This is a genomic window from Hymenobacter actinosclerus, assembly GCF_900111515.1.
In the GTDB taxonomy this organism is placed as follows: Bacteria; Bacteroidota; Bacteroidia; order Cytophagales; family Hymenobacteraceae; genus Hymenobacter; species Hymenobacter actinosclerus.
Map to the genome: position 1 here is coordinate 307,674 of NZ_FOHS01000001.1, position 57,671 is coordinate 365,344.

The 57,671-nt window shown below is 64.0% G+C and carries 48 protein-coding genes (2 of these 48 cut by a window edge); 29 read left to right on the top strand and 19 right to left on the bottom strand.

The annotated features are described in order from the left end of the window. Positions 1-745 carry the 3' portion of a histone deacetylase family protein gene (locus BMY67_RS01315; protein ID WP_092767560.1) on the top strand. It extends 167 nt beyond the left edge of the window, so 745 of the gene's 912 nt are visible here — the last part of the coding sequence; its start codon lies off the left edge, out of view; the stop codon is at positions 743-745. A 141-nt stretch (positions 746-886) separates the two neighbouring features. Here BMY67_RS01315 and BMY67_RS01320 read toward each other — a convergent pair whose 3' ends face one another. The 3 genes from BMY67_RS01320 to BMY67_RS01330 all read right to left on the bottom strand — a co-directional run bounded on the left by BMY67_RS01320 (position 887) and on the right by BMY67_RS01330 (position 4,038). Further along, complete coding sequence (locus BMY67_RS01320) at positions 887-1,597, bottom strand: methyltransferase domain-containing protein (RefSeq protein WP_092767562.1); 711 nt, start codon at positions 1,595-1,597, stop codon at positions 887-889. 64 nt (positions 1,598-1,661) lie between these two features. Beyond that, complete coding sequence (locus BMY67_RS01325) at positions 1,662-2,858, bottom strand: type III polyketide synthase (protein ID WP_177189638.1); 1,197 nt, start codon at positions 2,856-2,858, stop codon at positions 1,662-1,664. 64 nt (positions 2,859-2,922) lie between these two features. Continuing rightward, positions 2,923-4,038, bottom strand: a complete 1,116-nt coding sequence (locus BMY67_RS01330) for an NAD(P)/FAD-dependent oxidoreductase (RefSeq protein ID WP_092767566.1) — start codon at positions 4,036-4,038, stop codon at positions 2,923-2,925. A gap of 179 nt (positions 4,039-4,217) precedes the next feature. Between BMY67_RS01330 and BMY67_RS01335 the strand changes: the two genes are divergently transcribed. After that, positions 4,218-4,580, top strand: a complete 363-nt coding sequence (locus BMY67_RS01335) for a T9SS type A sorting domain-containing protein (RefSeq protein WP_092767568.1) — start codon at positions 4,218-4,220, stop codon at positions 4,578-4,580. 94 nt (positions 4,581-4,674) lie between these two features. Here the strand turns inward: BMY67_RS01335 and BMY67_RS19690 are convergent, their stop codons facing one another. From BMY67_RS19690 to BMY67_RS01345, 3 genes are all read right to left on the bottom strand, one after another. Further along, positions 4,675-4,797 carry a hypothetical protein gene (locus tag BMY67_RS19690; protein WP_262489203.1) on the bottom strand — a complete coding sequence of 41 codons (123 nt, stop codon included), beginning with the start codon at positions 4,795-4,797 and terminating at the stop codon, positions 4,675-4,677. Between the two features lie 169 nt (positions 4,798-4,966). Beyond that, the gene (locus BMY67_RS01340) at positions 4,967-7,465 is read right to left on the bottom strand and encodes a PAS domain-containing hybrid sensor histidine kinase/response regulator (RefSeq protein ID WP_092767570.1); all 2,499 of its coding nucleotides are present in this window, start codon (positions 7,463-7,465) and stop codon (positions 4,967-4,969) included. 107 nt (positions 7,466-7,572) lie between these two features. Further along, positions 7,573-8,943: a sigma-54-dependent transcriptional regulator gene (locus tag BMY67_RS01345; RefSeq protein WP_092767572.1), complete on the bottom strand. Its 1,371-nt coding sequence runs from the start codon at positions 8,941-8,943 to the stop codon at positions 7,573-7,575. Positions 8,944-9,812: 869 nt separating this feature from the next. Here BMY67_RS01345 and BMY67_RS01350 point away from each other — a divergent pair. Next, a complete protein-coding gene (locus tag BMY67_RS01350) occupies positions 9,813-11,453 on the top strand; it encodes a T9SS type A sorting domain-containing protein (protein WP_092767574.1) in 1,641 nt (546 codons plus the stop codon). A gap of 233 nt (positions 11,454-11,686) precedes the next feature. After that, the gene (locus BMY67_RS01355; protein WP_092767576.1) at positions 11,687-12,574 is read left to right on the top strand and encodes a DNA/RNA non-specific endonuclease; all 888 of its coding nucleotides are present in this window, start codon (positions 11,687-11,689) and stop codon (positions 12,572-12,574) included. Between the two features lie 138 nt (positions 12,575-12,712). On the opposite strand, the gene BMY67_RS01360 is transcribed toward BMY67_RS01355, so the two are convergent. Then, entirely contained in the window at positions 12,713-13,285 is a 573-nt protein-coding gene (locus BMY67_RS01360) for a DUF4468 domain-containing protein (protein WP_092767578.1), read from the bottom strand. Positions 13,286-14,129: 844 nt separating this feature from the next. Between BMY67_RS01360 and BMY67_RS18745 the strand changes: the two genes are divergently transcribed. The 13 genes from BMY67_RS18745 to BMY67_RS01420 all read left to right on the top strand — a co-directional run bounded on the left by BMY67_RS18745 (position 14,130) and on the right by BMY67_RS01420 (position 28,195). Beyond that, a complete protein-coding gene (locus tag BMY67_RS18745) occupies positions 14,130-14,423 on the top strand; it encodes a hypothetical protein (protein ID WP_143069657.1) in 294 nt (97 codons plus the stop codon). Positions 14,424-14,547: 124 nt separating this feature from the next. Further along, a complete protein-coding gene (locus tag BMY67_RS01365; RefSeq protein ID WP_143069658.1) occupies positions 14,548-15,393 on the top strand; it encodes a dihydroorotate dehydrogenase in 846 nt (281 codons plus the stop codon). 115 nt (positions 15,394-15,508) lie between these two features. Further along, positions 15,509-16,270 carry an orotidine-5'-phosphate decarboxylase gene (gene pyrF, locus BMY67_RS01370; RefSeq protein WP_177189639.1) on the top strand — a complete coding sequence of 254 codons (762 nt, stop codon included), beginning with the start codon at positions 15,509-15,511 and terminating at the stop codon, positions 16,268-16,270. 24 nt (positions 16,271-16,294) lie between these two features. Next, complete coding sequence (locus BMY67_RS01375; protein WP_092767584.1) at positions 16,295-16,609, top strand: hypothetical protein; 315 nt, start codon at positions 16,295-16,297, stop codon at positions 16,607-16,609. Positions 16,610-16,616: 7 nt separating this feature from the next. Beyond that, positions 16,617-17,237, top strand: a complete 621-nt coding sequence (gene pyrE / locus BMY67_RS01380; RefSeq protein WP_092767586.1) for an orotate phosphoribosyltransferase — start codon at positions 16,617-16,619, stop codon at positions 17,235-17,237. 127 nt (positions 17,238-17,364) lie between these two features. After that, positions 17,365-20,394 carry a phosphoribosylformylglycinamidine synthase subunit PurL gene (locus BMY67_RS01385; protein WP_092767588.1) on the top strand — a complete coding sequence of 1,010 codons (3,030 nt, stop codon included), beginning with the start codon at positions 17,365-17,367 and terminating at the stop codon, positions 20,392-20,394. Continuing rightward, positions 20,394-21,926: a phosphoribosylformylglycinamidine synthase subunit PurQ gene (locus BMY67_RS01390; RefSeq protein ID WP_092767590.1), complete on the top strand. Its 1,533-nt coding sequence runs from the start codon at positions 20,394-20,396 to the stop codon at positions 21,924-21,926. The genes BMY67_RS01385 and BMY67_RS01390 overlap by 1 nt, the downstream gene beginning before the upstream one ends. 82 nt (positions 21,927-22,008) lie before the next feature. Continuing rightward, on the top strand, positions 22,009-22,950 hold the full coding sequence (locus BMY67_RS01395) for a phosphoribosylaminoimidazolesuccinocarboxamide synthase (protein ID WP_092767592.1): 942 nt from the start codon (positions 22,009-22,011) through the stop codon (positions 22,948-22,950). Between the two features lie 2 nt (positions 22,951-22,952). Continuing rightward, positions 22,953-23,288: an antibiotic biosynthesis monooxygenase family protein gene (locus BMY67_RS01400; RefSeq protein ID WP_092767594.1), complete on the top strand. Its 336-nt coding sequence runs from the start codon at positions 22,953-22,955 to the stop codon at positions 23,286-23,288. Beyond that, positions 23,288-24,568 carry a phosphoribosylamine--glycine ligase gene (purD, locus tag BMY67_RS01405; RefSeq protein WP_262490338.1) on the top strand — a complete coding sequence of 427 codons (1,281 nt, stop codon included), beginning with the start codon at positions 23,288-23,290 and terminating at the stop codon, positions 24,566-24,568. Before BMY67_RS01400 ends, purD begins: the two co-directional genes overlap by 1 nt. Before the next feature lie 47 nt (positions 24,569-24,615). After that, positions 24,616-25,233: a phosphoribosylglycinamide formyltransferase gene (gene purN, locus BMY67_RS01410; RefSeq protein WP_245744830.1), complete on the top strand. Its 618-nt coding sequence runs from the start codon at positions 24,616-24,618 to the stop codon at positions 25,231-25,233. A gap of 78 nt (positions 25,234-25,311) precedes the next feature. Further along, positions 25,312-26,823, top strand: coding sequence for an amidophosphoribosyltransferase (gene purF / locus BMY67_RS01415; RefSeq protein WP_092767596.1), 1,512 nt, complete (start codon positions 25,312-25,314; stop codon positions 26,821-26,823). A 199-nt stretch (positions 26,824-27,022) separates the two neighbouring features. After that, on the top strand, positions 27,023-28,195 hold the full coding sequence (locus BMY67_RS01420) for an AIR synthase-related protein (protein WP_092767598.1): 1,173 nt from the start codon (positions 27,023-27,025) through the stop codon (positions 28,193-28,195). A gap of 92 nt (positions 28,196-28,287) precedes the next feature. Here BMY67_RS01420 and BMY67_RS01425 read toward each other — a convergent pair whose 3' ends face one another. Then, positions 28,288-28,749, bottom strand: coding sequence for an META domain-containing protein (locus BMY67_RS01425; RefSeq protein WP_092767599.1), 462 nt, complete (start codon positions 28,747-28,749; stop codon positions 28,288-28,290). 74 nt (positions 28,750-28,823) lie between these two features. Continuing rightward, complete coding sequence (locus tag BMY67_RS01430; RefSeq protein ID WP_092767601.1) at positions 28,824-29,426, bottom strand: DUF4136 domain-containing protein; 603 nt, start codon at positions 29,424-29,426, stop codon at positions 28,824-28,826. A 194-nt stretch (positions 29,427-29,620) separates the two neighbouring features. Here BMY67_RS01430 and BMY67_RS01435 point away from each other — a divergent pair, with 194 nt between their 5' ends. Then, positions 29,621-30,334: a hypothetical protein gene (locus BMY67_RS01435; protein WP_092767602.1), complete on the top strand. Its 714-nt coding sequence runs from the start codon at positions 29,621-29,623 to the stop codon at positions 30,332-30,334. Positions 30,335-30,466: 132 nt separating this feature from the next. On the opposite strand, the gene BMY67_RS01440 is transcribed toward BMY67_RS01435, so the two are convergent. From BMY67_RS01440 to BMY67_RS01450, 3 genes are all read right to left on the bottom strand, one after another. Beyond that, the gene (locus tag BMY67_RS01440; RefSeq protein WP_092767604.1) at positions 30,467-31,168 is read right to left on the bottom strand and encodes a DsbA family oxidoreductase; all 702 of its coding nucleotides are present in this window, start codon (positions 31,166-31,168) and stop codon (positions 30,467-30,469) included. A gap of 101 nt (positions 31,169-31,269) precedes the next feature. Beyond that, positions 31,270-31,761: a DUF2141 domain-containing protein gene (locus BMY67_RS01445; protein WP_092767606.1), complete on the bottom strand. Its 492-nt coding sequence runs from the start codon at positions 31,759-31,761 to the stop codon at positions 31,270-31,272. Positions 31,762-31,842: 81 nt separating this feature from the next. After that, positions 31,843-34,419, bottom strand: coding sequence for a TonB-dependent receptor plug domain-containing protein (locus BMY67_RS01450; protein ID WP_177189640.1), 2,577 nt, complete (start codon positions 34,417-34,419; stop codon positions 31,843-31,845). A gap of 185 nt (positions 34,420-34,604) precedes the next feature. Between BMY67_RS01450 and BMY67_RS01455 the strand changes: the two genes are divergently transcribed. Further along, entirely contained in the window at positions 34,605-35,006 is a 402-nt protein-coding gene (locus BMY67_RS01455; protein ID WP_177189641.1) for an META domain-containing protein, read from the top strand. A gap of 128 nt (positions 35,007-35,134) precedes the next feature. Here the strand turns inward: BMY67_RS01455 and BMY67_RS01460 are convergent, their stop codons facing one another. Continuing rightward, a complete protein-coding gene (locus BMY67_RS01460) occupies positions 35,135-38,008 on the bottom strand; it encodes a TolB-like translocation protein (protein WP_092767611.1) in 2,874 nt (957 codons plus the stop codon). A gap of 195 nt (positions 38,009-38,203) precedes the next feature. On the opposite strand from BMY67_RS01460, the gene msrA reads away from it, so the two are divergent. The 3 genes from msrA (at position 38,204) to BMY67_RS01475 (ending at position 41,316) form a co-directional block, all read left to right on the top strand. Then, entirely contained in the window at positions 38,204-38,899 is a 696-nt protein-coding gene (gene msrA / locus BMY67_RS01465) for a peptide-methionine (S)-S-oxide reductase MsrA (RefSeq protein WP_092767613.1), read from the top strand. A 396-nt stretch (positions 38,900-39,295) separates the two neighbouring features. Continuing rightward, the gene (locus BMY67_RS01470; RefSeq protein WP_092767615.1) at positions 39,296-40,465 is read left to right on the top strand and encodes a methionine aminotransferase; all 1,170 of its coding nucleotides are present in this window, start codon (positions 39,296-39,298) and stop codon (positions 40,463-40,465) included. Between the two features lie 68 nt (positions 40,466-40,533). Continuing rightward, on the top strand, positions 40,534-41,316 hold the full coding sequence (locus BMY67_RS01475; RefSeq protein ID WP_092767617.1) for an amidohydrolase: 783 nt from the start codon (positions 40,534-40,536) through the stop codon (positions 41,314-41,316). A 99-nt stretch (positions 41,317-41,415) separates the two neighbouring features. On the opposite strand, the gene BMY67_RS01480 is transcribed toward BMY67_RS01475, so the two are convergent. Beyond that, entirely contained in the window at positions 41,416-43,755 is a 2,340-nt protein-coding gene (locus tag BMY67_RS01480; protein ID WP_092767619.1) for a T9SS type A sorting domain-containing protein, read from the bottom strand. Positions 43,756-43,797: 42 nt separating this feature from the next. Here BMY67_RS01480 and BMY67_RS01485 point away from each other — a divergent pair, with 42 nt between their 5' ends. Further along, positions 43,798-45,099, top strand: a complete 1,302-nt coding sequence (locus BMY67_RS01485; RefSeq protein WP_092767621.1) for a UDP-N-acetylmuramoyl-tripeptide--D-alanyl-D-alanine ligase — start codon at positions 43,798-43,800, stop codon at positions 45,097-45,099. A 172-nt stretch (positions 45,100-45,271) separates the two neighbouring features. Here BMY67_RS01485 and rfbC read toward each other — a convergent pair whose 3' ends face one another. Continuing rightward, positions 45,272-45,814, bottom strand: coding sequence for a dTDP-4-dehydrorhamnose 3,5-epimerase (gene rfbC, locus BMY67_RS01490; protein ID WP_092767624.1), 543 nt, complete (start codon positions 45,812-45,814; stop codon positions 45,272-45,274). 53 nt (positions 45,815-45,867) lie between these two features. Continuing rightward, positions 45,868-46,998 (bottom strand): glycosyltransferase family 4 protein, encoded by a 1,131-nt coding sequence (locus BMY67_RS01495; RefSeq protein WP_092767626.1) that lies wholly within the window; start codon positions 46,996-46,998, stop codon positions 45,868-45,870. Between the two features lie 180 nt (positions 46,999-47,178). On the opposite strand from BMY67_RS01495, the gene BMY67_RS01500 reads away from it, so the two are divergent. From BMY67_RS01500 to ppk1, 6 genes are all read left to right on the top strand, one after another. Then, positions 47,179-48,474 (top strand): erythromycin esterase family protein, encoded by a 1,296-nt coding sequence (locus BMY67_RS01500; protein WP_092767628.1) that lies wholly within the window; start codon positions 47,179-47,181, stop codon positions 48,472-48,474. A 118-nt stretch (positions 48,475-48,592) separates the two neighbouring features. Next, a complete protein-coding gene (locus BMY67_RS01505) occupies positions 48,593-49,003 on the top strand; it encodes a c-type cytochrome (protein WP_177189642.1) in 411 nt (136 codons plus the stop codon). Positions 49,004-49,102: 99 nt separating this feature from the next. Continuing rightward, positions 49,103-50,452: a GTPase HflX gene (gene hflX, locus BMY67_RS01510; protein WP_092767632.1), complete on the top strand. Its 1,350-nt coding sequence runs from the start codon at positions 49,103-49,105 to the stop codon at positions 50,450-50,452. Between the two features lie 238 nt (positions 50,453-50,690). After that, positions 50,691-52,433, top strand: a complete 1,743-nt coding sequence (locus BMY67_RS19235; RefSeq protein ID WP_177189643.1) for a GEVED domain-containing protein — start codon at positions 50,691-50,693, stop codon at positions 52,431-52,433. A 178-nt stretch (positions 52,434-52,611) separates the two neighbouring features. Further along, positions 52,612-53,103 carry a SixA phosphatase family protein gene (locus BMY67_RS01520; RefSeq protein ID WP_092767634.1) on the top strand — a complete coding sequence of 164 codons (492 nt, stop codon included), beginning with the start codon at positions 52,612-52,614 and terminating at the stop codon, positions 53,101-53,103. Positions 53,104-53,212: 109 nt separating this feature from the next. Beyond that, a complete protein-coding gene (gene ppk1 / locus BMY67_RS01525) occupies positions 53,213-55,342 on the top strand; it encodes a polyphosphate kinase 1 (RefSeq protein ID WP_092767636.1) in 2,130 nt (709 codons plus the stop codon). 78 nt (positions 55,343-55,420) lie between these two features. Here the strand turns inward: ppk1 and BMY67_RS01530 are convergent, their stop codons facing one another. The 3 genes from BMY67_RS01530 to BMY67_RS01540 form a co-directional block, all read right to left on the bottom strand. Next, positions 55,421-55,846: a hypothetical protein gene (locus BMY67_RS01530; RefSeq protein WP_092767638.1), complete on the bottom strand. Its 426-nt coding sequence runs from the start codon at positions 55,844-55,846 to the stop codon at positions 55,421-55,423. Positions 55,847-56,101: 255 nt separating this feature from the next. Further along, positions 56,102-57,208: a DUF6268 family outer membrane beta-barrel protein gene (locus BMY67_RS01535; protein WP_092767640.1), complete on the bottom strand. Its 1,107-nt coding sequence runs from the start codon at positions 57,206-57,208 to the stop codon at positions 56,102-56,104. A gap of 215 nt (positions 57,209-57,423) precedes the next feature. Beyond that, positions 57,424-57,671 carry the 3' end of a metallophosphoesterase gene (locus BMY67_RS01540; RefSeq protein ID WP_245744831.1) on the bottom strand. 3,673 nt of this gene lie beyond the right edge of the window, so the window shows 248 of its 3,921 coding nt (coding positions 3,674-3,921); its start codon lies beyond the right edge, outside the window; its stop codon occupies positions 57,424-57,426.

Genomic DNA, 57,671 nt, shown 5'->3' on the forward strand with positions numbered 1-57,671 from the left:
CGTGCACGACACCGATTATTTCCGCCGCCTGCAGGCCGGCGAGCTAACCCGCCAGGAGGAGCGGGCCACTGGCTTTCCGTGGAGCCCCGAGTTGATCAACCGCGACACCACCATTCTGGGCGGCACGCTGGAGTGCGCCCGGCGGGCCCTGGCCAGCGGCGGGGTGGCCCTCAATATTGCCGGCGGCACCCACCACGCCTTCCGCGACCGGGGCGAAGGCTTCTGCTTGCTCAACGACCAGGCCGCGGCCGCCGCCTACCTGCTGGCCCGGCCCGAACTGGGCGTGCGCCGGGTGCTCATCATCGACCTCGATGTGCATCAGGGTAACGGCACGGCCGCCATTTTTGCTCCCGAGCCGCGCGTGTTCACGCTCAGCGTGCACGGCGCCCGCAACTACCCCCACCGCAAGGAGCAGTCCGACCTCGACCTGCCCCTGCCCGACGGCACCGACGACGCTGCGTACCTGGCGCTGCTGCACGACACGCTGCCCCACCTGCTCGATGAGCAGCAGCCCGATTTTGTGTTCTATCTGGCCGGCGTTGATGTGCTGGCCACCGATAAGCTGGGCCACTTAGGCCTGAGCCGCGAAGGCTGCCGCCAGCGCGACGCCTACGTGCTCGGCCTCTGCCACCAGCACGGCCGGCCCGTGGTGGTTTGCATGGGCGGCGGCTACTCGCCCAACATCATCGACATTGTGGAAGCCCACGCCAACACGTTTCGGGTAGCCGCTGATTTGTGGAGCTAGGGGTGAGATGGTAATAGAGTAAAAGAACGTGTCATTCTGAGCGCAGCGGAGAATCTCGCGTGCCACAGTAATTCCCTGTTATTAGGTCTACCACTGCACGCGAGATTCTTCGCTGCGCTCAGAATGACAGTTTCTGTTCGCTCATTCACCACTCACTACCAACTGCCATCGAAAAGCCCAGCGCCAGCGCAGGGTATAGTTGGTAATACCGGCGGCGGCGAGCAGGGCTTTCAGCTCGGAGCGGGTGAAAGCGCGGGCTACTGACAGCGGTGCATCGTGGCGGACGAGGCGCGAGCCGCCCAGCAGCCGGGTAAGCCAGCGGATGCTGTGGTAGGCCAGCGGGTGGCGATGCAGGTCGTTGACGATGACGGCCAGCCCGGCCTGCCGCTGCCACCGGGCCAGCATCTGCACCAGCTGCGCATCGGAGAAGTGGTGGCAGAACAGGCTGGCTGTGAGGATGTCGAAAGGCTGCCGGGCGAAGTCGGGCGAGAAAATATCGGCCTGCTGGAAGCTGATTTCGGGGTAGGCGCGGGCTTTGGCGGCGGCGTAGTCGAGCATGAAGGCATTGGCATCGATGCCCACCAGCTCGACGGGCACTAGGCGGCGGCGGGCCCAGCGGGCCAGCTGGCGAAGCGTGTCGCCGCCGCCGCTGCCCAGGTCGGCCACGCGTAGGGGCCGCTCGGCCGGGAAGCGGGGCCGCAGCTGCTCCAGCGCATCGAGCACCGGCGCGTAGCCGCCCAGCCAGGTGTTCACGGTTTCCAGCTCGTCGAGGTTCTGTCGCAGCTCGTCGGAGGCCAGCGTCAGGTCGTCCATCAGCTCCTCCTGCTCCGAGCGGGCACGCAAGTCGGCCATGCTTTATTACTGTGGTGAATGAGGTAAATGGGGATGCATGCGGAATATGGGCCGTGGTTTTCGGCTACGAGGCTTCGCTCAACACGCCAAGTTTGCTCTCCACATTTGCCTCATTCTCCATACTTCCTACGTTTACCTCATTCTTCACATTTTCCGCGGCCACCGTCAGCAGCATGGCTTCCAGCGTGAGGCCGGGACCGAAGGCGAAACTGAGCACCGGCGCGCCATTATCGGCCGCCGTGAGCTCGCGCATCAGCTGGGCCAGCACAAACAGCACCGTCGCCGACGACATGTTGCCGTACTCGCGCAGCACCCCGTAGGCGTAGCGGTTGTCGTGGGCGCTCAGGCCCAACGCCTGCTCAATCGACTCCAGAATTTTGCGGCCGCCAGGATGAATGGCAAAGGCCCTGATATCGGCCAGCTCGACCGGCAAATCGGCCAGCAGGCGCTGGGTGAGCTGCCCGATGCCGTCCTGAATCATGCGCGGCACGTACGAGGAGAGCGTCATCTCGAAGCCAAAGTCGTTGATGTGCCAGGCCATATCGGCGTGGCCATCGGGCTCCAGGTCGCAGTGGAAGGCCGTGAGGGCCAGGCTGGGCTGGTGCGCGGCCGACGTTGCCTTAACCAGCACGGCCGCGGCCCCGTCGCCAAACAGCGCGTTGGACACCAGGTGGTCGTCTTCGCGGCTTTTCTGAAAGTGCAGCGTGCACAGCTCCACGCATACCACCAGCACCCGCGCCTGGGGATTGGCCCTGCAGAAAGCGTCGGCCAGTTTCAGGCCATTTACGGCCGCGTAGCAACCCATAAAATTCACGCAGGTGCGCTGCACGTGGCCCGGCAGGCCCAGCGCGCCCACCAGTTCAATATCGAGTCCCGGCGCGTACATGCCGGTGCAGCTCACCGTAATCAGATGGGTAACTGAGTGCAGCTCCACTTCCGGCAGCTGTTCCATACATGCTTGCACGGCCTCCACGGCCAGCGGCAGCGCAAAGCGGCGGTACTCGGCCATACGCCGCCCCACGGCCGGGAAGGGCTCCAGGCCGGGCGTATTCGGGAAAAACTCAAAGTCCCCGTTCACCCGCGCATAATCGGGCAGCACCGAGTAGCGGTGGCCTATGCCCGACACGCGGTACAGGGCCCGCAGCTTGCGGGTGTCACGCTCGTCGAGCTCCAGGGCGGCGGCCATGAAGTCGGCAATCTGCGGTTGCGGGATACGGTGGGGCGGGTTGGCGGTGCCAATAGCACACAAATAACTACTCATCGGGACAGTTTACGTAAAAATCGGGCCGCTTGGGTTACACATTTATGGTAGTTGACTTTAACGCCTAAAATTCCGTGCCGTGGGTGCGCCGCATCAGGGCCCGCACGGCGGCCGGCCAGCGGCGTAACCCGCGCACCGTCAGCTCGCTAAGCAAGGGCTGGCCGAACAGGCGCTGCACGGCCCGCCCCACCTGCAGCCGCTGGCCAAAGTGCGTTTGCCAGTCGGCCGAGTAGGCGGCTTCCAGCTGCGGGCGGCTCAGGCGGCCGCGCAGGAAGCCGTGAGCGTGGGTGGCAGCCAGGCTGGCCCCATGAATAGCCATGGCCATGCCGTTGCCGCAGAGCGGCGTAATCAGGCCGGCTGCGTCGCCGGCCAGCAGGGCGTGGCGCTCCAGGCAGGTTTTGGGGGCGAAGGAAATTTCGTTGATGACTTCGGGCTGCGGGTAGAGCACCTCGGCCGTTTCCAGAATGTGGCGCAGGCGCGGGTTGCGGGCCAGCACGTTGGCTTCGAGCTGCGGAATGGTGCCGTGCGCCTTCAGGTTGCGGCGGGTAGTGAGGTAGCAGAAGCAGAACTTGTCCTCCTCGATGGCCGAAATGCCCGCGTAGCCGTCGGCGAAGTTGTGGAGCGCAATCAGGTCGCGCGGCATAGCGGGATAACGCAGATGGTACTTCACACCCAGATAGGGTGAGCGTTGCGTGAAAAAGGGCCGCGCCAGTTGCCGGTCGAGGGCGCTGCGCTTGCCGTAGGTGCCGATAACCACCCGCGCCGGCAGCCGTTGGCCGTCGGAAAGCACTACGGCGTGGGCGTTGATGGCCGGGTCGAACTCCACGTCGGCCACCGTGGCGTGCAGCACCGTAACGCCGGCGGCCAGCACCCGGTGGTACAGAAACTCATCGAGCACGTAACGGCTGATACCGAAGCCGCCCAGATCGAGCGGGGCATCCAGCAGCTCGCCGGCCGGCGAGCTGACCTGAAACCGGCTGATGCGGGCGGGGCCCAGCGCGGCCGGATCGGCCCCCAGCCGGCGCAGGTAGGGCAGCACCTCGTTCGACACGTACTCGCCGCATACCCGGTGGAAGGGGTACTGCCGCCGCTCCACCAGCGTCACGGCATGGCCGCGCCGCCCCAGGTCGAGGGCCGCGCACAAGCCGCCCAGCCCGCCGCCAATAATGATAACGTCCAACTTATTTCGGAATCTAAAGGCGTGAGGGGAAACGCATAACAAATCTATTCATCGACGATGCGTGCTATTTTATGGCTTTACGGGAATGAGCTGGTATTTTTGTTAACCTAAATTTCCTGCTGGTCGTTTAGTACTAGTCTGCCCGAAGCGGTTTCGGGTTCACTCCATCATGGCGCTATATGCTTGCACTCCTACGTATTTTTCTGCTGACCCTGCTTACTACGGTGGCTTTGGCGGGCCCCTTGGCACCGGCCCAGGCTCAGCCACCCGGCAAAACCGTCGCCGCCGATGAAAAGGCGCTGACCGTATTCCCGAATCCCAGCACGGGCATCGTGCACATCAATATTAACGGTTTTGAGGGCCGCAAGCTCGAACTGCGCGTGCTCAACGTCATCGGCACCGTGATGTACCGCGAGTCGCTCACCGAGCTACGCGACCGGTACACCCGCACGCTCGACCTGAGCAAGTTCGCCAACGGCCTCTACTATGTGAAGCTGGAGGCCGACAACACCAGCGAGATGCGTAAGCTCGTGATTCGCTGAACCGCGTTTTTACCGGCCTGGCGCCAGAGTATCGGATAGAAAAAAGGCCTCTGCGGTAGCAGAGGCCTTTTCTGTTGGTAACCCGGGGCAACAACTATTCGCCGGTGCGTACGGGTACGGTTTGCGGCTGGAACATGGCTTTGAGGTTATCAATCGTATCGAAGGCCAACAGAGCCGTAGCGAGGGCGATGCCCAGGAAAATCAGAAAGGCAGTCATAAAAAAAGGGAAATGAAGGAATAATCCGGCTTGCTGCCCGGGCCGGCCCCGAAAGGCAGCCCGGTGGCGTTGCCGCGCACTTACCTAACCCCAAACAGGCTCTCTTGGTTGCAGTATAATTATGTGCTTGGCCCTGAGCGGCACCGCCGCGGCCGCCGGGCGGCCCCGCTTACGCCGGAAATTCCTCGCGCAGCTGCTGCACCACCTCCGCAACCGTAACGCTCACCTGCCCGACCAGCCGGCCCAGCTGGGGCCAGTCAGGTGGGGTGGGGGTGGCGGCGGCGGCCTCCAGGGCCAGCAGCACGGGGCGCAGGCTGGCCAGCTGCAGCCCTTCGGCCGAGCTTTTCAGGAAGTGGGCCGCCGCGGCCAGCTCGGGCGGTTGGCGCCGCCGCAGGTGCTGCTCCAGCCGCTCTACGGCGGGCGGAGTGGTTTCCACGAACAGATGCACCAGCCGCCGCACGAATACCTCATCGTTGCCCGAGAGGCGGCGCAGCTGCGTCAGGCTGTAAAGGGCCGGGCGCTCAGCGGGCGCGGGTGTGGGCGCGGGCGGTGAGGCCGCCGGGCCGGGCCCGGCCGCCGGCAGCTCGGGAGGCGTGGGCTGCGCCGGGCGGGCCGCCGGGGCGGGGCGCAGCAGGTCGGTGAGCAGCTCAAACAGGGCTTCTTCGCGGAAGGGCTTGGCCAGGTAGGCATCGAGGCCGGCGGCGCGGTAGTGCTCGGCGTCGCCGGGCATGGCGTGGGCCGTGAGGGCCACTACGGGCGTGGCAGCCCGGGCCGGGTGGGGGTGCTGGCGCAGCAGCTGCGTGGTGGCCACGCCATCGAGGCCGGGCATCTGAATATCCATGAGCACCACCGCATAGGCGTGCTGGCGAAACAGCGCCAGCGCCTCGCGCCCCGACGAAGCCGTGTCTACTTCCACGCCCCAGCCGCGCAGCATGGTTTGCACCAGCAGCTGGTTGACGGCGTTGTCTTCGGCCAGCAGCACCCGGTAGCCGCGCAGCCGCCGGAAATCGGGGGCCGGCGCGGGTGGCGCGGGCGGGGCGGCGGGCGCCGGGGCCAGCGCGAGCGTGAAGCGAAAGGCGCTGCCCTTGTTTGGCTCGCTGTCGGCCGTTAGCTGGCCGCCCAGCAGCGCTACCAGCCCCTGCGCAATGCTTAGCCCCAGCCCCGAGCCGCCAAACTCGCGGGCCGTGCTGGCCGAAGCCTGGGTGAAGGGCTCGAACAGTTCGCGCAGCTGCGCGGGCGCAATGCCAATGCCCGTATCGAGCACCGAAAACCGGTACTGCGGGGTGGCTGCGGCGGGGTCGAGGCACTCGTAGGTGAGCAATACCTGGCCTTTGGGCGTAAACTTCACGGCGTTGCCCAGCAGGTTGAGCAGTACCTGCCGGAGCCGGTACGGGTCGCCGAGCACGCGGGCCGGGCCGGCCGCGGCGGGCGGCGGCAGCTGCAGGCGCAGCCCAATGCCCTTGGCCGTAGCCGTGGCCAGCAAAGCCTGGCAGCAGGCCCGCAGCACCTGGTCGAGCTCGAAGGGCACGCACTCGAGCCGCATGCGCCCGGCGCCCAGCTGGGCCATATCGAGCACATCGTTGATGAGCACCAGCAGGTTGTCGGCCGAATCCTGCACGTGGGCCAGCAGCTGCTGCTGTTCGGCGGCGAGCGGGGTTTTGGCCAGCAGTCCGGTCAGGCCCATAATGCCGTTGAGCGGGGTCCGGATTTCGTGGCTCATGTTGGTGAGGAAGTTCTGGCGGGCCTGCGCGTTCTGCTCGGCCGCTTCCTTGGCCCGCTCCAGTGCCTGCTGGGTGCACTTGAGCTCGGTGATGTCATTATCGACCCCCAATACCTGCACGGTGCCGTCGGTGAGTACGAAGGGGCGCTTCACGGTGCGAAACCAGCGCTGCCCGCCCTGGCCATCGGTGAGGGTGGCTTCCTCATCAATCTCCTGGCCCGAGCGCAGCACCTGCTCGTCCTGCCGGCGGTACTGGGCCATGCTCGGGAAGCGGGCTTCCAGCTCGGGCAGCGCGGCCCGCAGCAGCTCCTCGTGCGAAAGGTCGTAGAACCGGGCCGTAGCCTCGTTGGCCAGCACGTAGTTGCCCGCGCGGTCTTTCAGGTAAATCAGGTTGGGTACCGTATCAATCACCTGCCGGAACAGGCGGTTCTGCTCGGCCAGCCGGCGGTTGGCCGAGCGGCGCTGCTCGTCGGTTATCTTCCAGCGCGTGATATCCTCGGCGTTGCTCAGCACCTGCGTTACGCCGCCCTGCGCATCGCGGGCAAAGGGCGCGCTGGTCAGCCGCAGCCAGCGCGTGGCGCCGCTGCGGTGGTGCATGTTGTATTCGAAAGACAGCAGCTCGCCATCGGGCAGCGCGGCTACCTTGGCGTAGTGGTGGCGCAGGGTGTCGGCCTCGGCGGCGGGCATCAGCACTTCGAGCACGCGCGGGCCCATGGCCCGCAGCTCGGCTGCCGGGTAGCCCAGCCGGGCTTCAGCAAAACGGTTGCAGTAGTGCAGGCTGCCCGAGGGCAGGTCGAATACGAATATGAAGCTCGGCAGCGCGTCGTAGAGACGGGTGGCGGCCGCCGCCTGTTCGGTGGCGGCCGCCAGCTGCTGCCGCAGCACGGCCAGCTGTTGCCGGGCCTGCCGCAACTGCCGGGCCTGCTGCCGGAACCGGATAGAGTCCATGAGGAAGAGAAACTAAGGCCAGCGCCGGGCCGGCGACGGGCGCGAAAGCCCGCCGCCAGCCCGGGCGATACGCCGGTAGAATACAGAAGCAGAAGATTCCGGTCCGCTTAACGAACCTGCACTTCCTGGTTCTGAATCATACGGTAAATGGTGGACTTGCCGATTTGCAGCTTGGCCGCTACCTCCAGAATATTGCCTTCGTAACGGTCGAGGTAGTGCTGCACAATGGCCGTCGTCTGGGCCCGCAGCGACTCGTCGGCGGGCAGCGTGCCGTCGAGGCCGCTGGGGGCGGGGTGAGGGCTGCGCAGGGGCAGGTCGGTGGCGGTGATGGTGCCGTTTTCGGCCAGCACGGCGGCCAGCTCCACCAGCGCCTTCAGCTCGCGCACATTGCCCGGAAACGAGTAGCGCAGCAGCTTCTGCCGGGCGTCCTCCGAGAGGGTGCAGGCCGCCAGGCTGTTTTGCTGGCAGAACTCGTGCAGAAATCCTTCGGCCAGCAGCAGCACATCGTCGCCCCGGTCGCGCAGCGGCGGCAGCTCGATGGGCAAGCCTAACAGGCGATAATACAAATCTTCCCGAAACCGTCCCTCGCGTACTTCGCTGGCCAGGTCGCGGTGGGTGGCCACCATCAGGCGGGCATCAAAGGGGATGGCCCCGGTGCCGCCCACCCGGCATACCTCGCGCTCCTGCAGCACCCGCAGCAGCTTGGCCTGCAGGCTGAAATCCAGCTCGGCCACCTCGTCCAAAAACAGGGTGCCGCGGTGCGCTTCCTCGAACCGGCCCACGCGGCGGGCAATGGCGCCGGTAAAGGCCCCCTTCTCGTGGCCGAACAGCTCGCTCTCCAGCAGCTCGCGCGGAATAGCTGCCACGTTTACGGCCACAAAAGCCGCCTCGCGCCGGTCGGATCCGTAATGAATGGCCTTGGCCACCAGCTCCTTGCCAGTGCCCGTTTCGCCCACAATAGACACCGTGATGTTGGTGCGGGCCGCTTTATCGATGAGCGTAAACAGCTGGGCCATGGCCGGACTATGGCCCCGGATGGCCCGCTTGGCGTCGTACTTCTGGCCGATTTGCTTGCGCAGCCGGGTATTCTCGCGGCGCAGGGCCAGCTGCTGCACAATGTTGCCCACCGTGTACCAGAGCCGGTCGGCGGTTTCCTCATCTTTCACCAGGTAATCGTAGGCGCCCTGCTGCAGCAGCCCCACGGCCGTGCGAATGTCTTCCTGGGCCGAAATAACAATTACCGCCACGTCGGGCAGGCGTTCCTTTAACCGGCGCAGCACTTCGTCGCCCCGGCCGTCGGGCAGGGTATAGTCGAGCGTGATAATGTCGGGCGGCTCGCTGAGGCTATCGAGGCAGGCCTGGGCAGTAGCGAAGCGGCGAACGGCGTAATCAGGGTTTTGGGTCAGCTTGTACTCCAGTAATTCGGCGTACCAGGTGTTGTCTTCGACAATAAAAATCGAAATAGGAGCAGGAGTCATGTGGAGGGGTAAAGGATAGAATTTCCGTGAGCCACCCGGTATTGAAACGCGGTGGGGCTATTGGAAAAATTCTATTCTTGAGAAAGTTGTTTTCAGGAAGGCGCGGAAGCAGAGCGATTATACTTGCGAGTATAAGCGGGAATCCGCGGCTTACCAAAAAATCCACATTACGGACAGATATTCCCACAGTGGGACAATAAGTAAAACTTACAATATTCTTAATATATTGATAGTCAAGGCTCAAGATCAGCTATAAGGAGCTGGCCGGGTAGTTGGCAATAGAGAGCAGGCCTGCATACGCATGGCTGTCAACTTATTACTACCCGTCTATGTCTGCTCTCTACTCTTTTTGCACCCGGCGCGGCAGTCGTCCGCTGGTGTTGCTGGCCGCCCTGCTGCTCGCGGCCCAAACTCTTCTGGCAGCTAGTGAGCCCATTTATTCGGCTGGGGGGGCTGGCGGTACCAGCACGAGTACTTTCGGGTTTTGTGTACTTTGTTCTGGAGGGGTACTTAATAAAGCGCTGGCTGCTGATGGAAATTTTAATACGGCAGCTACCATTCAGATACCGTTTTCGGTATTAGGCGGAGGTATCAGGTTGCGGATGGATTTAGCTAAGGAAGCACCTAAGAACTACCGCGCTGGCGTAGTAGTGAGGCGTAACGGCGCACTAATAGGGTTATTAGGTGCAGATATAGCAGGTGGCCTCCGATTACGCACCATTCGAAATTCAGTGGTGCAGGAGTCGATGCCGGTAGAAGCAGGTCTGGTAAAGGCTGCAATAGGACAGGCAGACGATGCAGTGCGGCTTGAGTTTTTAGCTACCAAACCTTTCGACCAGATTGAGCTGGAAGCTGGCTCCTTGCTCTCTTTGGGATTTGACCTCGACGTATTCTACGCCTACGCCATCGACGCCAACGTAATCGAGAAAACGGAGGGCCTGGTGTCGCGCTTTGCCGGTTCTTACGCGGACAATTACAGCACCGCCGTAACCGACGACAATGGCTTGTCGGTTTGCGTGAATAGCGGCGTGAGCAATCCGCAGAATGCGGTGGATAACGACCTGACCAACTATGCCACCCTGGGCGCGTTGCTGGGCGTGAGCTGCCCCTCCACCCTGCAGGTGCAGCTGGAGGGCCAGGCACCGGCCGGCTACGAGGCGGGCTTCGTGCTGGGCTCGGGTGGCGTAATCGACCTGGATGTGCTCGACAACCTGCGCATTACCACCTACCAGGGCGGCGTGAAGCAGGAGCAGGCCATTGGCCGCGACCTGCTGCGCCTGCAGGTGCTGCCCAGCGGCCAGACCGTAGTGCGCTTCACCACCACCAAACCCTTCGACCGCGTGGAGCTGCAGCGCACCAGCTTGGTTGGCGCCCTCGATAACCTGAAGGTGTACTACGGCTTTGGCGTAACGCCCAGCACCTTCCGCGACCAGAACCCGCGGCTCTCCTCCTTCGCCAGCCCGGCCAACAACTACCAGGTAAGCGGTACCGCCAGCCTCGTCAGCAACCCCCAGCTGGCGGCCGACGACAACCTGACCGGCAACGCGGCCAGCGTGGGCAGCCTGGTGGGCCTGCTGACGGCACCCCGCCTGAAGCTGCGCCTCAACGGACCCGGCAAGGCCGGCAACACGGCCGGCGTGGTGCTGGGCCTGGGTACGGGCCTTGCGGATGTTGATGTACTGAAAAATGTGCGCATCAGAACCTACAGCGGGGCCAACGGCGGCACGCTGGTCGAAACGGCCACGGGCGCCAGCCTGCTCAACGTGGAGCTGCTGGCCGGCGGCCGCCGCGAGGTGTCGTTCCTGACCACCCAGGATTTTGATTGGGTGGAAGTGGAATTCGTAACGGGTGTGGCCCTGCTGAGCAACACCAACGTGTATTACGCCTTCGCCGAAGACCGGCCCACCGGCTTCCCGGCTCAGATTGTAACGCCCACCGGCCCGCTGCCCGTGCAGCTGACCGCCTTCGGGGCCCGCGCCAACGGCCTGGCCGTCGATGTAAGCTGGGAAACGGCTACTGAGCTGAACAGCTCCTACTTTGAGGTGGAGCGCTCGGCCGAGGCGGGCCGGGGTTTTGTGCCCGTGGGCCGGCAACAGGCCGCCGGCAACAGCACCTCGGGCCGGCGCTACAGCCACCCCGATGCCGCCGCGGCCCAGCTGCCGGCCGGCGTGCTCTACTACCGCCTGCGTCAGGTCGACCTCGATGGCACCGAAACCTACTCGGCAGTAGTTGCCGTAACGCGCCGGGCGCCGGCCGGGGCGCTGGCTCTCTACCCCAACCCGGCTTCGGCAGGCAGCCAGCTGCGCGTTGGCGGCCTGTCGGCGCTGCCCGAAGGCGGCTACGAGCTGCTGCTGTACTCCATGCAGGGGGCGCTGGTGAGCCGGCAGCCGCTGCATACCGCCGAAGCACTGGTTCCCCATGTGGGAGCAGGCGTGTACCAGGCCGTGGTTTACGACGCGGCCGGGCACCTGATGGGGCGGCAGCGGCTGGTGGTTACGCAGGGCCGCTAGGCTTACCGGCCCCGCTTTGGGGCCGCCCACAAAAACTATTCGTGGTGTTTTATTTTTTCGGTTAATGGCTATGTAAGCCGGAAAGCCCCGCTGGTTGCAGGCCGGCGGGGCTTTTCGCGTAGGCTGAGGGGGATGAGCGGGCCACCGGAATTATGATGGTAACATTCGGGTAACATTTGCGCGTAACCGATTGGTCACCTTTGTTTTCCTCAACCACTCTTCACCCTCACTCTATGTTGCGTACCCTTTCCCGTGTGCTGGGCCTGGCCCTGCTCACCAGCCTGGCCGTTTCCTGCTCCAAAGAAGTTGTGGAGCCCGCCGGCCCCGGCCCCAGCTCGCAAGTCGCCGACCTCACCACCGCTACCCGCGACAACAACCTGGCACTGGGTAACCCCAGCGGCGCCAAAACCGACGCCGGCTTTTACTGGAATTACCTCGTCAGCAAGCCCCAGTACACCCTCTCGTACCACCGCGACCGGGGCACGCCCAACTGGGTGAGCTGGCACCTGAGCAGCGCCTGGCTTGGCAGTACGCCCCGCCAGGACAACTTCGGGCCCGATAACTCGCTGCCCAGCGGCTGGTACCGCGTCAGCAGCAGCAGCTACTCGGGCTCAGGCTTCGACCGCGGCCACAACTGTCCCTCGGCCGACCGCACCGGCTCGAAAGCCGACAACTCGGCCACCTTCCTGATGGATAACATGATGCCCCAGGCGCCCAACAACAACCAGCGCACCTGGGCCGGGCTCGAAAACTACTGCCGCACGCTCGTAAACGCGGGCAACGAGCTTTACATTATTGCCGGCAGCTACGGCAAGGGCGGCACCGGCTCGGCCGGCTACAAAACCACCCTCGACCAGGGCCGCGTAACGGTACCCGCCCGCTGCTGGAAAGTGGTGGTGGTGCTGCCCGTGGGCTCCAACGATGCCGCCCGCGTAACGAGCAGCACCCGCGTTATTGCCATCGATACGCCCAACGACAACGGCATCAGCACCACCTGGGGCAGCTACCGCACCAGCGTCGATGCCATCGAAAAAGCCACTGGCTACAACCTGCTCTCGGCCGTATCAACCACCGTGCAGGCCACCATTGAGGCACGCGTAGACAACGGCCCCACCAACTAAAACGTGGGCCAGCCTGCTGATTCTTAGAAGCAGCCTCCGCACACTTCTTCGATAGGCAAGTTGCGAACCGCTGAGCATAAAAAAAGGAGGCCGCATTCCAGCGCGGCCTCCTTTTTTTATGCTCAGCGGTTGGTGCGGCTATTGGGCACCCTGCTGCTCATCGGCTGCGCCAACGTGGTCTTCGGCGGGCTGGCTGTTCATGAACGAGCGGAACGACATGGCCGCCTCGCTGGCCAGGGAGTTGGCCTGGGCGCCCAGGCGGCGGTCGTTGTGGGTTTTTGCGTTGTTACGGTCGGTGCGCAACTCGGTCTGGTACTGCTCCAGCGGCACCCGCTGCGAAGGCGCCTGCGGGTTGGGTATCACCTCGAACGAGCTGACGTGGTAGGTGTAACCGTTATCGGTAGCCTGGAAACGGAAGGTAAACAACACGCTCAGGTTCTGGTCCTTGCCCCGGTCGTCTACTGGCTTCAGCGTGCCAGTGCCCGTAATCCGGATGGCCGAACTGGCTGGCTCGGCTACCAAAGCACTGGTCGGCGTGTAGCTGAACTTGTGCTGGGCCCAGTCGAGGGCGCGGGCATAAAGTGCGTTTCGGCCGGCGCCCTCTAGTACCACCTGCTCGGTGTAATCGACCCGATCGGGGGCCTGGGCCCAGCCGGTCATCGGCAACGCGAGCATCCCCGCCAGCAAACCTGAAAGTAGTATTTTTTTCATAGTAGTCAGTAGGAAAGGAAGAACAAGAGGCTTAAAAGCAGGTTCTTAACAAATGTAAGCGGTAAATTTAATTCTACAGGGAAAGAGCCTATTGTAATTATGTTAAGATTTCAGCTTTGTCCCCAATAGCCCGGCCCGGCGTGCCGGTTGAGCTTGCCTGAAGCCGCCGCCATGGCAGGTAGCTAATCCAATGCCAGCCCTGGCTGCGAGGTTGCCGGCCTGGCCGGGCCTAGCTTGGCCGGGCTTTCCCGAATTGGGCTAAAAGCAGGAATCAGACAGGGGAGAAGGAGCGGTTTCTACTCCTATATATTGCAGAGGCGTTGCGAATAAATCTTTGAAATTGGATTATAATAGTAATGGCAGATTTGGCGGTTGACGTTGGAGAACAAGCAAAGAGCAAAGGTAAGGCCCTTGGGCTATCTTTAGGAAACATGATTTTTAGCTTAACTCATTTGATTAGCAGGTAAATAGCTATTGTCGACCTAGCGCCTTGTAAAGTGTGAAAATAATGCACGTAACAATTTGGTAACATAAGGGTAACATTAGAAAACTTGCGGGTGTGAGCTGAATTGGTACTTTTGCATAGTGCTTCAGCTAAATCAATACTCCCCGATGAAGCGCGGGACCGAGCGAAACGCCGTCCTGCGAGATGACCGAAAGGTCATTTCCACCGTCGTTTCCTCTGATAATATTTTCGTTTTTCCGGCTTTTCTGGCTCCCACCGCTTCGGCTTTCGAAGCGGTTTTTTTATGCCCCGGCTATTCGTCCGTCGGCAGTCCGGAAAGCACCTGACTTCGATTTCTCCTCTTTCTTCCACCCGCACCGGTACCTGCACCTGCACTACATGACCGTCACCACCGCCCTTGCTGAGCAGATGGTAGCCGTCGCTCCTGCCGCCACCCCCAACGTGAACCCGAATACCGACCCCAAGCGAATGGCAGTGGTTAACGTAGGGAGTGTTTCGTTTCGTGGTGCTTGCAAGTCATTGAAAATTCGCGGTTTAACAAATGGCCGCCACACGCCCCGTATTACAGGCGTAACCGGCGCCGGCATGGCCCGGGTGGCCCAGTGCATCCTTAGCCAGACCAATATCCGCTACTCCGCACCCTTCCTCATCAACCGCGAAAACGTAATCTAGCCTTCCTTTCCAGCAAGCGCCCGGTCTCTGGCCGGGCGTTTTGCTTTATATCAGTTGCCACTTGACAGCTCGTTCTGGACACTGATTAACTGGATACTTAAAAACTCGTAACTGACAATTGATCATGCAAATAGGTCCGCTCACTTTACAGAATCCGGTGTGTCTGGCGGCTGCCCCCTGGCAGTTGGCGGGGGCCGGCTACGAACAACTGGGCGCCATCTTCACCCGCACCGTGACGATGGAACCGCAGCCCGGCCACTACGAGGAAGGCATCTGGCAGGTAGCCGACCAGACGCTGCTCAACGCCAGCAACATGCGCACCGAAAGCGCTGAAATTCTGGTGCAGGAGTTCCTGCCCGGTCTGCGCCGCTTCGGCGTGCCGGTGCTGGTAAGCATTACGGCCCCCGGCGTGCCGGGCTTCCGCAAAATTGCGCGGTTCCTGGCCCGCGAAGTTGGCAGCCTGATTGCCGGCGTGGAGGTGTACCTGACCCAGCCCGACACTGCGGGCGGCGAGCAGCTGACGGCCGGTTTCGTGCGCGAGGCCACCCGGGCCGTGCGCGACGAGCTGGGCCCTACTGCCACCGTAATAGTGAAGCTGCCGCCCTGGCCCGAGCACATCCGGGGGCTGGCCCTCGGCGCCCAGCAGGGCGGGGCCGATGCCGTGGCTGCCACCAACCTGCTCAAGGCTCTGCACCTGTCCGACGATGCTACCGCGCCGCCCGTGGTCGGTGGCCTGTCGGGGGAGGCGCTGCGCCCGGTTGCGTTGCGCTGCGTGTGGGAGCTGGCCCACGATGAGCGCCTGATGCTGCCCGTGTTCGGCACCGGGGGCATCTTTACGGCCGGCCACGTGTCGGACTACCTGCGCTGCGGCGCGGCCGCCGTGCAGGTGGGCAGCGGCGAATGGCTGGAACCCGGCCTCTCGGCGAGGCTGGCGGCAGAGTGCAGTACCCTGGCGGCAGTGCAACGGTAGCCGTGCACCAAAGCGCAGTAGCGCGAGGCTTCCGCTTCTGCGCTTCGTTGCTTATCATCGAACGAATATGTTCCACAACACGCGAAGCAAAAGCTTCGCGCTACATCCCAGCCTTATGCAAAAGCTTCTTCAGCGTATTCAAACGGTCAACTCGCTGCTGTGCGTGGGCCTCGACCCGGTAGGCGACGATGCCCAGGTAGCCCGACGGCTGGCCGAAGTGGTGGACCAGACCAGCCCGTTTGCCGCCGCCTTCAAGCCCAACCTCGCCTTTTTCCTGAGCCGCGAAAACGGCGTGCAGCTGCTCAAGGAAACGGTCCAGCGCATCCCGAAGGACATTCCGGTGATTCTGGACGGTAAGTTCGGCGACATTGCAAGCACCGCCGACCATTACGCCCGCTTCGCCTACGACGTGGTGGGGGCCGATGCCGTAACGGTGAACCCGTACATGGGCGACGACGCGGTGCGGCCCTTCGTGCGCGAGGACAAAATGGTGTTCGTGCTGTCGAAAACCAGCAATAAGTCGCAGTACTCGATGCAGAACATGGCCCTGACCCGCGGCGGCTCGCTGGCCCACGGCGTAGCCCAAGTGGCCTGCCGGCTCGATGCAGAAGTGGGCGGTATCGGCCTCGTGGTGGGCGCTACCTACCCCGCCGCGCTGGCCGAAGTGCGCGCCATTTGCCCCGAGCAGTGGTTTCTGGTGCCCGGCGTGGGTGCCCAGGGCGGCGATTTGGCCGCCACGTTGCGCGCCGGCCTGCGTCCCGACGGGGCCGGCCTGCTCATCAACACCTCGCGCGCCCTCTGGCAGGCCGATGACGCGGCAGCTGCGGCCCGGGAGCTGGTGGCGCAAATAAACGAATACCGGACGGTGGGGGTATAACCCATACCTGTTTGTAGAGTGTTTATGTCGGATAAAAGTGAATCAGTAAAGGGAGCCTTCGACGTTATCGACAGCTTTGCCATTCTGCGCCGAAATGAATTTTACCTGATCGGACGATTAACAGAAGGCGAAATGCAAGCAGGGTGGTATGCCCATGTAACCTTGAATGGTTCATTGGTATTGACCTTAAAGATTGAGCGGATAGAGCATATCCTTATGACGGCCCAAGAGGAGCATTCTATGCTGGTAGTTAGTGCTGAAGAGGATGATGTAAATTTTCTCTTGGGTCTTAATATTGGTTTAGAACCAGTAATCATTTCAACAGAAGGAGCTGAATAAACCCCCAATGAATTTGACTACCTCGCAACCCCCCTTCACCCCCGAAAACCTGGAGCAGCAACTGCTGCGGGAACATGCGCTGTTGCGCGGGCACTTCCGGCTCTCGTCGGGGCTGCATTCGGACACGTACGTGCAATGCGCCCGGTTTCTGCGCCGGCCCGAACTGGCCGCGCCGGCCGCCGCCGAGCTGGCCCGCCAGTTACGGGCTGCCGGTTTTGCGCCCGATTTGGTGGTGGGCCCGGCCATGGGCGGCGTGGTGATGGGCTACGAGCTGGCCCGGCAGCTGGAGGTACCCGGCATCTTCACGGAGCGCGACGAAAACGGCCAGATGAGCCTGCGCCGGGGCTTTACTATCGAGCCCGGCCAGCAAATCATCATCGCCGAAGACGTGGTGACTACCGGCAAGAGCACCAACGAAGTAGCCCGGCTGCTGACGGAGCTGGGCGGGAAAGTTTTGGCCGTGGCAAGTTTAATTGACCGCACCGGTGGCAATGCTGCGCTGAATTTTCCGAACTTTGCCCTGCTACCGGTAACGGCGGCCACCTACGCACCCGACGATTGTCCGCTTTGCCGGGCGGGCGTTCCGGTGGTGAAACCCGGCAGTCGGCCGGAAAAAGCGTTTTCTTAAACCTACCGCGGCGGCAACCGGCCCGGCGGCAAGGCATTTTCGGCGTACCCCCGCGTGGGGTAGGCTCCCCACGGTGGCCCTTGCGGGGCCTCGGCGTGGCACCGAAAAATAGACAACACCCCTTCTTTTGGAACCTACCCAGAGAACAATTCAGCTGCTGCTCCGGCCCGACCAACACGACGGCGAGGGCCAGCGCATCGCCGAGGCCGCCCGCCGCCACCTGGGCCTGCACACCGGCCGCGTGCAAAGTACCGCCCTCTACACGGTGCGCTACCCCCTGAGCGACCAGCAGCTGCGCGACTTCGCCACCCGTTGCCTCCAGGATCCGGTGCTGCACGAAGTGGCCTTCGACGAGTTCCGCCACGGTGCCGGCTATAAAAGCTACATTCTGGTAGCCAAGCTGCCCGGCGTGACCGACGACGAGGGCATTTCGGCCCAGAACGCGCTGGGCGACCTGCTCAACGAGCCGCTCGACACCCACACCCAGCATATTTTCAGCAAGCGGCTTTACTTTCTGGAAGAAGCCCTGCCCGAAGCCGACCTGCGCCGGCTGGCTCAGGAGCTGCTGGGCAACAAGCAAATCAACCGCTTCGAAACCGGCCCCCTCACCGACATCCGCGACTACACGCCGCGGCCCGGTGGCGGGGCCGAGCCCATTACGGAAACCGTGCCGCTGGCCGGCCTCTCCGACGAGCAGCTGGTGCAGCTCTCCAAAGACAACCTCTACGCCCTCAACCTGGAAGAAATGCGGGTGGTGCGCGACCACTACGCCGGCATGCAGGCCGAGCGTGCGGCTGCCGGGCTGCCCCTCGAGCCCCTGGATTGCGAGCTGGAAATTATTGCCCAAACCTGGTCGGAGCACTGCAAGCACAAAGAGTTTGCGGCCCTGATCCACTACCGCGACTTGGACACGGGCGAGGAGTTCGAGGTGGATTCGCTGTTCAAAACCTACATCAAAGACGCCACCGCCGAAGTGGACCGCCAGCTGCGGGCCAACGGCAACGACTGGCTGATCAAGGTGTTCTCCGACAACGCCGGGGCCGTACGCATCAACCCCGAGTCGCTGTTTGTCTGGAAAGTGGAAACCCACAACTCGCCCTCGGCCATCGACCCCTACGGCGGGGCTATTACGGGTATTCTGGGCAACAACCGCGACCCGCTGGCCACCGGCATCGGGGGGGCGCGGCTGCTGTTCAACACCAACGTGCTGTGCTTCGGCAACCCCGAGTTTGATGGCACGCTGCTGAGCAACCAGCTGCACCCGCGCCGCATTTTCGAGGGCGTGCGCAAGGGCATCGAGGACGGCGGCAACAAGTCGGGCGTGCCCACCGTGAACGGCAGCATCGTGTTTGACGACCGCTACGCCGGCAAGCCGCTGGTGTACTGCGGCACCGGGGCCGTGCTGCCCATGCAGCTGGCCGGCCTCGATTCGTGGGAAAAGCACATTGAGCCCCAGGACCGCATCATCATGGCCGGCGGCCGGGTGGGCAAAGACGGCATCCACGGCGCCACGTTTTCTTCCATTGAATTAGACGAAACCTCGCCCGCCACGGCCGTGCAGATTGGCTCGCCCATCACCCAGAAGCTGGCCATGGATTTCCTGATTCTGGCCACCCGCCGCGGCCTCATCCGGTGCAGCACCGACAACGGCGCGGGCGGCCTCTCGTCGAGCATCGGCGAGCTGGCCACCATTTCGGGCGGTGCGGTGGTCGAGCTGGCCGACGTGCCGCTGAAATACCCCGGCCTGCGCCCCTGGGAAATCTTCGTTTCGGAGTCGCAGGAACGGTTTACGCTGGCGGTGGAGCCGGCCAAAATGGAGGAATTGCTGGTGCTGGGCCGCGAGATGGAAGTGGAGCTGACCGACATCGGTTACTTCACGGCCACCGGCTACCTCGACGTGCGCTTCGCCGACGCGCCGGTGGCCTACCTCAACATGGATTTCCTGCACAACGGTGTGCCCCGCAAGCTGATGGAAGCGGAGTGGACCAAGCCGACGCTGACGGAGCCCGTGCTGTCGGCCACCACCGAGTACACCAGCATCCTCACCCGCCTGCTCGGCAGCCTCAACATCTGCTCCCGCGAATCCGTCATTCGGCAGTACGACCACGAGGTGAAGGGCCGCACCATTGTAAAGCCCCTGATGGGCGCGACGGGGCAGGCGCCCCAGGATGCGGCCGTGGTGCGCTTCAACTTCGAGAGCTGGGAAGGCGTGGCCGTGAGCAACGGCATTCTGCCCCGCTTCGGCGACCTGGACCCCTACGCCATGTCGGCGGGCTCGTTTGACGAGGCCGTACGCCAGATTGTGGCCGTGGGCGGCAAGCTGCCCAATTTGAGCTACGGCGACGGCAACTTCTGGTCCGTCAACGACAACTTCTGCGTGCCCGATTCGCTGTACGACCCCGTGGGCAACCCCGATGGCAGGTTCAAGCTGGCCAAACTGGTGCGCATGTGCCAGGCCCTGCGCGATGCCACGGCCGCCTACTGCATCCCGCTCACCAGCGGCAAGGACTCGATGAAGAACGACTTCAAGGCCGACGGTGTGAAGATTTCGGTGCCGCCGACCGTGCTGTACTCGATGACCGCCAAGATGGAGGACGTGCGCCGGGCCATCACCTCCGACTTCAAGCAAGCCGACGATGTGGTGTACCTGCTGGGCGAAACTTACGACGAACTAGGTGGCTCGGAGTTCTACCAGCTCTTCGGTGAGCTGGGCGCCAACGTGCCGCAGGTGCGCTTCGAGGCCGCCAAAGCACTCTACATATTAATAGGAGAGGCCAACGACCAGAGCCTGATTCAGAGCTGCCACGATTTGAGCGACGGCGGGCTGGCCGTGGCGCTGGCCGAAGCCACATTCGGTTACGGCTTTGGGGCTGAGGTGGAGCTGCCGGAACGCCTGCCGGTGCCGGTGCAGCTGTTTTCGGAGTCGCACTCGCGCTTTGTGGCCACGGTGGCTCCGGCCGATGTGGTGGCTTTCGAGCAGCACTTTGGCCCCCGCGCCACCCGCCTGGGCCGCGTAACGGCCGACGGCCAGCTGACGGTGCGCCACCAGGGCCAGGTGGTTATTGCCGCCGACTGCGCCGCCCTGCGCCACGAGTGGACCAACGGCCCGGTGAACCGGATTATCGGCTTCGGCCAGCACGAAACCGCGCATCAATAATGGAAAACGACCAGCAGCCCAACCTGCCCGACCTGAACCTGCCCCCGCGCCCCCGCCCCGAAGACCCCGGCTACGAAATGGTGGACGGCGACGGCAACATCCTGCTACCCGGCTACAAAAGCGTCGACGGCGGCCACGAATCCAACGAGCCGCTGAAAGACAATGTCGATGAGGTAGCGAAAGCAGATTCTGACAACGAGCAACTGACAACTGATAACTCGGAAAAGGGGCGGCCTGACAACTCGCAACTGACAACTGACAACTCAAAGGTTCAGGCCCTTATCCTGACCGGTTTCGGCATCAACTGCGAGGAGGAATTCGCGGCGGCCTACCGGCTGGCAGGCGCCGAGGCCACCATCGTGCACCTCAACCAGGTACTGCACGGCCACGTCAGCATTCACGATTACGACATCCTCAACTTCCCCGGCGGCTTCTCGTTCGGTGATGATTTGGGCTCGGGCGTGGTGCTGGCCAACAAGCTGCGCTACCGCAAAAACGACGAGGGCCGCACGCTGCTCGACGATATCCGCGAGTTCGTGGCCGGCGGCAAGCACGTGCTGGGCATCTGCAACGGCTTCCAGGTGCTGGTGAAGCTGGGCCTGCTGCCCGACCTGGCCGGTACCGTAACGCCCGAAGTAACCCTGACCCACAACGCTTCGGGCCGCTACGAAGACCGCTGGGTGCGGCTGAAAGTCAACCCGAAGTCGAACACGCCCTTCCTGCGCGGCCTCGACACGCTGGAAGTACCCGTGCGCCACGGCGAGGGCCGCCTGATTATCGGCAACTCCGAAACGGCCGCCGCCATCGAAGCCCGGGGCCTCAACTGCCTCAGCTACCTCGACGAAGCCGGCGCGCCCACCGCCAACTACCCCCACAACCCCAACGGCGCCGACCTGCACTGCGCCGGCCTGACCGACACCACTGGCCGCGTGTTCGGCCTCATGCCCCACCCCGAGGCGTTCCTCTCCTTGTATAACCACCCCGACTGGGCCCGCCGCAAGCGGGCAAATGCTTCGATTTCAGAAGATGGGGATGGGCTGAAGCTGTTTCGCAACATCGTGGAGTGGGTGGCATCGTTGCCTCACCCCCCGGCCCCCTCTCCAGGGGGAGAGGGGGAGCCTGACGTTGAAGCGTTAGGCAACCGGCCACGATTGACTGCTGATAAAAAACAGTGGTTTGAGCGACTGAAATATTTTAGTGGAGATATGCGTCGCGAACCTACTCCAGCCGAAGATACCCTTTGGCAGGCGTTGCGAAACCGGCAGTTGGATGACGCCAAATTTCGGCGGCAACATGCCATCGGAACATTCATTGTAGACTTCATCTGCACCCAGCACAACCTGATTGTAGAGGTAGATGGTGAGGTGCATGACGAAACCGGCCAGGCCGAATACGACACTGGCCGCACGTACGAGCTGGAGGGTGTTGGCTACCATGTGCTTCGCTTCACTAACGGTCAGGTGCTTCACGACCTGCCCACGGTCCTGCAAAAAATCAGCGCCGCTCTCCGCCAGTATTCTCTGAAAAACTAACGTCGCCTGGCACCCCCTCTCCCCCTGGAGAGGGGGCCGGGGGGTGAGGCAACCACTAGAACCAACCCCAAACGGTCCACGCATGAACACCCTCGACCACTTCGCCACTCCCCAGCTCGAACTTCTGCACCGGGGCAAAGTCCGCGACTCGTACCGGGCGCCCTCGGGCGAGCGGCTGATTGTGGTTACCGACCGGCTGTCGGCCTTCGACTCGGTACTCGAAACGCCGGTGGCCCACAAGGGCGCGGTGCTCAACGGCCTGGCCGCGTTCTGGTTCGACAAAACCCGGCACATCGTGCCTAACCACGTCATCAGCCTGCCCGACCCCAACGTGACGCTGGCCCACGAGGCCGAGCCGATTCGGGTGGAGATGGTGGTGCGCAACTACCTCACCGGCTCGATGCTGCGCGGCTACCAGCAGGGCCAGCGCACCTTTTCGGGCGTAACCGTGCCCGACGGCCTGACCAAGCACCAGCAGTTCCCCGAGCCCATCGTCACGCCCACCACCAAGGAGGAGTCGGACCGCGAGATTACGCCCGAGAACCTGGTGAGCGAGGGCTGGGTATCGGCCGAGTTGTACGAGCAGATGCGGGTGAAGGCTCTGGAGCTGTTCAACTTTGCCTCCGAATGGATGGCCGGGCGCGGCATTATTCTGGTCGATACCAAGTACGAGTTCGGCCTGTTTGAGGGCCAGTTGATGCTGATTGACGAAATCCACACGCCCGACTCGTCGCGGTTCTGGAGCGCCGACGACTACGCCCGCAACCCCGAGGCCGTGGAGCAGATGGACAAGGAGTACGTGCGCCAGTGGCTCATTGCCAACAAGCAGGACGGCAAGTACCCGCGCGCCCTCCCGCCCGAAGTAGCCGCCGAAGCCACCCGCCGCTACCTCGACATATACGAGCGCATAACCGGCGCGCCGCTGCCCACCGGCAGCGAAACCACCGGCGACGTCCGCACCCGCCTCGTGGGCAACCTCGTGCGGGCCGGTATCATGACCGATACGGAGCTTACGAATTCGTAGCCATGCTGCCCTTCGCCCCAACACCCGCGCCGCCCTACTACGCTGTTATCTTCAGTTCGCTCCGGACTGAGGGCGACCAGGGCTATGGCGAAATGGCGGTGCTGATGGACGAAATGGCGCGGCAGCAGCCCGGCTACCTGGGTATCGAGAGTGCCCGCGACGAGCTGGGCATCACCGTATCGTACTGGCGCGACGAGGAGTCGATTCGGGGCTGGAAAGCACAGCTCGACCACCTGCAAGCCCAGCGGCAGGGGCGGGCCCAGTGGTATTCGGCTTATCAGGTGCGGGTGTGCAAGGTGGAGCGGGCGTATGGTTTTACTTCTGACAAGCTGATTTAGTGAAAAATATAGTACTTCTCGGCAGCGGGGCCCGCGAGCATGCCATGGCCTGGAAACTTACCCAGGACGGGGCCACCGTGCACGTGCTGCCCGGCAATGCCGGCATCCCGGGCAGCCACCCCGACATCAGCGCCCTCGACTTCCCGGCCATCAAAGCCTTCTGCGAAGCGCACGACGCCAGGCTGGTGGTAGTAGGCCCCGAGGCTCCACTGGCGGCCGGCGTTACCGACTACTTCGCCGGCTCCGATATCCGGGTGTTTGGGCCGGGCCGGGCGGGCGCCACGCTGGAAAGCTCGAAGGTATGGAGCAAGAACTTCATGCGCCGCCACGGGGTGGCCACGGCCCAGTCGTGGCAGTTCCGGAGCGATAAGCTGGCTGAGGCCCGCGCCAAAGTGGCCGAGCTGGATGGGCAGGTAGTGGTGAAGTTCGACGGGCTGGCGGCCGGCAAGGGCGTGTACGTGTGCTCGTCGGTGGAAGAAGCCCACGCCGCGCTGGATGATTTGGAGCAGCAGCACAGCGGCTGGTTCAGCTTTCTGCTCGAAGAAAAGCTCAGTGGCCCCGAAATCAGCATCATCGGCATCACCGACGGCAACGCCATCCGGCTGCTGAGTCCTTCGCAGGACCACAAGCAGCTGCTGGCCCACGACCAGGGCCCCAACACCGGCGGCATGGGCGCCTACTGCCCGGTACCCTTCGCCGACGACAACATCCTGGCCGCCATCCGCACCGATATCATCGACCCCACCCTGGAGGGCATTCGGGCCGAGCCGTTCGATTTCAAAGGCTTCCTGTACTTCGGCGTCATGCTCACGCCCCAGGGACCCAAGCTGCTCGAATACAACGCCCGCCTCGGCGACCCCGAGGCCGAAGTGCTGCTGCCGGCCCTCGAAAGCAGCTTTCTGGAGCTGCTCGAAGCCACCCTCGACGGCACGCTGGCCCAAACCACCGTGCGCCAGCGCCCCGGCTACTTCGTGGGCCTGGTGCTGGCCTCGGGCGGCTACCCCGCGGCCGGTTTTCCCACCGGCTTCCCCATCAGCGGCCTCGACCAGTTGCCCGCCGACGTGCAGGCTTTCCACGGAGCCACCCGCCGCACCGACTCCGGCGAGCTGGCAACCAGCGGCGGCCGGGTGCTGGTACTCACGGCCCACGGCCCCGAGCTGCCCATCGCGGTAGAACGGGCGTACGCCGCCGCCGAAATGGTTAACTTTCAGGACAAATACGTGCGCTCCGACATCGGCCAGCGGCCGGAGCCAACGCTCATTTTCAGCGAATTGCGGTGAAGAGGAACCCGCCCCATACGCCTGCCCTATCTTCCGGTTCTCCTGCCTTGAGCGAGCGGGAAGCAGGTGCCGGCGTTCCGAAAGCCCGCCTGGCCATTCTGCTCTCGGGCCGGGGCTCTAATATGGTGGCGCTGGTAACGGCTGCCCAGACCGGTATCCTGCGCGAGCTGGCCGAGGTGGCGGTGGTGTTCAGCAACCACCCCGACGCGCCTGGCCTGGCTACGGCCGCGGCGCTGGCCTGCCCCACCGCCAGCCTCAGCAGCCAGGGCCGTCAGCGCGCCGAGTTCGACGCCGAAGTAGTGGAAATACTGCGCCAGTACCAGCCCGATTATGTTGTGCTGGCCGGCTACATGCGCATCCTCTCGCCCACCTTCGTGCGCGCTTTCGCGGGCCGCATCCTCAACATTCACCCCGCCGATACCCACCTGCACCAGGGCCTGCACGCCTACGAGTGGGCCTTTGAAAATCAGCTGGCTGAAACCAAAATAACGGTGCATCTGGTTGATGAGGGCTTAGACACCGGCCCCGTGCTGGCCCAGCAAACCGTGGACCTGCGCGGGGCTACCACCCTGGCCGAAGTCGAGCGTCGCGGCCTGCTGGCCGAGCATCAGCTGTATGCGAAAGCCCTGGCTGAATTGATTACCAAGGAACGACACCCGGCCTAGTCTTGCTGAATCGTTTCGATAGCGTACCACCCACCCCCAGCGGCCTGGCAACCGGCAACTGACAACTGACAACTCAAAATGTGCGGAATTGTAGGTTTTTACGGCCCCGAGGATGTTGCCCACGACATCGTGTTTGGCCTGACGGCGCTCCAGCACCGGGGGCAGGATGCGGCCGGCATGGCCACCTTCGACGGCAACTTCCACCTGTGCAAGGGCAACGGACTGATTTCCGACGTGTTCCGGCCCAAGCAGCTCAAGAAGCTCAAGGGCAACATCGGCATCGGCCACGCCCGCTACACCACCCAGGGCTCGGGCGACGCCGAGCTGGCCCAGCCGTTTACCACCAGCTACCCCTTCGGGCTGGCGATGGTGCACAACGGCAACGTCATCAACTTCCGCTCGGCCGCCAAGCGCCTGCACGAGAAGTACCACGTGCTGCCCAAAACCAGCAACGACCTGGAGCTGATTATGTACACCTTCGCCTCCGAGCTGCGCCTCAAAAACCTTGATGCGCTGTCGGTAGTGGATATTTTTGATGCCGTCGAGACCACCCAGGAGCTGGTGAAGGGCGCCTACGCCACCGTCACCATCATTGCCGGCCACGGCATGCTGGCCTTCACCGACCCGCTGGGCATCCGGCCGCTGGTGCTGGGCCGCCGCCAGACCGAAAATGGCCCGGTGTACGCCTTCGTTTCCGAAAGCACCTGCTTCGACTACCTGGGCTTTGAGTTCGTGCAGAACGTGGGGCCGGGGCAGGCCGTGTTTATCGACCAGAACTTCGAGGTGCACTACAAGAACCCGTACAGCCTGCCTAAGGCCTTCTGCGTGTTCGAGTACATCTACTTCGCCCGCGAAGACTCTACTATCAATGGCCGGCTGGTGGCCCGCGAGCGGGTGCGGCTGGGCAAAATACTCGCCCGCAAGGTGATTGAGTCGGGCATCCAGCCCGATATGGTAATTGACGTGCCCTCGTCGGGCTACTTCGCGGCTTCGGGCCTGGCCGAGGCCATTGGCGTGCCCTACCGCCGGGCGCTGGTGAAAAACAACCACATGGGCCGCTCGTTCATCGTCAGCAGCCAGGCCGGCCGCGAGGACATCGTGCGCAAAAAGCTCAACCCCATCCGCGAGTTTGTGGAGGGCAAGAAGATTGCCGTAGTCGACGACAGCATCGTGCGCGGCACCACCTCGCGGCGCATCGTGCGGATTCTGCGCGAGGCGGGCGCGGCCGAGGTGTACTTCATTAGCAGCGCCCCGCCCATTATCGCGCCCTGCATCTACGGCATCGATATGGCCATGAGCACTGAGCTGATTGCGGCCAACTACACCGAGGAGGAAATCTGCCGCTACATCGAGGCAGACAAGGTTATCTACCAATCAATAGAAGACATACAGGAGCTGTTCGCCGAGGACAAGGGCCACGGCGGCGGCTGCTTCGCCTGCTTCACCGGCCAGTACCCCACCGGCGACATCACCAAATACCTGGGCCACATCCAGGAGGAGCGCGAAAGCCACCGCACCGACCGCAAAAAGGACGCCGGCGGCCTCGTGCCCTCCGTAAGCGCCAAAGCCCCGGCCCCGACGGAACATTAATTTTCATGAAGCTAGAAGTCAGGAGCTAGGAGCTAGAAGCTAGTTCCCCTCCTTGGAAAGGAGGGGTTAGGGGTGGTTGATTCGTTGAACGACCCGTTGGCTTCCAGTCTTAGTAACCGTTCGACTAGCATCAACCACCCCTAGCCCCTCCTTTCCAAGGAGGGGAACTAGTTTTTTAGCTTTAAATCAGCTTCTTTCAATGTCCTCCTCCCTTAAAGCTACTGCCGGCTACTCCATCGAAGAAGGCAACAACGCCTCGCGCAACGCCTACGAGTGGGCCCAGAAAACCTTCGCCACCCGCGCCGGTAAGCCCGGCGAGCCGGCCCGCGACCTGGCCGGAGGCTTCTCCAACGAAATCCGCTTTGGCAACGAGCGGCTGGGCATCGGCTCCGACGGCATCGGCACCAAAATCGAAGTGGCCGAGCGCCTCGACCGCTACGACACGCTGGGCTACGACCTGATTGCCATGGTAGCCGACGACCTCATCGTGGCCGGCTTCGTGCCCACCAACCTCTCCAACATCATCGACGTGAACACGCTCGACTACACCGTAGTCGATGAGCTCATGCGCGGCCTGCACGATGCGGCCCAGTTCAGCCAGATTGCCGTAACGGGCGGCGAAATTGCCGAGCTCGGCAACCGCATCGGCGGCTACCCCGGCGCCCGCATGAATTTCAACTGGTGCTCGACGGCCGTGGGCGTGCTGCACCCCAGCCTGGAGCGCCCCCTCAGCGGCGCCAACGTGCGCGCCGGGCAGGTGGTGGTGGCGTTGCACTCGCCCTCGTTCCGCTCCAACGGCTACTCGCTGGCCCGCCGTGCCCTCACCAAGGCCTTCGGCGAAAAGTGGCACGAGGCACCTTACGACGAAGTAAAAAGTCAACGTGAAAAAGTAAAAGCCGAGGGGCAATCTGGCAGTCAGCACGAAAAGCTAACGGCTAAAAGCTCTCAGCTAACAGCTGAAAATTGGGGCGAGGTGATGCTGGCGCCTTCGCTCATCTACTCGCCGGGCGTGGCGGCGGTGCTCGATGCGGGCCTGCCGCTGCACGCGGCCGCCCACATCACCGGCGGCGGCCTGGCCGACAACTTCAAGCGGGTGCTCAAAAACGGGGTGGGCGCCGAACTGGACAACCTGTTCGAACCGCTGCCGGCCATGCAGCAGCTGGCCGAGCTGGCCGGTATCACGCCCCAGGAAGCCTACCTCTACTGGAACATGGGCAACGGCATGCTGCTGGTAACCGACGAAGCCCAGGCCGACGCCGTGGTAGCCAGCCTGCGCGGTAGCGGCTACCGGGCCCAGGTAGCAGGCCGCATCACGGCCGAGCCGGGCGTAACGCTGCGCGTGGGCGCGGGCGAGCTGCGCTACGAAGGGTAGCTTCCGCACAAAAAGCGAAGCCCGGTTTCCGCTTCCAGCACTGGCTGGAAGCGGAAACCGGGCTTCGCTTTTTTGTAAAAAAAATCAGCGGCCTAGCGGCTCAGCGTAACGACCGGGGTGGTGCCCTCTAGTAGCGTAAGCGCATTACCACTGAGCTGGTAGGTGAGGGTTTGGGAGCCCAGCACGGTCAGCAGGCTGGCCTCGGGGTTGTTGGGCGGGCAGGCCATGCGGGTGGTGGCCATGGGGCCGAAGGTGATACCCGTGCCGCTGACGGCGTAGGTGCCCATCAGGCGGTTGCAGCCCGTGGTGCCGGCTACCTTGTTGGTGGCCGCATCGAAGCTGATCGACGCCTCGGTGGCAGCCTCAGCGGGCAGGGCTGCGCCGTTGAGCGTTAGGATGCGCCACTCGCCGGCCAGCGCGGCCGCATCGGGCGTGGTGGTGGTAGCGGAGGCGGCGGGGTTACCGGTGGCGTCGGCCATTGGCTCGGTGGTTTTGGCGGTGCAGCTGGCTAGGGCTAGCGTAGCGAGGGCAGCATAAAAGGAGGCGCGAAACATACGGCAGAAAGTGAAAGGGAGGAGAAGAAGCAGAAGAAGCCGGGCCACCCAGGTGGGCAAGGCGGGCCGGAAACTTACATTTTCTGGACCGGAAACTCATCCAGAATTTCCTTGGCGGCGCGGCTGAACTCGCTACCCAGGCGGGCGGGGTCGTTTACGGCATCTACTAACGAGCCGCGCCAAACCAGGTTGTTGGTGCGGGCATCGATGAAGTCCAGAATCATGGTGCCCTGCTGGTAGGTTTGCGTGCGGTAGCTGGTGCGGTAGCGGGGCGAGCTGTACCAGTAACCGTAGTTGATGGGCAGGTAGCCGCCGCGGTACGACACGGCGTAGGGATAGGCGTAGCCCACGGGCTGCGGAGTGGCCACCGTCCGCTCGGCCTCATCAATGTACAGATGATAGGTCAGGTAAAAATCGGGGTTGGCGCTGCTGGCCGCCTGGCGGATGCCGCGCTTGGCCAGTTCCGCGCTGATGGCCTGCTGAATCTGGGCGTCGTTGAGGCTGCTCTGGTAAATCGGGTTCTGCGAGTCAGCCGATTTTACGTCGGTTTTGGCCCAGTCGTAGGTTTTGTACTGGCTGAAGTCGGTGCCGGGCTTTTGCTGCACCGTTACGCCGGGCGAGCAGCCGGCTACCAGCACCATCAGGGCGAAAAGCAGGGGCAAGAGGAAAGTTTTCATGAGATTTAGTCGTTTAGTAATAAGGATGATATATCGGTTTTACTCCTTCGTGAGCAGGCGGGTTATGCGTTTCGTCCGGCCGCTCCCCACTTCGGGGCTGCTACCGGGGGCGGGTGAGCTGATTTCTGGCACGAAATAGGCGGCTTCCGGGGGCCCGCGCCTGTTGCGCAGGGCTTATGCTTATAGCGCTGGTTATGCATCCTTTCCTTCGTTCCTGGCTGCTGGCCGCCCTGCTACTGCCGGCCGCCTGCGCGCCCCAGCAATACGCCGGCCGCACCCTCAACGCGCCCGCCCTGAGCGCCCACCGCACGGTGGCCGTGCTGCCCTTCGAAGTCAGCCAGGACCGGGTGCGGCTGCGCGACATTCGCTACGGCGGCGCCGACACTACGGCGGCCACCCAGCGGCGCATTGTGGGCGAGTGGACCGATGCCCAGAAGCGCGAAGGCAAGGTCGTGGCCTACCAGCTCCAGCAGCAGCTGCTCACCCAGCTTCAGGCCCGGCCGCCGGCCGCCGGCTACTCGGTGAAGTTCCAGCCCGTGGCCGAAACCAACCGCCGGCTCCAGTACGCTGGCATCAGCTACGAGCAGCTGCCCGGGCAGTCGATGAGCGAGCTGCAACGCATTCTGGGCGTCGATGCCCTGCTCTCGGGCCAGACCGACCTCTACCAGCCGCTGCCGGCCGGCCTGGGGCTGGCGGCCAAGGTGCTGCTCAACGAGCCCCTGGTGGGCCCCTCGGTTATTCCCTCCAGCCAGTCAACCACCAACCTCACCCTGCACGACTGCCGCACGGGCGAGCTGGTGTGGCGCTTCGATTTTGCCGGTACCGGCCAGGGCGCCCTGCGGCCCGACCGCCTGGCCGAGCGCCTGGTGAAAGCCGCCGCCCCGGTTTTTCCCTACCGCAACAAGTAAGCCCAGGCACTTCTGCCTCCTGCCGGTTCTGAACAGCTTCCACCTAATAAGCACCGCCCCTGGTGCCGCTACGGACGCCAGGGGCGGTGCTTTTAGGTGCTATAGCGTTGCCGAACGCGGGCGGCAGTCTGGTTAGCAGATGCCGCCGTCGAGGCCGCAGGCGGCACCCTCGGGGCCGGCTACCTGCTCGTGGCGGGGCTGGGTTTCACTCCAGGCTTTCTCCAGCACTTCGGCAAACAGCTCGGCCGGCTGGGCGCCCGATACGGCGTACTTATCGGCAAACACGAAGTAAGGCACGCCCCGTACGCCGATCTGCCGGGCCTCGTACTCGTCGCGGCGCACTTCCGGCTCGAACTCATCTGAGGCCAGCAACGCCGAAACCTCTTCGGCGGGCAGCTCCAGCTCGGCCCCGAGGCGGGCGAGTACGGCGTGGTCGTTGATGTCGAGGCCCTCTTCGAGGTAGGCTTTGAACAGGCGCTCCTTGGCGGCATCCTGGCGGCCGTGGCGGGCGGCCAGGTGCACGAGGCGGTGGGCGTCGAGCGAGTTGGTAGGCACCAGCTTATCGAAGTCGAAGGCCAGGCCTTCCAGGGCGGCCGTTTGGGCCATATTGGCGCTCATCTGGCGGGCCCACTCCTCGGTGTTGCCGTATTTGCGGGCCAGGCGCACGTACTGGTTTTCGCCGGGCGTCGGGTCGGCGTTGGGGTCGAGCTCGAAGCTGCGCCACTCCACCTGCACATCGTCGGCGTGGGCAAAGCCGGCCAGTGCCGTTTCGAGACGGCGCTTACCGATGTAGCAGAAGGGGCAAAGAATGTCGGACCAGATTTCGATTTTCATGGCAGTGGAAAAGTAATAACGCAAGAATCAGCTATAAGCCAGCCGGACCCCAAAAGGTTTATACGCGGCCCTCTGCCGGCCATGTCGCGGCCATTACCAGGCTACTTTTTGAGCAGCTGGATACTAACCACCTGGCCCGCCTCACGAACCAGGAACTTGCAGTCGTCGAAGGCCGGCGGGGCCAGGCGGGGGCGCACGTTGTTGGAGAAGGCGAAGGGCTCGGTGGGAATGCCGAGCATATTTTTATCCACCTTATCGTTGTTGTTCAAATCCTGGGTGATGGCCACGGCCCACTCGCCGGGCGGCAACTGCACCGGCAGGCGCACCTGGCGCTGGCCCCCGGGCTTCACTACCCGCATAAATGCGTAGCCCTTGGGCACCAGAAACGTTTCGCGCACATTGTAGAAGTACAGCTTCACGGCCGAACTCTCCGAAGCCAGCGCCGACACTACCACCGTAACCGCAAGGTTGTTTTCCGACGGTACGCGGGCCCGATCCACATCTGCAAAAGCAGCCGGCCGCGTGGCAGGAGCGGCCGCTAAGGGCTGCGGGGCGGTGTAAAGCAGGCTCAGGAGCGGAAACAGCAGGTGCATAGAGAAGCGGATAGGAGGGAAGGTGTCAGTTGTCCGGCCCTAACAACCTGCCCGCCAAAAACATTCGTCCCGCAAGGAACCTCAGGGCTGGCCGGCTACTGTGAGTAGCGCCTCGGCCGTAGCCGGCTGGCCGGCCAGGCTCACACCCTCGATGGAAGCGCGGAAGGCGCCGGCCTGGTCGGCGGCGTAAAAACTGATGCGGGCGCGGCCCGAGGCGGGCACCGTCAGGCGGGGCTGCCAGTAGAGCGTAGTGGCGCGCGGGTCGGGCTTGTCTGCCTTACGGCCGGCATCATAGTGCGGGGCATAGAACTCGCGGGCCCGGTAGTAAGCCGGCAGCTGGCGCACGGCTACCCCGGCGGCGGGCACATCGGAGTAGTCGCCGGAGCCGCGTTTGGTATACACGGCAATTACGCCATTGGCCCCGCGCACGCCATACATAGCAGCCCCGGCATATTTAAGGACCTCTATTCGCTCAATTTCTGACACCGGAATGCTCAGCAGTGCTTCGCCATCGGGCAGTTCCAGCCCGTTGAGCAGATACAGCGGCTGCCTTTTGCCCGTAATAGTGGACATGCCCCTGACGACCACGTTGTACGTAGTACCGTTATTGAGTACTCCCACCCCAGGCAGACGCCCCTGCATGAGTTCAAAAACATTGCGGTAGCCATTGGCGCCCGGTATGTCGCTGGTGCGCAATACCGAGGTGGTCAGTCCTTTATGCAGTGAAAAGGGTTCATCGTCGGGGTTCTTGCCCGTAATGTCCACGTTGCGTAGCACGATGCCACTGGTGGAATCGGGGCGGTATATGCGTTCCAGCTGCTGCTGGCGGCTGCTGCGGGCCCCGTAGGCCACCACCGGCGGCGAGGCCAGCACCGCGGGCGACAACGGAGTCGGCGGGTGCCAGCTGGCCGGGGCCGGGCGGGGCCACCACTCGTTGAGTTGCAGCAGCACGTTGCTGCTGCCCTTGGGCGTGCGGGCCTGCAACAGCACCCTGGTCGAGTCGAGGCCCGGAAAACCCACGAACAGGAAGTTGGCGTTGGCATCGGCCTGGCTTATAAGAATATCTTTCCGCTGATCTTTCTTTTCACCTTTCTGCTGGTCCAGAAACAGGGTCAGCTCGCCGTTGGGCACGGGCTTGTCGCTGCCGCGCACCAGCCGGCCGCCGAGCGTGAGCGTGCGCTCGAGCGGAAAGCGGTAGCCGGCCGCCACTGCACCCGGCTCGCCCAGCACCTGCTGCCAAACAAACCGGCTCCAGCCCTGGGTGAGCAGCAAATCGTCGAGGGCGCGCTGGCGGGCGGGTGTGCCGGGCTGGAAGTAAAAGGCCGGGTTCTCCACGTAACCGCTCAGCTCCGAAGTCAGCAGCAGATGGGCCCGTACGTTGGTCAGGTCGCCGGCTTCGGTGGGCAGCCCGTTTATGCCGGCCACGGCTACCGAGAGCTCCGCCGGGGCGGGGCGGCCATCGGCCGTGCTCACCACAACCTCCAGGCTAACCCGCTCGCGGGGGGCATACGTGGCCTTGTCGGGGCGGAGGTGCACTTGCAGGGGCTTGGTTTCGGCCACGAACACCAAGCGCTCGGCCTGGGCCATGTTGGTGCCGTCGAACAGGGTAATGTGCAGCAGCCCCGCCGGGGCGTTGGTCGTGGCAATGTTGGCCTGGAACGTTTGGCCGGGGCTTATCTGGCCCTGGCCCGCATACACGGGCCGGCCCCGCACGTGGGCCAGCAGTTGCAGGGGCGCGGGGGCGGCCGGGGCCCCGGCCGGAGGCTGGTAGCGCACAAACACCCGGAACTCGTTGCCCACTTCGCGCACATTCAGCACCCAGCCGCTTGCTTTAACAGCTGGCAACGGATACGTGCCCGTCGAGCCGTCGGGCAGCGTCACGCGGGCTTCGTATTCCTGCCCGGCCTGGGGCGTAAAGCCAAACGAGCTCATGCCCAGCACCGGCGTCTGGAAACGGGCTACTTCCTGCTTGTTGCCATCCATTACGACACCGGCTAGCGCCAGGCCGCGGCCGCTGGCTTCTACGGCCTTCACGCCCACTGTGGTTTGCAGGCCGGCCACGTAGTCGCCGCCTTCGGGAAAGAACTGCACGTCGGGTTTGGTGGCGGCAATGAGGGCGCGGCTGGCCTGGCGGGCCAGCTGGGCCTGGCGTAGGGCCGACGGCTCGGTGCTGGTGCTGACCGGGGCTGAGGCCTGCCAGACGGGCACCCGGCGCGTGAAGAACAGCCCTCCGCCGGCATTGCGCATCCAGCTGGTGTAGGCCCGCACAGTGTACACGCCCGAACTCAGCGTATCGGGCAGAATGATGTCGCCGGCCACCTGCCCATCGGTCAGGGCCAGGGTGCGCTTGAAGAGTATCCGCCGGTCGGGGGCCACCAGGTCGACGTAGAGCACCTTGCTCAGCGAGTCGGGCTGATGGGCGTGCGAATCGAGTAGGTAAGCCTTGAACCACATGGTTTCGCCGGCCGCGTAAGCATCCTGGTCCAGGTGCAGGTAGCTGACTTCGGGCTGGGCGCTGCGGTAAAAATCAGCCAGGCGGCGGGCCAGCAGGGTTGGGTCGGGCAGGGGCCGAAAGCCGCTGGCTGTTAGCCCGGCAGCCAGCGCGGCCACCAGCAGGCCAGCTACGCCCACGGCGCGGCGTAAGTAACTATCAATCATAACAGAGGAGAATAACAGCAAAAAGGAACTATTTTGCCTAAAAATTACAAATATTCGGCCAGACAAGTAGCCAGGTGCAACTTTTTCTGCCATTATTCAATCCTGAAAGAAATATGCCTCCTCAGTTATACTACATCTCCACATCGCCTGTGAAAATGCCCTGCTGGTTGCCCGCTACTTTGCTTTTGTCTGCCAGCCTGCTGCTCGGTAGCTGCTCCAAAGACCAGGAGCCCATGCCCGCGCCCCTGTACCTGCTCGACCAGCCCTGGCAGCTCACTGAACTAGCCGGCAAACCGGCCCCGGCAGGCAATGGGGCAGCCAGCCTTACCCTGAGCTCAGTCGACAACCTTAGTGCGGGCCAGGCCTGGTGTAATCAATACGGGGGGCGTTTTATGCTGGTGGCCGGCACCTCGTACCTTACCTTTTCGGACCAGGCCAGTACGCGCGCAACCTGCTCCGAGCAACTGCAGGAAACGCGCTACCTCGATCTGTTGCCTCAGGTCCGGCGCTACACCATCAGTCACCGCCACCTCCAGCTCTACGATTCGGAGCACTCCCAGCCGCTGCTGGTGTTTGAGGTGAAGTAGAGCGTAGGGACTTAGGCGTTAGAGCTTAGATGCCAGTCGGGTTTGGTGCCACGAGCCACGATTGAACGGTATCCAGCGCAAATTTCAGGTTGCGGTAAGCCCTAACCCCTAAGGCCCTAACACCTCAATTAAAACCCTATATTGAGCACCAGCGGCTGCACTTCCCAGGCGCCGTAGTACGAGTTGTACACGGTCCGCAATCCTACTTCCAGCGGCGTGCGCAGGCGCAGCGGGTTGAAGACGGCCGATACGTCGAGGCCGGTGGAGTGGTAGCTGCCGTGCCGCGGGCCCGACTCGCCCCGCACGTAGTCGAGGAAAACGTTGGCCTTGAGGCGCTGCACGTAGAGCAGGCGCGTGAGCTGCCAGTGCACGTCGGACAGGGGCAGGCGGTACTCGCCGCTGAGCGATGTGAGGTGGTCGAAGCTGAGGTAGGGCAGGCCCCGGGGGTAGAAAACAGCGGCCCCAAACCGGTACTCGCGCTGCTGCTGGAATTGGTAGCCCGCCCGCAGTCGCAGGGCATGGTGCAGCCCAAGGCCGGGCAGAAATAGACTGCCCTGGGCGGCCAGCTGCCGGGCCCGCAGCCCCGTGCCGAAGGGCGTGTCGCGGCCGGTAAGCAGCAGGCTCTGGCCCCCGCGCGGGGCCACGTCGCGGTAGCTCTGGCGCAGTGTGCGGCTGAAGCTGACGGTGCCCAGCAGCGCGTGAAGCGGCTGCCGGCCCACTTCGTTGGTATAGCGGGCCGGCAGCTCGTAGCCCTGCGTTTGCTCCAGCTGATAAAACGCGCCCACCGTGAGCGAAGTCAGCATTTTGGAAGTCGTGAGCACCAGCGGCAGGCGGCTGCCTACGCTCAGGCGGGTGTAATTCCAACGGTCCTCCTGCACGCCGCCGCCGTTGGGCAGCAGTAGGCTCGCCCGCCGGCCGCCGTGCTCCACCCCCAAATCCAGTACCGGCCCCAGCCCCTGGTAGCTGACATCGGCAAACACGCGGCCGGTGCGCTCGGTGCCGTCGTAGCCCAGGCCCGCCACGGCCTGGGTGGTGCTCAGCACGTCCTGGGCCCGCAGCCCGAGGCTGAGGCCGCGGCCGTCGGGGCTCTGCACCAGGCCCCAGCCGTAGAGGTTGGGCGCGTGGGGCAGGCGGCGGTAGCGGCGCGCAACCAGCGCGGGCCCGGCCACCGAATCCAGGGGCAGTACCGGGCCCACGGTGGCCGCGCCTGGCTCGCGGGCCGTCAGCTCGTCGGCATACAAATCGGTGGGCGGAATGACGGCTGGGCCAGCAGAAAGAGCAGCCGGCCAGGCGGCAGGACGTAGCGGCATTTCGACTACCCGGCTGCCCTGGGCCCTGATTTCGTGGAAGGCCAGCCGCTGGCCGTCGGGGCTGATGGCGGCGTGGTAGCTGCCCACCGGCCGGCTGGTTACCTGCTGCACCGCGCCGGTACTGGTCTGTACGGCGTACACTTCATCCTGGCCGTTGCGGGGCGAGTTGAACAGTACGTACCCCGGGCCCGGCTGGGGGTGCGAAATGTTGTCGTTGGCGGCTGGCAGCACAATGCGGGCCTCGCCGGTGGCTACATCCAGCAACTCCAGGCGCTTGCCGGCTGCCTCCAGCCGCACCACGGCCGCCGTACCTCCATCGGCCCCGAAGCGCGGGTGCAGGTAGGGCTCGTTGGCGGGGTTTGCGTAGGTGCGCAGTACCCGGCCGGTTTCGGTATCGAGCAGGTGCAGGCGGTGCTGGTAGGCTGAGTCGGTGCTCACGGCCAGCAGTCGGCTCCCGTCGGGCGAGAGTACGGCGGCCGTGTAGTGGGTGCGGCGGCCAGGGCGGCTGAGGCGGCCGGAAGCCAGATCGAGCACCCGCAGCTCGGAGTACACCTGCTGCTGCCAGCGCGGGTCGTTGCGAAACTCCAGCCACGCCGCCTTGCCGCCGCCCACCGACAGCTGCTCGGGGTTGTGGTGCAGGCCCAGCACCAGCCGGGTACGCTCAGGTTGGCCCCGCCCCAGCTCTACCAGCTGGGGCGTGTGGCCCAGCCCGCTCTTGAGGGCCAGTACCGTGCTGTCGGTCAGGTACTGCGGATACTGGTACTCGGTGAACACCTTGCCGGTGGCGGCCACCGGAAAGTCGCGGGCCGGCGTCAGGGTTCGGCCGGTTTGCCGGGCGCGCCAGAGGCTGTCGAGCTCCCGGGTGGTTTGCGCGTACAGGTCGTCGGTGCGCAGGCCCGTCAGGCGGCGCAGCTTGTCGGAAAACGAGAAGGGGTAAACCGGGAAATCGTAGTAATTATCGAGTACCTGACCCCAGGCGGTGGGGCCGGCCGTGCGTTTGAGGCGGGTGCTGAGGTAGTAGCCCAGCACGTAGTGGTTGGGCACGTAGTGGCGGAACGAGCCGCCCGTAGCCTCGGCGTAACTGTAGCGCCGGCCGGCCAGCAAATTGGCCCGGTAGTAGGCCCCGAAGTTGGGAATCCGCCCCCGTCCGCTCCGGGTAAGCGCCGTTTCGGTGCCCACGGCGTCGCCCTCGGCAAACCAGTCGGGCACGCCCAGCGTCGTCAGGCCCAGCCCGCCGAAACCGCCCAGCAGGTAGCCCAGCTGCCCCACGCCCCGGTGGGCCTTATCGAACTGCACCACGTGGCGGTACTCGTGCACCGTCAGCTGGTCGAGCCAGTCGAGGGTGCCCGTCAGGTAAGGGTCCTGGGGGAAGGTGGTGAAGAACTCGGAGTGGCGCGGCAGCAGCGTCACGAAGCCGTTGCCCACGGTCGTGCGGGTTTGCAGCACCACCGTCACGGGCCGGGCGGCGGCCCCGAGCGAGGCGGCGGCCGGCGTGTGCACCTGCTCCAGCCGCTGGGCCGTGCGCCGGGCCCGCTCATCGAACCCCGCGGGGTACACCACCCGGAAGTGGGGCGTGCGCACCTCGTACCAGCGCACCCGCGCCGCTACCTGCTGCGCGATGGGCAGCAGCGTTTGGGCAGAAGCAGACGCGGCGGCCAGCAGCGCCAGCGCAGTGGGAAGGAGCAGGCGCATAGGTGAAATCAGGAGGGAATGATTGGTTGTGCTGGTGGCGTGGGCCGGGGGGGAGGTCAGCGGCCGAACGAAGAAACCACCCGGCCGGCCCGAATGCAAGCCGAGGCGCTACGTCCGGCTCGGGCCGGGCCGCGTATGTAGGCGCGGTGCGGCCCGGCCGCAAACTTTCTGCCCCCGCTTTTTGTCTTTGTACACATGACCAATCTACTGAAAAACGGCCTTGCCGCCGTCTGCATTCTGCTGCTGAGCGCCTGCTCCGAACGGCCCGCCGAAGCCCAGAAAGCCGCCACCGCCCAGGGCGGCCCCGTAATCCGCTCCACGGCCGGCCCCGCGCCCGCCGACATGACGGGCCTGGCCACGGCCGACTTTGCCGGGGGCTGCTTCTGGTGCACCGAGGAAACGTTTGAGGAAATAAAGGGCGTGAAAGCCGTGGTATCCGGCTACAGCGGCAGCCCCGAGGCCAACCCCACCTACGAGCAGGTGGGCCGCGGCGAAACCGGCCACGCCGAGTCCATCCAGATATACTACGACCCCAAGGTGGTGAGCTACGCCACGCTGGTCGACGTGTTCTTCCGCGCCGCCCACGACCCCACCACGCTTAACCGCCAGGGCCCCGACGCCGGCGCGCAGTACCGCTCCATTGCCTTCTACCGCACCCCCGCCGAGAAAAAAGTCATCGACGACGCCATTGCCCGGGTAAACGCCAGCAAGCAGTACAGCAACCCCATCGTCACGCAGGTCGTGCCCTTCGAAAAGTTCTGGCCCGCCGAGGGCTACCACCAGGGCTACTTCCGCCTGCACCCCGAAGAGGGCTACGTGCAGAGCGTCTCCACGCCCAAAGTGGAGAAGTTTCGTCATAAATTCCCGGAGCTGCTGAAGAACCCGCTGTAGGGTTGAGGGTGAAACAAAGCCCTGACTGACAAACCAGCCCGTCATTCTGAGTGAAGGCGGAGCCGTAGTCGAAGAATCTCGCGGGCCAAAGTAATTCCTTACGTTAGGGTTTACTTTGGCCCGCGAGATTCTTGGTGCTGCTCAGAATGACGTTTTGTTTTATTCGGTTTAATCCAATTTGCGGGCTAAAGCTAGAGCTAGCTCCCCTCCTTGGAAAGGAGGGGCTGGGGGTGGTTGATTGTCATTGAACAACAGCTAGAAACTAGTTCTAAAAACTGTTCTAGCAGCCTCAACCACCCCCAACCCCTCCTTTCCAAGGAGGGGAGCTAGCTTTAGCTTTAGCCCGCAATTCGGGTATTTCAACACGCTGCCTACTTCCCCCACAACCCGCCCGCTATGCCCACCCCCGCCTTCGCCTCCAAACTGCCCGATGTGGGCACGAGCATCTTTTCGGTGATGACCCAGCTGGCCCAGGAGTACGGCGCCATCAACCTAGCCCAGGGGTTTCCTGATTACGACCCGCCCCAACCGCTGCTGGAGGCGCTGGCCCGCCACGTGCTCACGCCCGGCCACCAGCAGTACGCGCCCATGCCCGGCCTGCCGCGGCTGCGCGAGGCCATCAGCCAGCAAACGGCCCACCGCTACGGCTACACCCCCGATCCGGCCACCGAAATTACCATCACCAGCGGGGCCACCGAGGGCCTGTACGCCGTAATGGCCGCCGTGGTGCGCCCCGGCGACGAGGTGCTGCTGCTGGAGCCGGCCTACGATTTGTACGCCCCCGCCGTGCGCCTGCAGGGCGGCGTGCCGGTGTACGTGCCCCTGTCTGCGCCCGATTTCCGGCCCGACTGGGACCGGGTGGCGGCGGCCCTCTCGCCGCGTACCCGGCTGGTGCTCATCAACTCGCCCCACAACCCCACCGGCGCCGTGCTGTCGGCCGCCGACCTCGACGCGCTGGCCGGCCTGCTGCGCGACACCGACACGCTGCTGCTGAGTGATGAAGTGTACGAGCACATGGTGTTCGATGGAGTAGCGCACACCAGCGTTTCGGCCCACCCCGAGCTGCGGGCGCGGGCCTTCGTGCTCTCGTCGTTTGGCAAAACCTACCACGCCACCGGCTGGAAGGTGGGCTACTGCCTGGCTCCACCGGCCCTCACGGCCGAGCTGCGGCGGGTGCACCAGTTCATCACCTTCAGCGTGAGTACGCCCACCCAGCACGCGCTGGCCGACGTGCTGCCCGATGCCGCGCTCTACGAAAACCTGCCCGCTTTCTACCAGCAGAAGCGCGACTTGCTGCGCGAGCTGCTGGCGCCCACCGGCTTCGAACTGCTGCCCTCCGGGGGCGGCTACTTCCAGGTGGCCGGCTTCCGTAACCTGGCCCCGGGCCTCGACGATCTGACGTTTACGCGCCGGCTCACCCAGGAAAGCGGCGTGGCCGTGGTGCCGCTGTCGGCCTTCTACCACGATGGCCACGACGCGCAGCTGGTGCGCTTCTGCTTTGCCAAAACCGAAGCCACGCTACGGGCCGCCGCCGCCCGCCTGACCAACCTGAAGGCGTTTGGCTGAACCACTACGGCGGTGGGTTCGGTTATTTTAGACTATGTTTAGCTCAGACCCCTAAACCGCCTGCTGCCTTGTCCAACCTTACCGTTTCCTTCATCCAGACCAGCCTGCACTGGCACGAGCCGGAAGCCAACCGGCAAAACCTGGAACGCCAGGCCGGCACCATTTCGGTGCCCACCGACCTGCTGGTGCTGCCCGAAATGTTCACGACTGGTTTCAGCATGAAGCCACGCGGGCTAGCCGAACCCACCGATGGCCCCACGCTGGCCTGGATGCGGCAGCTGGCCGCCACTCTCGATGCCGCCGTAACCGGCAGCCTGATGGTGGAGGAGGCCGGCCAGTACTTCAACCGCCTGCTGTGGGTGCGCCCCGACGGCTCGTGGAGCCACTACGACAAGCGCCACCGCTTTACCATGGCTGGCGAGCACGAGGTGTACGAGGCCGGCACGGCGCGCCTTATCGAGGAGTGGCGGGGCTGGCGCATCTGCCCGCTGGTGTGCTACGATCTGCGCTTTCCCGTCTGGAGCCGCAACGACCCGGCCGCGCCCTACGACCTGCTGCTGTACACCGCCAACTGGCCCGCCGCCCGCCGCACCGCCTGGACGACGCTGCTGCGGGCCCGCGCCATCGAGAACGTAGCCTACACGGTGGGCGTCAACCGCATCGGCCGCGACGACAACGGCACCGACTACGCCGGCGACTCGGCCCTGATTGATATGCGCGGCGATTATCTGGTCGAAGTTGGCAACCAGGCCACCAACATCACCCGCACCCTGCGCCGCGACGACCTGCTGGAGTTCCGCCAGCGCTTCCCCGCCCTGCACGACGCGGATGGGTTTGAGATGAGTGCCTGAAGTTGTGGATAAGTGCCCCGGTGAAGGAGTGGACTGGTGAGTGGGGACTGTAGTTCTGTCATGGCACTCATTTCCCTCATTCACCGGGTCACTCATTCGCTACTGCACCGTCAGCCGCCGTACCCGCACGGCGCCGGCTTCGTTCTGGCAGCGCACCAGGTACACGCCCGCGGCCAGGCCGGCTACCGACACCTGATGCACGCGGGCCGCGCCCGTTTGGGGGCGCACCGTGCGGCCCAGCAGGTCGAGCACCGTCAGGCGCACCGGTTCGTTGGCTTCCACGGTAGTCCGGGCGGTGGCGGGGTTGGGGAACACGCGCACCTCGGGGCCGGTAAGGGCCGCCGGCGGCTGGTTTGCAGTCACCAGGCCGCCGCGACCCACGAAGGAGCTGATGCCACCGGTTTCCTGGCCCAGAAACAGTTCCGGCACCCCGTCGCCGTTCACGTCGGCGGCGGCGGGCACCAGGCGCATATCAAACGAGCCGCCCCAGCGGGCCGCCTCCAGCTGCTGGCTGAGCGGGTTGAAGAGCAGGTTGCTGCGGCCCGCAAAAACGGCCGGCTGGGCGCGCAGGTCAGCAAAGAGGCGGATGCTGCCATCGGTGGCGGCCGTAAGCAGGTCGGGGCGGCCGTCGCGGTCGAAATCGGCCACTACCGGGCTCAGGAAGCCGGGCAGCGAGCCGTCGGGGTTGCGCAACTGGCCGTAGTCGTTGTTTTCAAGGCGGAAGCGCTGGCTTAGCTCGCCGGTGCCGGAGTTGCGGTAGTAGCGCAGCGGCCCGCCGGGGAAGGCCGTCGAGTTGTTGGTTACGCCCAGCAGCAAATCGGGGTGGCCGTCGCCGTCTACGTCAGCTACGGCGGGCATGGTGTAGCGCTGGTTGGGCAGGTTGGGCAGCTCCACGGCGGCCTCCGGGCTGAAGGCGGCGAGCTGCCCGGCGGCGGCCGTGTTCAGCACGTAGCGCAGCGAGCCGCCCCCGCCCCGCAGGCTGAAGGACGAGTACAGCAGGTCGGGGCGGCCATCTTCGTTGAGGTCGGCCAGCACCGGCCGCAGTGCCGCCAGCTTGTAGCGGCTCAAGCCCAGGTAATCGGCATCAATCAGCTGGAAAACGGGTTTTTGGCGGGTGCCCACGTTGCGGTAATAGCTCAGCACGGCCCGGAAAGCCCCGCCGCCATCGGGACGACCAAGGCCCCCGACCAGCATATCGGGTAGCCCGTCGCCGTCGAGGTCGGCAAAGGTGGGGGCAGCCTGCTCGCCCACGTCCAGCATGTCGGCGTGCAGGAAGCCGGCCGGCGCGCGGGTCAGTTTCGGGCCGGTGGCCGCGCCGGTGTTGCGGTAGAGCTGCACCGCGTTGCGGGTGTCCACCGTGTCGTTGTTGTCGCGGTTGTCGAACAGGTTGGGGGCCAGCAGCAGATCGGGAAGGCCGTCGAAGTCGACGTCGGCGGAGTAGGCGGCCGGCAGGTTGGGCACCCGCGGGGGTTGCCCGTTGAAGGGGGCGGGCGCGTTCAGGCCGGCCGCCGTAAACCGGGCCAGCTGGGCGGTGCCCTCGTTGCGCAGCACCGTTAGTTCGGCGCAGTTCGAGCGGCCGGTCAGCAGGTCGGCGCGGCCGTCGCCGTCCACGTCGAACACCGTCAGGTTGTAGCCGGTGGCGTGGGTGGGCCGCCCGGACTCGCCCGGGCCGGCCGGCCGGCACTGGTCGGGGGCGAAGGTGAAGCCGCCGCAGCCGTAGCCGCAGATGCGCACGCCGCCCCAGTAATCGGAACCCAGCGCGAAGCTCAGGCCCCCGCAGGCCGCGGTGCTGGTGTTGCGGTAGTAGTACAGGCTGGGCGTGTTGGTGCCGAACTCGGTGGTTATTACATCGAGGCGGCCGTCGCCGTCTACGTCGGCAATGGCGGGCATATTCTCGCCGCCCACCGCTATGTTGATGTTGCCGATGCCGGGAGCGAAATACGAGAGGGCGTTGGTAATGAGCCGGAAACCAGGCCGGCCCAGCGCGTCGGGCTCGTTACGAAACACGCGGATATTGCTGCCCGATTGGTCGGCCGTGAACAGGTCGGGGCGGCCGTCGCAGTCGTAGTCGCGTAGCAGCACCCAGCTCTGTAAATCGTTGGGAAACAGGGCGGCGTACTCGGGGGCAAACAGCCAGGTGCGGCCGCCGCCGGCCGCCGCCACGCTCAGAAACGGCAGCAGCCGGTGGCTGATGCGGTCGAACACCACCAGGTCGGGCTGCTGGTCGGCGTTGAGGTCTAGGTTGGAGAACTGGGGCGAATTGAGGCCGCCGGCCCAGGCTTGGCGCAGCGTGTCGCCGGCCTGCACTACTTTTGCCACCGGCCGGAACTCAAAGCCGAACCCGGCCGCCTGCTGGGCCAGGGCCGGTTGTGTGCCGGCCAGCAGCAGCGCTGCCAGCGCCAGCAGCCGGCTACCGTTGCTCGTGAAGGAAATAGTCATGGGCGGAATTTCGTTTAGCTTCTAAAATTAGGTACAAACCGCATGGCAGACCTCGCGGCCCTCTACGCCCGCTTCCAGCAATCTTCGGCCGTCAGCACCGACACGCGCCAGCCCCAGGACGGCACGTTGTTTTTCGCCCTCAACGGCCCCAATTTCCGGGGCCGCGACTTCGCGCCCCAGGCCCTGGCCAAGGGCGCCCGCTACGCCGTGGTCGACGATGCGGCGCTGGTGGCCACCGACCCCGCCCGCTACACCTACGCCCCCGACCCGCTGGCGGCGCTGCAGCAGCTGGCCCTGCACCACCGCCGCCAGCTGATTGTGCCCGTGCTGGCCATTACGGGCTCTAATGGCAAAACCACCACCAAGGAGCTGGTGCAGGCCGTCCTCAGCCAGCGGCTGCGGGTGCAGTACACCAGGGGCAACCTCAACAACCACATCGGGGTTCCGCTCACGCTGCTCAGCATCCGGCCGGGCGAACACCAGCTGGCCATCATCGAGATGGGGGCCAACCATCAGGGCGAAATTGCGCTGCTGTGCCAGCTGGCCGAGCCCACCCACGGCCTCATCACCAACATCGGCAAAGCCCACCTCGAAGGCTTCGGCGGGGTGGAGGGCATTGCCAAGGGAAAGGGCGAGCTGTTCCAGTTTCTGGCCCAGGTAGGCGGCACAGCCTTTGTGAACACGCTCGACGCCCGCCTGCCCGGCCTGGCCGCGCCGGTAGCCGAGCGCGTAACCTACCCCGGCCCCACCGATACGTATCCGGCCCAGCTGCTCAGCGCCGCGCCCGAGGTCATTCTGGAGTTGTTCGACGGCCAAGTGGTCGATGCCAGGATTACGGGGGGCTATAACTTCCCCAACCTGGCCGCCGCGGCCGCGGTAGGCGCCCATTTCGGGGTGCCCGCCGCCGCTATTGCCCAGGCGCTGGCCGCTTACGAGCCCGATAATAACCGCTCGCAGCAACTGCGCACCGGCCGCAACGAGCTGGTGCTCGACGCCTACAACGCCAACCCCAGCAGCATGGCCGCCGCCCTCAGCAGCTTTGCCGCCCGCCCCGGCAACCCCGCCGCCAAAGTGGTTATCCTCGGCGACATGTTCGAGCTGGGCGACGACAGCGCCGCCGAGCACCGGTCGCTGGGGCAGCTGGTGCAGGGCCTGCCCTTCGGTACGGTCATCCTCATCGGCCCCGAGCTGGCCCAGGCCGCCGCCCTCGACTCCAGCATGCTGCACTTCCCCTCCAAGGCCGAGGCGGCGGTCTGGCTGCGCGAAAATCCCCTCACGGCCCGCCAGATCCTCGTAAAAGGCTCCCGCGGCATGGGCCTGGAAACCCTGGTGGAGCTGCTCTGATCACGGATTAGCACGGATTTTAGCAGATTTCACGGATTTTGTAGACGATTAAAAAAGGCCACCTCAACTGAGGTGGCCTTGGTATTTTTAAGGATGGCACGGCCAATAGAACATGCTAGTCGCGCCGACTACAAAATCCGTGAAATCCGCTAAAATCCGCGCTAATCCGTGATCAGAAGGGACTCCTGAACTCGGCCAGTGTGGGCAGAACCTGGTCTTTGGCTGAGATGGTGGGGTTGGTGACACCCCAGTCGATGTTCAGGGTGGGGTCGTTCCAGAGCAGGCCGCCCTCCGAGTGCGGGGCGTAGTAGTCGGTGCACTTGTAGAGGAAGAGCGTGCCGTCTTCGAGGGCCGTGAAGCCGTGGGCGAAGCCAACGGGCACGTAGAGCATGTTGAACCGCTCGGCGTCGAGCACCACCGACAGGTGCTGCCCGTAAGTGGGCGAGTCGCGGCGGATGTCCACGATAACGTCGAGGGCCCGGCCGGCGGCTACGCGCACCAGCTTGGCCTGGGCATGGGGCGGCTGCTGGAAATGCAGGCCCCGCACCACGCCCCGGTCGGAGCGCGACTGGTTATCCTGCACCCAGTCGCCCACAATACCGGCCGCGGCCATCTTTTCGGCGCTGAACGACTCGAAAAAGGCCCCGCGGGCATCCCCAAACACCCGGGGCTGAATCTCAACAACGTCCGGAATATCAAAGTAAGTAAACTCCATATAGGGCTGTTTTTGCTAACAATGGCCGCTTTCAGCCCGCAAGTTAGCGGGATTTAGCGACGGCCGGCGCGGTTTTTTCCGACCTCATACACCACAGCCAGGTACTTGTCGAGCACAATTTGCTCGTCGAACCGGGTTACGGCCAGCTCGCGGCCGGCGTGGCCCATCTGCTCCAGCTCGGCATCGGGCAGGCGCAGGACCTGCAGCATTTTGGCGGCCAGATCGGCGGCGTCGCGCACCTGGCAGAGCAGGCCGTTATGGCCATCCACCACGGTTTCGCGGCAGCCGGGCACGTCGGTCGTTACGATGGGTTTGCCCATGGCCGCTGCTTCGAGCAGGGTTTTGGGCGTGCCTTCGCGGTAAGAGGGCAGCACCACGCAGTCGGCCTGGGCCAGCAACTCGGCCACGTTGTCGGAGGTGCCCAGGTACTCAACGTGGCCGGCGGTGAGCCACTGCTCGAACAGGGCCCGCTTCACACCTACGCCGCCGCTTTCATCAATGCCGCCCAGCAGCTGCACCCGCGTGCCGGGCACGGCCTCGCGCACCAGCCGGGCCGCCTCGAAGTACTCCTCCACCCCCTTTTCGTAGAGCACCCGCGCAATCATCAGGAACACGAACGGCGTATTGCGCCGGAACTCCGGCGCCGGCCGGAAACGCTGGATGTCCACGCCGGAGCCGGGCAGCAGGTCGGTTTTGGCAGCATCTACCAGCCCGTTGTTCACGAACAGCTGCCGGTCGTCGCCGTTCTGAAAAAACACGCGCTTCGGAAACTGAAACGCAAACTTATAGAGGCCCAGGGCCACCTTGCTCACCAGGTTTTTCACGATAAACACCGTGCCCAGGCCCGAGACGTTGTTGACGCTCGGAATGCCCGCCAGCCGGGCGGCCAGCGTGCCGTAAATGTTGGGCTTGATGGTGTAGTGCAGCACCACGTCGGGCTGCTCGCGCTTATAGAGCTGGTAGAAGCGGCGGGTGAGGGCGGCGTCCTGGAGCGGGTTGGTTCCCTTGTTTTCCATCAGAATGGGCACAAAGCGGCAGCCCAGCTCGGTTTCCAGCCGGGCCGAGTAGGCGTCGGGCGGCGCTATGGCCAGCACCTCGTGGCCGGCAGCCTGCAGGGCCTGCACCAGGCTGCGGCGGAAATTCCAGATGTTCCAGGCGGTATTGATAACGATGGCGACGCGCATTCGGGGCTCGGGGATAGGGGAGGAGCGCAAAGGTACGCGGCCGGGGCGCAGGGGGCGCAGGTAAAAAGAGCCCACGCGTAACATTTGCTACTACAACCGCCGCTAGTTGCAACCCAATCACCCCAAATGCCGCTCTGCCTTGCGTAACTGCATTTCCAGTTTGCAACCAACATTTACTCTATGAAAACCCCCAGGATTCTGCTGTTGCTTTTGCTGCTATGTAGTGTAGGTCAGCTAGCTGCGCAGCCCACGGCCGAGCGATTGGCTTACATCCAGCAAAGCGCCGTGATAGTCAGCAACGTGGAGCCAACCAACGAGGACTACGCGGACTTGGCCCCACTCAAGCAAAGCCTGCGAGACATAGTTGTGGTGGGGCTGGGAGAACAGTCGCACCACGATGGCAACACCTTCAAAGCCAAAACCCGGCTCATAAAATTTCTGCATCAGGAAATGGGTTTTAGCGTAATTGCTTTTGAGAGTGGATTTTATGATTGCTATAAAGCCTGGCAGGAAATACAACAGGGAAAAACAGCCATAGATGCCGCCCGGAAGTCAATATACCCGTTTTGGATTAGCACGGAAACAGAGGAGCTTTTCTCCTACATCGACAAGCAGAAGAATACTAGTAAGCCATTGGTATTCGCTGGTATCGACTGTAAGTTTTCGGGGGCTTATTCCAATGAAAACCTTATTCCTGATTTGCAAAAATATCTATTATCTATAAATTCAGATATAATAAGCGACACTGCTAAGTGGAATGACTTCAGTGTTTCATTGAAGCACGTTATTAAAATTTCGGATTATTTCACTAAGCCAACTTCAGCTGATACGCTCATCTTAAACTCGTCCCTGAAAAATCTGCTAACAGAGATAAAAGGCAGGCCGGCATCATCGGTGGATGACGCGCAGGCACATGCCTTCTGGCAGCAGTTCTGCCGGAGTACACTGGCTGAACTGACCAAGGAGTTTACAAAAGAGCAAGTACGGGACCGGCAAATGGGCGCTAATCTGATTTATCTGCAGCAGGAACTGTATAAGGGTAAAAAGGTAATTGTGTGGGCTGCTTCATCGCACCTGACTTACAACGGAACAAATATAGCCCGTGCTTTTTATCAGAATAATCTTAGGTTAGGAGATTGTATTAAAAGAGAGTACGGCGATAAATATTATAATATCGGTTTCACTGGGCATAAAGGGAAAATTGGCAAGCTGCTGTTTTTTCATCTTATTAATGTAAAAAAGCACCAGTCAAATAGTATAGAGTACGTGCTGGGGCAAACCAAGCAGCCTTTTCTGTTCCTCGACTTCAACAAGCCCAACCTTCCGCAATGGCTGCAGGAACCTGTTACTGCCCGGCCATTCGGGTATCGGCAGATGCAGATGAAGTTGCCACTGGTTATGGACGGATTGTTTTATACAGAGGAAATTTTTGGGAATCATTTCCTTCCTCCGGCAGTAGCGCCAGAACAGAAATAGCACTGCCTGCCTGAGCTGTGGTTTGGCACCTTCAGGCAAGCCGGCAGAAACTGATGAGTACGGCTGCATGGCCCCGGTTGCGGCTCCAGTCTCACTGCCCGCCTCCGTACCTTTGTGTATGCTCCGATTTCCTTCTGCCCTTGCCCGCCCTGCGGGCCTGTTTGTAGCCGCCCTGTTGCTCAACGCCTGCAGCCCGGCCACCGACGCGCCCGAAACGGCTGCCACCCCGCCACTTCCCCCGATTCCGCCGGCCACCGGGGCTGATGCCGCTACCGCCGCGCCGGCCGGGGCCGAGGCGGCAGTGCTGGCGGCCGGGCAGGCGCTGTTTGCCCAGAACTGCGCCATCTGCCACGGGGCCGACGGCAAGCTGGGCGTTAACGGTGCCCGCGACCTCACCAAAAGCAACCTCAACGCCACCGGCCGCACGTATATGGTGGTGAATGGCCTGGGCGTTATGCCGGCCTTCAAGGGCCAGCTGACCGACGAGCAGATTGCCCAGGTGGTGGCCTACTCGCTCACGCTGAAGTAGCGGCCAGGGTAAGTGTGCCTTTTTTGGCCCCGCTGCGTTATACCCCCGGTGGCTCCGCATTCCGGCGGTCCATTCTTTCTCTTTTGAATTTTCTTACTGATGGCGAATAAACCGACTTCCAAGGGCCGCAAGGACCAGAACAGCACCCGCCACCACGGCGCCGTGGATGGCGTGAAGGGCCGCTTGGGCCGCATCCTGACCAAGGCCGCCGTCAATGGCACCTACGACACGAGCGTGGACGAGGAAACGGCCGTGCTGGTGGCCGTGCCCGACAAGCGCCAGGCCGAGGCCCAGACCACCGAGTACCTCGATGAGCTGGCCTTCCTGGCCGAAACGGCCGGCGCCACCGTCGTGCACCGCTTCGTGCAGCGCCTCGACCGGCCCGACAGCCGCACGTTTGTGGGCGAAGGCAAGCTGGCCGAAATAAAGGCCTACGTGGAGCACTCGGGGGCCAGCATGGTGATATTCGACGACGACCTGTCGCCCTCGCAGCTGCGCAACCTAGAGGCCGAGCTGAAGGTGAAAATCGTGGACCGTAGCCTGCTGATTATCGATATTTTCGCCCGGCGGGCCAAAACGGCCACTGCCCAGACCCAGGTCGAGCTGGCCCAGTACCAATACCTGCTGCCCCGCCTGACGGGCCTCTGGAGCCACCTGGACAAGCAGCGCGGCGGTGGCGTGTCGCAGCGCGGACCCGGTGAAACGGAAATCGAAACCGACCGCCGGGTGGTCAACGACCGGATTGCCTTCCTCAAAGAGCGCCTCAAAGACCTCGACCGCCAGAGCCAGACCCGGCGCAAGGCCCGCACCGGCATGGTGCGCGTGGCGCTGGTGGGCTACACCAACGTGGGCAAAAGCACGATTATGAACCTGCTGAGCCGGGCCGATGTGTTTGCCGAAAACAAGCTCTTCGCCACCGTCGACTCCACGGTGCGCAAGGTGGTGCTCGACACCGTGCCCTTTCTGCTCTCCGACACGGTGGGCTTTATCCGCAAGCTGCCCACCCGCCTCATCGAGAGCTTCAAGAGCACGCTCGACGAAATTCGGGAGGCCGATTTGCTGGTGCACGTGGTGGACATCTCGCACCAGAGCTTCGAGGAGCACATGGCCGTAGTCGAGGATACGCTCAAGGACATCGGCGCGGGCGAGAAGCCGGTGCTGGTCGTGTTCAATAAGATTGACCAGTACGACACCGGCGAGGCCGCTTACCACGACGGCTTTGAGGGCATGAACGCCGATGAGAATGCGCCCGCTCCGCGGCCTACCCTGGAGCAGCTGCGGGCCACCTACATGGCCAAGCTGCACAACCAGGTGGAGTTCATCTCGGCCCGCGACCGGACCAACCTCGACGAGCTGCGGGCCCGGCTCGTGAAGCTGGTGGCCGCCATCCACAACGAGCGGTACCCGGCCGTGCACCCCGTGCGCGACGAGGAAGGCTGGCAGGAATAGCCCGCCCCAACCGCTACCCTACTAACCCACCCGTCCCGGCCTGCCGGGGCGGGTTTTGTGCTTTTAAAGGATTCGCCCGGGAACAGGTTTCAGGCGGCTGATGGCCTGTTTTTGAATTAATATCAATAATAAGGCTTATAAATTATGATTAGTTTAATAATTTAGCCCCTACAAGCCCCCTACTGCAACCAAACACCCGTTTCTTTTCCTTCATTTCTTTTCCACTCAACGCCACATTATGAAAAAGAACTTTTACGCGCTGTTCCTGGGGCTGCTGGGTCTGAGCGCCACTTCGGCGGCCTGGGCCCAGCAGGAGCCGCTGCCAACCAAGCGCGCCTGCGCCAGTATGGAAGTGCTGGAACGCCAGCTGGCCGCCGACCCCGCCATGGCCCTGCGCCTGCGGGGCATCGAAGCCCAGACCGAGGCGTTTATTGACAATGCCGTTGCTTACCGGGCCACGGGTACCCTAACCATTCCGGTGGTGGTGCACGTGCTCTACAACACGTCGGCCCAGAACATTTCCGACGCGCAGATTGCCTCGCAGCTGGCGGTGCTCAATGAGGATTTCAACAAGCTCAACTCCGACGTGAGCAAAGCGCCCGCAGCCTTCGCCTCGCGGGCGGCCGATGTGGGCATTCAGTTTGTGCTGGCCAAGCGCGACCCCAGCGGCAATGCCACCACCGGCATCGAGCGCAAGCAAAGCTCGGTTTCCAGCTGGTCGACCGACGACCGGATTAAGAGCACCTCGACGGGCGGCCTCAACGCCTGGCCCTCGGGCCAGTACCTCAACCTGTGGGTGGGCAACCTGGGCGGCGGCATCCTGGGCTACGCGCAGTTTCCGGGCGGCGCGGCCAGCACCGATGGCGTCGTGATTACGACTTCCGGCTTTGGGCGCGGCGGCTCGTCGGGGGCTCCCTTCAACCTGGGCCGTACCACCACCCACGAGGTGGGCCACTGGCTGAACCTGCGCCACATCTGGGGCGATGCCAACTGCGGCAACGACCTGGTGAGCGACACGCCCACCCAGCAGACCAGCAACTACGGCTGCCCGTCGTTCCCGCACGTAACCTGCTCCAACGGTACCAGCGGCGACATGTTCATGAACTACATGGACTACGTGGACGACGCCTGCATGTACATGTTCTCCACCGGCCAGTCGTCGCGCATGAACGCGCTGTTCGGCAGCGGCGGCTCGCGGGCCTCTTTGCTGACCTCGAATGGCGGCACGGCCCCCGGCGGCGGCGGCACCACGCCACCGCCCACCAACCCGCCAACCACCGTTACGTACTGCACCAGCAAGGGCAGCAACGTGAGCTACGAATGGATTGATCTGGTGAAGCTGGGCTCCATCAACCGCACTTCGGGCAAAGACGGTGGCTACTACGACGGTACGGCCCTGAGCACGACGCTGGCGGCCGGCTCGTCGCAGACCATCAACATCTCGACCGGCTTCGCCTCCTCGGCCTACTCCGAAAACTGGCGCGTGTACATCGACTACAACCAGGACGGCGACTTCACCGACGCCGGCGAAACAGTGGTGTCGGGCTCCTCGTCGAGTGCCGGTACGCTGTCGGCCACCTTCACGGTGCCGTCTTCGGCCAAAACCGGTAAAACCCGCCTGCGCGTAACCATGAGCGACAATGCCGCCACCACCAGCTGCGGCAACTACAGCTACGGCGAAACCGAGGATTACTCCGTCGTCATCAGCGGCGGCAGCAGCGCCCGGCAGATGGCCACGGTCGAGCAGGCCGGCTACCGCCTGTACCCCAACCCGGCTACCGACGTGCTCAACATCGAAATCCCGGCCACTATCGACGCCCGTGCCGTAACGGTGAGCGTGTACGATCTGCGCGGGGCTGAGATGAAAACGGCCCGCTTCGAGGGCAGCATGCTCCACGTCGGGAATCTGGCCAGCGGCATCTACCTGCTCCGCATCTCCGACGGGCAGCAGGTGTCGCACCAGCGCTTCGTGAAGGAGTAAGGCGCCGGTTTATCAATCAACGGCCTTACCGCCCCCTTCCCGGTACCGGGAAGGGGGCGGTTGCTTTACCGGCGCTTTCGGCAGCTACGGTTGGGCTTGCGGCGGCCGGCGGCGGCATAACCTTTTGCGGCGGCCGTAGTAAAGAGGCGTGCCACTCTTCTTACCTGCTGCTGCCATTATGAAAACGCTGTACCTGATGCGCCACGCCAAATCGAGCTGGAGTTTCGATATGCTCAACGACCAGGAGCGCCCGCTCAATGGCCGGGGCCGCGACGAAGCCCCGCTCATGGGCCAGGCCCTGGCCGAGCGCGACGTGCGGCTCGATTTGCTGGTGTCGTCGCCGGCGGTAAGGGCCCTGAGCACGGCGGCGCTGGTGGCCGAGGCCCTGGGCCTGCCGCCCGAAAAGCTGCAGGTGATTGAGGCCATTTACGAAGCGGAGGTGGCCGACCTGCTGGCCGTGGTGCAGGCCCTGCCCGATACGGCCGACGAGGTGCTGCTGGTGGGCCACAACAACACGCTCACCGACTTCGCCAACCTGCTTTCGCCCAGCACCATCCCGTCCATGCCTACGTCGTCCATTGTGTGCCTCAAGTTCAGCGTGGAGCACTGGGCCGATGTCGACCGGGCTAAGTCGGAGTACTACTTCTTTGATAAGCCCAAGAATTATTGAGCTTTACGGCGCGGTTGGCGCGAACTGCCACGAGCAGGCCGCGCCAACCGCCCGCTCATTCAAAAGAAGCTGCCGGCTCGCTGCTGGCAGCCATCAGCCCAAAAAATCAATGACCGACAAAACCGCCCAGCCGCAGCTGCTAAACCGCGAAATCAGCTGGCTCACCTTCAACCGCCGGGTGCTGCAGGAGGCCCAGGACCCCGCCGTGCCGTTGCTGGAGCGGCTGAAGTTTCTGGCCATTTTCAGCAGCAACCTCGATGAGTACTTCAAGGTGCGGGTGGCCACGCTGCGTCGGCTCAGCAAGCTCAAGAAGAAAACCAAGGCCAAGCTGGGCCAGGACCCCGCCGAGCAGCTCAGCGAGCTGCTGGCCGAGGTGGGCCGCCAGCAGCAGGCGTTCGGCGACACGTTCCGCAACCACATTCTGCCCGAGCTGGGCCGCGAGCATATCCACCTGATTTCGGAGCACGAGCTGACCGACGAGCAGCGCGCCTGGGTGCAGCACTACTTCGAGGAAAACGTGCGCGACCTGCTCTCGCCCATTATTCTCGACGAGAACCTGCACCACCTGTTCCTGCGCGACCAGAGCGTGTACCTGACCTTTTACCTGACCGAGCCGCATAACGCCGACAAGCACGACGAGGAGCGCGTAGTGGTGATGGAGCTGCCCACCAAGCGCCACGGCGGCCGCTTTGTGCGCCTGCCCGACGTGGGCGCCGAGCACTACGTGATGTTTCTGGACGACGTGATTCGGTGCAGCGGGGCCGCGCTGTTTCCCAACTACGGCCGGGTGCAGGTGCACGCGCTCAAGCTCTCGCGCGATGCCGAACTCGATATTGATGAGGAAGTGTCGGACAACCTGCTGGCCAAAATCAAGAGCAGCCTGCAGAAGCGCGCCACCGGCTTCCCGGCCCGCCTGCTCTACGACCCGGCCATGCCCGCCGAAGTGCTGCGGGCCATCGGCCAGAAAACCGGCATCGGGCAGGAAGAGCTGGTAGAGGGCAGCCGCTACCACAACTTCCGCGACTTTTTCGGCTTCCCCGATTTCGGGCTGACCCACCTGCAGTACCAGCCCATGCCGCCGCTGCCGCACCCCACGCTGCCGCGCACCGGCTCGCTGCTGGCCGCCACCGCCCGCCGCGACCACCTGCTGCACCCGCCCTACCAGTCGTTCGATTATGTAACGCGCCTGCTCAACGAGGCCGCCCGCGACCCGCAGGTCAGCGACATCAGCATTACGCTTTACCGCGTGGGCAGCAAGAGCGCCGTGGCCAAAGCCCTGCTGAAAGCGGCCAAAAACGGCAAGCAGGTAACGGTGGTAGTCGAGCTGAAGGCCCGCTTCGATGAGGAGAGCAACATGTTCTGGGCCGAGAAGCTGCAGAAAGCCGGCGCCAACGTCATCTACGGCATGCCCGGCCTGAAGGTGCACAGCAAGCTGCTGCTCATCACCCGGGCCGAGGAAGGCCACAACCGCCTCTACGCCTACCTGAGCACCGGCAACTTCAACGAGGTAACCAGCCAGGTGTACGCCGACTACGGCCTGTTTACGGCCCACCCCGAGCTCACCCGCGAAGTGGCCGAGGTGTTCCGCTACTTCCACGACCACCTCGACAAAACCGGCCAGTTCCAGCACCTGCTGGTGGCGCCCTTCGAGCTGCGCCAGCAGCTCACGGCCCTCATCGACCACGAAATTGCGCTGGCCCGTAAAGGCCAGGAGGCCTACATCATTCTCAAGCTGAATGCCCTGCAGGATGAGCGCATGATTGGCAAGCTCTACGAGGCCTCCGAGGCCGGCGTGCGGGTCGAGCTGCTGGTGCGCGGCATCTCGTGCGTGCTGCCCGGCCTGCATGGCCAGAGCACCAACATCCAGCAGCGCGGCATCGTCGACCGGTTTCTGGAGCACGCCCGCATGTACGTGTTCGGCAACGGCGGCGAGGAAAAGCTGTACGTGGCTTCGGCCGACTGGATGAACCGCAACCTCGACCGGCGGGTGGAAGTGGCCTTCCCGATTCTGGCCCCCGAGCTGCGGGCCGAGTTGCGCGATTTGCTCGATTTGCAGCGCCAGGACAGCGTGAAGTCGCGCGACTGGCAGAACAATTTTGTGGGCCCCACCGAGGAAGCCGCGGCCGCCGAGGGCGAGGTGCGGGCGCAGTTCGAAACCTATGCCTACCTCGCGGCCCTGGCCCGCCCGGCGGCCGCCCGCAAGCGCGCCGCCCCGGCCCCGAAAAAGGCCGCCAGGTAAGTTCCTAAATAGCAATAATGGTAGCCCCGCCCGGGCCGCCGCGCCGGATGCAGGGCGGCGGCCCGGGCGGGGCGCTTGCTAGTGCGGCTGCGCGACCTGCATGTCGCGCAGCCACTGCTCGGCGTGGGCCGGGGTATCGAAAACCTGGATTTCCAGGCCTTCGGGCAGGGGCGTATGGTGGATAGCGGCGGTTTCGCCGGCCAGGTCGCCGGGTTGAGGTACGTGGGCCACGTAGCGCAGGCCCAGGGTGGCCGCCTGGGGCAGCCAAACCCGGCTCAGCCACTCCATCGAGTCGAACCAGGGGCCGCGCAGGCCGCTGTTGTCGTTGAGCAGGTAGGGGCAGCGCAACTGCTGCTCGATTTCGAGCAGGCGCTCGGCGCCGGCATAGGCTTCAGCCGTATCGACGTAGCCCAGCCATACGGCCCGCATCAGGCCCTGGTGCTCGTCATAGTACACGGTGCAGCTGCTGCCATCCGTTAAGTCAATTTGCTGGGAAATCTGCATGGGAGTAAGGAAAGCTTCAGGAAGGCTTGAACGCAGCGGGCCGGGGCGCAGGTTGCAACGGTGGCGTTCCGAAAGTGGGCCGGCCGCGTCCCGGAGTGGGGCGCGGCCGTTCTGCCGGCCTCCCGCGCCCCGGCTGGCCCGGCGTTGCGTTATCGGTCTAAACGCACAGCCCCGGCGGGGCGCCCCTGAAACCTGCCCCAGCAGCCGCCTCGCCGGGGCTATAGTTTGGGCAGCCCGGTGCCGGCCGGTGCCGGCCTATTTGGCGAGCTTGCGAATCAGGCTGCGCGGGGGCACCAGAAACAGCTCGACACTCACGTACGGCGCCCCGCCGAGGGTGTTGACCACCGTTTTGTCGCGGTTGCCGCCGCCCAGGCCAAACAGGTTACGGCGGTTGCTGTCCTCATCGAAGGCGTTGAAGGAGTAGTTGTAGCGGTAGCCGCCTTCGAGGCCAAACCACAGGAAATCGTAAATCTCGCGCTCGGCCCGCAGCCGGAACTTGGCCTCGGTCTGGCGGATGATGAGCGTGCGCAGGTTGCCCAGCGGCTCGCGCAGCTTGATGTTGTAGTTGAGGCCATCGACGGTGTAGCCGCCGAAGAGCAGGGTTTTGGGATTGACGTTGCGGCGCACCGTGACGCGGGCCGGAAACAGCGACTCGACGCCCCAGCGCGGATTGAAGGTGCGGTTATAGAGGATAACCGGGTACAGGCTCTGCCGCCCGAAGGTGTAGCCCAGCTGCGCACCCACGCCCCAGGCGTAGTAGGGGCTGCGCTTCCAGCCGTAAATAAACTCGCCCGATAGCTTCAGATAGTCCGCCACCGACAGCTCCGAGGAGGTGTAGTCGCCGTTCAGCTCGCCCTTCACCCGGGCCAGGTACCAGCGCACCTCATCGATGGGGCGGACCACGGCCAGTTGGGCGCCAATCGTCTTCAGGCCCTTGTCTTCCAGGTTGCGGTAGAACGCCGAGCGGTCGGGGTCTTCAAACTTGAACTCCTCGCGGTCGTAGTTGAGGCCCAGAATCAGCTTAACCCGGGGGCGGTTGAGGATGGGGGCGTAGGCTTTGATGAAAGCCCGGCGGTTCTTGATTACCGTATTCTCGCTTTTCTCATTCGGCTCCCGGTCGCGCAGGTCCGACTTGATGTTGAAGTTGCCCAGCGCTTCGAGGTGGGCCACCACGCCCTTGCTGGGCCCCATGCCAATAACCGAAGGCACGGCGTAGCGTTGGGCCTCGCCCACCTGGTTGGCGGTCAGCGTGTCGCTAGCCATTGGGGCGGGCGGCGGGTACACGGGCGGGGTAGAAGGCACCACCTGGGCGTGCGCCGCGTTGCCGGCCACGATAACGGCCGCGGTCAGGCAGTAAAACAAACAACGGGAACGGGAGCAAAGAAACGCCATGCAGTGGTTGGGAGGTGGGGAGGGGAGTTTAGGGGCCTTAACGGCGCCCGCCGCCAAAAGGATAGCGCCCCGCCCCCGGGAAACCAAAAAAAGCCCCTGCCCGGCAACGCCAACCAAGGGGTTGGGCTGCCGGGCAGGGGCACTGGGCCGGCCGGCCGGTGCGGCCCGAGGCCGCCCGCGCCGGGCTAAAACAGGAAGTCGAAGCCCACGAACACCAGCTTCTCCTCGCCCACCGAGTAGGTGGCATTCACAACGGCCTGCTTGAGGATATCGACCCAAACGCCGCCGCCGTAGGCCGTGTGCAGGGCTTTGATACCGGTTTTCACGTCGTAGGGCGAGTACACCCGGGCGGCGTCGGCCAAGCCCAGGATGCCGAACTTGCCCGGCAGCAGGTAGGCGTTGAACTCGAAGAGTTGCAGGCGCACCTCGCCGT

Coding starts and splice junctions, on each gene's coding strand:
- BMY67_RS01530 (WP_092767638.1), bottom strand. CDS start 55,846: ATGCAGATTTCCCAGCAAATTGACTTAACGGATGGCAGCAGCTGCACC.
- BMY67_RS01505 (WP_177189642.1), top strand. CDS start 48,593: ATGCTCCGATTTCCTTCTGCCCTTGCCCGCCCTGCGGGCCTGTTTGTA.
- BMY67_RS01355 (WP_092767576.1), top strand. CDS start 11,687: ATGTTGCGTACCCTTTCCCGTGTGCTGGGCCTGGCCCTGCTCACCAGC.
- BMY67_RS19690 (WP_262489203.1), bottom strand. CDS start 4,797: ATGACTGCCTTTCTGATTTTCCTGGGCATCGCCCTCGCTACGGCTCTG.
- BMY67_RS01360 (WP_092767578.1), bottom strand. CDS start 13,285: ATGAAAAAAATACTACTTTCAGGTTTGCTGGCGGGGATGCTCGCGTTG.
- BMY67_RS01520 (WP_092767634.1), top strand. CDS start 52,612: ATGAAAACGCTGTACCTGATGCGCCACGCCAAATCGAGCTGGAGTTTC.
- BMY67_RS19235 (WP_177189643.1), top strand. CDS start 50,691: ATGAAAAAGAACTTTTACGCGCTGTTCCTGGGGCTGCTGGGTCTGAGC.
- BMY67_RS01365 (WP_143069658.1), top strand. CDS start 14,548: ATGCAAATAGGTCCGCTCACTTTACAGAATCCGGTGTGTCTGGCGGCT.
- BMY67_RS01460 (WP_092767611.1), bottom strand. CDS start 38,008: ATGCGCCTGCTCCTTCCCACTGCGCTGGCGCTGCTGGCCGCCGCGTCT.
- hflX (WP_092767632.1), top strand. CDS start 49,103: ATGGCGAATAAACCGACTTCCAAGGGCCGCAAGGACCAGAACAGCACC.
- ppk1 (WP_092767636.1), top strand. CDS start 53,213: ATGACCGACAAAACCGCCCAGCCGCAGCTGCTAAACCGCGAAATCAGC.
- BMY67_RS01395 (WP_092767592.1), top strand. CDS start 22,009: ATGAACACCCTCGACCACTTCGCCACTCCCCAGCTCGAACTTCTGCAC.
- BMY67_RS18745 (WP_143069657.1), top strand. CDS start 14,130: ATGACCGTCACCACCGCCCTTGCTGAGCAGATGGTAGCCGTCGCTCCT.
- BMY67_RS01500 (WP_092767628.1), top strand. CDS start 47,179: ATGAAAACCCCCAGGATTCTGCTGTTGCTTTTGCTGCTATGTAGTGTA.
- BMY67_RS01480 (WP_092767619.1), bottom strand. CDS start 43,755: ATGACTATTTCCTTCACGAGCAACGGTAGCCGGCTGCTGGCGCTGGCA.
- BMY67_RS01440 (WP_092767604.1), bottom strand. CDS start 31,168: ATGAAAATCGAAATCTGGTCCGACATTCTTTGCCCCTTCTGCTACATC.
- BMY67_RS01400 (WP_092767594.1), top strand. CDS start 22,953: ATGCTGCCCTTCGCCCCAACACCCGCGCCGCCCTACTACGCTGTTATC.
- BMY67_RS01425 (WP_092767599.1), bottom strand. CDS start 28,749: ATGTTTCGCGCCTCCTTTTATGCTGCCCTCGCTACGCTAGCCCTAGCC.
- purF (WP_092767596.1), top strand. CDS start 25,312: ATGTGCGGAATTGTAGGTTTTTACGGCCCCGAGGATGTTGCCCACGAC.
- BMY67_RS01495 (WP_092767626.1), bottom strand. CDS start 46,998: ATGCGCGTCGCCATCGTTATCAATACCGCCTGGAACATCTGGAATTTC.
- BMY67_RS01450 (WP_177189640.1), bottom strand. CDS start 34,419: ATGATTGATAGTTACTTACGCCGCGCCGTGGGCGTAGCTGGCCTGCTG.
- BMY67_RS01470 (WP_092767615.1), top strand. CDS start 39,296: ATGCCCACCCCCGCCTTCGCCTCCAAACTGCCCGATGTGGGCACGAGC.
- BMY67_RS01485 (WP_092767621.1), top strand. CDS start 43,798: ATGGCAGACCTCGCGGCCCTCTACGCCCGCTTCCAGCAATCTTCGGCC.
- pyrF (WP_177189639.1), top strand. CDS start 15,509: ATGCAAAAGCTTCTTCAGCGTATTCAAACGGTCAACTCGCTGCTGTGC.
- BMY67_RS01430 (WP_092767601.1), bottom strand. CDS start 29,426: ATGAAAACTTTCCTCTTGCCCCTGCTTTTCGCCCTGATGGTGCTGGTA.
- BMY67_RS01340 (WP_092767570.1), bottom strand. CDS start 7,465: ATGGACTCTATCCGGTTCCGGCAGCAGGCCCGGCAGTTGCGGCAGGCC.
- BMY67_RS01335 (WP_092767568.1), top strand. CDS start 4,218: ATGCTTGCACTCCTACGTATTTTTCTGCTGACCCTGCTTACTACGGTG.
- pyrE (WP_092767586.1), top strand. CDS start 16,617: ATGAATTTGACTACCTCGCAACCCCCCTTCACCCCCGAAAACCTGGAG.
- rfbC (WP_092767624.1), bottom strand. CDS start 45,814: ATGGAGTTTACTTACTTTGATATTCCGGACGTTGTTGAGATTCAGCCC.
- BMY67_RS01345 (WP_092767572.1), bottom strand. CDS start 8,943: ATGACTCCTGCTCCTATTTCGATTTTTATTGTCGAAGACAACACCTGG.
- BMY67_RS01325 (WP_177189638.1), bottom strand. CDS start 2,858: ATGAGTAGTTATTTGTGTGCTATTGGCACCGCCAACCCGCCCCACCGT.
- BMY67_RS01390 (WP_092767590.1), top strand. CDS start 20,394: ATGGAAAACGACCAGCAGCCCAACCTGCCCGACCTGAACCTGCCCCCG.
- BMY67_RS01445 (WP_092767606.1), bottom strand. CDS start 31,761: ATGCACCTGCTGTTTCCGCTCCTGAGCCTGCTTTACACCGCCCCGCAG.
- msrA (WP_092767613.1), top strand. CDS start 38,204: ATGACCAATCTACTGAAAAACGGCCTTGCCGCCGTCTGCATTCTGCTG.
- BMY67_RS01320 (WP_092767562.1), bottom strand. CDS start 1,597: ATGGCCGACTTGCGTGCCCGCTCGGAGCAGGAGGAGCTGATGGACGAC.
- BMY67_RS01420 (WP_092767598.1), top strand. CDS start 27,023: ATGTCCTCCTCCCTTAAAGCTACTGCCGGCTACTCCATCGAAGAAGGC.
- BMY67_RS01435 (WP_092767602.1), top strand. CDS start 29,621: ATGCATCCTTTCCTTCGTTCCTGGCTGCTGGCCGCCCTGCTACTGCCG.
- BMY67_RS01375 (WP_092767584.1), top strand. CDS start 16,295: ATGTCGGATAAAAGTGAATCAGTAAAGGGAGCCTTCGACGTTATCGAC.